This is a genomic window from Marinobacter sp. V34 (assembly GCF_055524115.1).
The window spans coordinates 114,909-172,579 of sequence record NZ_JBUPZY010000010.1; the positions used below are offsets into that span (position 1 = coordinate 114,909).

At 56.7% G+C, this 57,671-nt stretch carries 51 protein-coding genes and 2 tRNA genes (2 of these 53 cut by a window edge); 35 read left to right on the top strand and 18 right to left on the bottom strand.

The features are described from left to right. Positions 1 to 519, bottom strand: the 5' end (the start) of a protein-coding gene (gene ggt, locus AC0B60_RS16285; protein ID WP_465087069.1) for a gamma-glutamyltransferase. It extends 1,179 nt beyond the left edge of the window; only the first 519 of its 1,698 coding nucleotides appear in the window; its start codon is at positions 517 to 519; its stop codon lies off the left edge, out of view. Between the two features lie 174 nt (positions 520 to 693). Between ggt and purU the strand changes: the two genes are divergently transcribed. From purU to pyrF, 12 genes are all read left to right on the top strand, one after another. Then, positions 694 to 1,548 carry a formyltetrahydrofolate deformylase gene (gene purU, locus AC0B60_RS16290; RefSeq protein ID WP_465086963.1) on the top strand — a complete coding sequence of 285 codons (855 nt, stop codon included), beginning with the start codon at positions 694 to 696 and terminating at the stop codon, positions 1,546 to 1,548. A gap of 127 nt (positions 1,549 to 1,675) precedes the next feature. Then, positions 1,676 to 4,312, top strand: a complete 2,637-nt coding sequence (gene gyrA / locus AC0B60_RS16295; RefSeq protein WP_465086964.1) for a DNA gyrase subunit A — start codon at positions 1,676 to 1,678, stop codon at positions 4,310 to 4,312. Next, entirely contained in the window at positions 4,296 to 5,378 is a 1,083-nt protein-coding gene (gene serC / locus AC0B60_RS16300; protein WP_465086966.1) for a 3-phosphoserine/phosphohydroxythreonine transaminase, read from the top strand. Before gyrA ends, serC begins: the two co-directional genes overlap by 17 nt. A gap of 2 nt (positions 5,379 to 5,380) precedes the next feature. Continuing rightward, a complete protein-coding gene (pheA, locus tag AC0B60_RS16305) occupies positions 5,381 to 6,478 on the top strand; it encodes a prephenate dehydratase (protein ID WP_465086967.1) in 1,098 nt (365 codons plus the stop codon). A 29-nt stretch (positions 6,479 to 6,507) separates the two neighbouring features. Then, the gene (gene hisC / locus AC0B60_RS16310) at positions 6,508 to 7,635 is read left to right on the top strand and encodes a histidinol-phosphate transaminase (RefSeq protein ID WP_465086968.1); all 1,128 of its coding nucleotides are present in this window, start codon (positions 6,508 to 6,510) and stop codon (positions 7,633 to 7,635) included. Between the two features lies 1 nt (position 7,636). Further along, the gene (locus AC0B60_RS16315) at positions 7,637 to 9,865 is read left to right on the top strand and encodes a bifunctional prephenate dehydrogenase/3-phosphoshikimate 1-carboxyvinyltransferase (RefSeq protein WP_465086970.1); all 2,229 of its coding nucleotides are present in this window, start codon (positions 7,637 to 7,639) and stop codon (positions 9,863 to 9,865) included. Next, positions 9,865 to 10,545 (top strand): (d)CMP kinase, encoded by a 681-nt coding sequence (gene cmk, locus AC0B60_RS16320; RefSeq protein ID WP_465086973.1) that lies wholly within the window; start codon positions 9,865 to 9,867, stop codon positions 10,543 to 10,545. Before AC0B60_RS16315 ends, cmk begins: the two co-directional genes overlap by 1 nt. Positions 10,546 to 10,676: 131 nt before the next feature. After that, complete coding sequence (gene rpsA, locus AC0B60_RS16325; protein ID WP_465086974.1) at positions 10,677 to 12,371, top strand: 30S ribosomal protein S1; 1,695 nt, start codon at positions 10,677 to 10,679, stop codon at positions 12,369 to 12,371. Between the two features lie 132 nt (positions 12,372 to 12,503). Further along, positions 12,504 to 12,800, top strand: coding sequence for an integration host factor subunit beta (locus AC0B60_RS16330; RefSeq protein ID WP_007154691.1), 297 nt, complete (start codon positions 12,504 to 12,506; stop codon positions 12,798 to 12,800). Between the two features lie 71 nt (positions 12,801 to 12,871). Beyond that, positions 12,872 to 13,174, top strand: a complete 303-nt coding sequence (locus AC0B60_RS16335; RefSeq protein WP_007154690.1) for a LapA family protein — start codon at positions 12,872 to 12,874, stop codon at positions 13,172 to 13,174. Further along, positions 13,174 to 14,343 (top strand): lipopolysaccharide assembly protein LapB, encoded by a 1,170-nt coding sequence (gene lapB, locus AC0B60_RS16340; protein WP_465086975.1) that lies wholly within the window; start codon positions 13,174 to 13,176, stop codon positions 14,341 to 14,343. The genes AC0B60_RS16335 and lapB overlap by 1 nt, the downstream gene beginning before the upstream one ends. Positions 14,344 to 14,376: 33 nt before the next feature. Further along, on the top strand, positions 14,377 to 15,087 hold the full coding sequence (pyrF, locus tag AC0B60_RS16345; protein ID WP_465086977.1) for an orotidine-5'-phosphate decarboxylase: 711 nt from the start codon (positions 14,377 to 14,379) through the stop codon (positions 15,085 to 15,087). 246 nt (positions 15,088 to 15,333) lie between these two features. Here the strand turns inward: pyrF and AC0B60_RS16350 are convergent. After that, positions 15,334 to 15,409, bottom strand: a tRNA-Asn gene (locus AC0B60_RS16350). Positions 15,410 to 15,478: 69 nt separating this feature from the next. Continuing rightward, entirely contained in the window at positions 15,479 to 16,663 is a 1,185-nt protein-coding gene (locus AC0B60_RS16355; protein WP_465086979.1) for a pyridoxal phosphate-dependent aminotransferase, read from the bottom strand. 233 nt (positions 16,664 to 16,896) lie between these two features. Between AC0B60_RS16355 and uvrB the strand changes: the two genes are divergently transcribed. Continuing rightward, positions 16,897 to 18,930, top strand: a complete 2,034-nt coding sequence (gene uvrB, locus AC0B60_RS16360) for an excinuclease ABC subunit UvrB (protein WP_465087070.1) — start codon at positions 16,897 to 16,899, stop codon at positions 18,928 to 18,930. Here the strand turns inward: uvrB and AC0B60_RS16365 are convergent. Continuing rightward, positions 18,927 to 20,039, bottom strand: a complete 1,113-nt coding sequence (locus tag AC0B60_RS16365) for a GNAT family N-acetyltransferase/peptidase C39 family protein (protein WP_465086980.1) — start codon at positions 20,037 to 20,039, stop codon at positions 18,927 to 18,929. The genes uvrB and AC0B60_RS16365 overlap by 4 nt on opposite strands. A gap of 241 nt (positions 20,040 to 20,280) precedes the next feature. On the opposite strand from AC0B60_RS16365, the gene AC0B60_RS16370 reads away from it, so the two are divergent. Then, positions 20,281 to 21,780, top strand: a complete 1,500-nt coding sequence (locus AC0B60_RS16370) for a RimK family protein (protein WP_465086981.1) — start codon at positions 20,281 to 20,283, stop codon at positions 21,778 to 21,780. 8 nt (positions 21,781 to 21,788) lie between these two features. Here AC0B60_RS16370 and AC0B60_RS16375 read toward each other — a convergent pair whose 3' ends face one another. Continuing rightward, positions 21,789 to 22,955, bottom strand: coding sequence for a cation diffusion facilitator family transporter (locus tag AC0B60_RS16375; RefSeq protein WP_465086982.1), 1,167 nt, complete (start codon positions 22,953 to 22,955; stop codon positions 21,789 to 21,791). 372 nt (positions 22,956 to 23,327) lie between these two features. Between AC0B60_RS16375 and AC0B60_RS16380 the strand changes: the two genes are divergently transcribed. Continuing rightward, entirely contained in the window at positions 23,328 to 24,347 is a 1,020-nt protein-coding gene (locus AC0B60_RS16380) for a quinone-dependent dihydroorotate dehydrogenase (RefSeq protein WP_465086984.1), read from the top strand. Positions 24,348 to 24,547: 200 nt separating this feature from the next. On the opposite strand, the gene rmf is transcribed toward AC0B60_RS16380, so the two are convergent. Further along, entirely contained in the window at positions 24,548 to 24,757 is a 210-nt protein-coding gene (rmf, locus tag AC0B60_RS16385) for a ribosome modulation factor (protein WP_027831734.1), read from the bottom strand. Between the two features lie 300 nt (positions 24,758 to 25,057). Here rmf and rlmKL point away from each other — a divergent pair, with 300 nt between their 5' ends. Further along, positions 25,058 to 27,259 (top strand): bifunctional 23S rRNA (guanine(2069)-N(7))-methyltransferase RlmK/23S rRNA (guanine(2445)-N(2))-methyltransferase RlmL, encoded by a 2,202-nt coding sequence (rlmKL, locus tag AC0B60_RS16390; RefSeq protein ID WP_465086986.1) that lies wholly within the window; start codon positions 25,058 to 25,060, stop codon positions 27,257 to 27,259. On the opposite strand, the gene AC0B60_RS16395 is transcribed toward rlmKL, so the two are convergent. Then, a complete protein-coding gene (locus tag AC0B60_RS16395; RefSeq protein ID WP_465086987.1) occupies positions 27,243 to 27,866 on the bottom strand; it encodes an outer membrane beta-barrel protein in 624 nt (207 codons plus the stop codon). The genes rlmKL and AC0B60_RS16395 overlap by 17 nt on opposite strands. 113 nt (positions 27,867 to 27,979) lie before the next feature. After that, complete coding sequence (locus AC0B60_RS16400; protein WP_465086988.1) at positions 27,980 to 28,459, bottom strand: hypothetical protein; 480 nt, start codon at positions 28,457 to 28,459, stop codon at positions 27,980 to 27,982. Between the two features lie 110 nt (positions 28,460 to 28,569). Here AC0B60_RS16400 and AC0B60_RS16405 point away from each other — a divergent pair, with 110 nt between their 5' ends. After that, positions 28,570 to 29,862, top strand: coding sequence for a M18 family aminopeptidase (locus AC0B60_RS16405; protein WP_465087072.1), 1,293 nt, complete (start codon positions 28,570 to 28,572; stop codon positions 29,860 to 29,862). Between the two features lies 1 nt (position 29,863). On the opposite strand, the gene AC0B60_RS16410 is transcribed toward AC0B60_RS16405, so the two are convergent. Further along, positions 29,864 to 29,939 (bottom strand) — tRNA-Asn (locus AC0B60_RS16410). Between the two features lie 73 nt (positions 29,940 to 30,012). Here AC0B60_RS16410 and AC0B60_RS16415 point away from each other — a divergent pair. After that, complete coding sequence (locus AC0B60_RS16415) at positions 30,013 to 30,978, top strand: YheT family hydrolase (RefSeq protein ID WP_465086990.1); 966 nt, start codon at positions 30,013 to 30,015, stop codon at positions 30,976 to 30,978. 7 nt (positions 30,979 to 30,985) lie between these two features. On the opposite strand, the gene AC0B60_RS16420 is transcribed toward AC0B60_RS16415, so the two are convergent. After that, positions 30,986 to 31,618, bottom strand: coding sequence for an arylesterase (locus AC0B60_RS16420; RefSeq protein WP_465086991.1), 633 nt, complete (start codon positions 31,616 to 31,618; stop codon positions 30,986 to 30,988). An 80-nt stretch (positions 31,619 to 31,698) separates the two neighbouring features. Between AC0B60_RS16420 and AC0B60_RS16425 the strand changes: the two genes are divergently transcribed. Continuing rightward, positions 31,699 to 32,391 carry an ABC transporter ATP-binding protein gene (locus tag AC0B60_RS16425; protein ID WP_465087073.1) on the top strand — a complete coding sequence of 231 codons (693 nt, stop codon included), beginning with the start codon at positions 31,699 to 31,701 and terminating at the stop codon, positions 32,389 to 32,391. After that, positions 32,391 to 34,877, top strand: a complete 2,487-nt coding sequence (locus AC0B60_RS16430) for an ABC transporter permease (RefSeq protein ID WP_465086992.1) — start codon at positions 32,391 to 32,393, stop codon at positions 34,875 to 34,877. Before AC0B60_RS16425 ends, AC0B60_RS16430 begins: the two co-directional genes overlap by 1 nt. A 17-nt stretch (positions 34,878 to 34,894) precedes the next feature. On the opposite strand, the gene AC0B60_RS16435 is transcribed toward AC0B60_RS16430, so the two are convergent. From AC0B60_RS16435 to AC0B60_RS16450, 4 genes are all read right to left on the bottom strand, one after another. Further along, positions 34,895 to 35,689, bottom strand: coding sequence for a substrate-binding periplasmic protein (locus tag AC0B60_RS16435; protein ID WP_465086993.1), 795 nt, complete (start codon positions 35,687 to 35,689; stop codon positions 34,895 to 34,897). A 191-nt stretch (positions 35,690 to 35,880) separates the two neighbouring features. After that, complete coding sequence (locus tag AC0B60_RS16440) at positions 35,881 to 37,068, bottom strand: iron-containing alcohol dehydrogenase (protein ID WP_041333110.1); 1,188 nt, start codon at positions 37,066 to 37,068, stop codon at positions 35,881 to 35,883. Continuing rightward, positions 37,068 to 37,613 (bottom strand): hypothetical protein, encoded by a 546-nt coding sequence (locus AC0B60_RS16445; protein WP_465086995.1) that lies wholly within the window; start codon positions 37,611 to 37,613, stop codon positions 37,068 to 37,070. The genes AC0B60_RS16440 and AC0B60_RS16445 overlap by 1 nt, the downstream gene beginning before the upstream one ends. A gap of 75 nt (positions 37,614 to 37,688) precedes the next feature. Beyond that, the gene (locus tag AC0B60_RS16450; protein WP_465086996.1) at positions 37,689 to 38,969 is read right to left on the bottom strand and encodes a M48 family metalloprotease; all 1,281 of its coding nucleotides are present in this window, start codon (positions 38,967 to 38,969) and stop codon (positions 37,689 to 37,691) included. A 201-nt stretch (positions 38,970 to 39,170) separates the two neighbouring features. Here AC0B60_RS16450 and AC0B60_RS16455 point away from each other — a divergent pair, with 201 nt between their 5' ends. The 7 genes from AC0B60_RS16455 to AC0B60_RS16485 all read left to right on the top strand — a co-directional run bounded on the left by AC0B60_RS16455 (position 39,171) and on the right by AC0B60_RS16485 (position 45,223). After that, positions 39,171 to 39,917, top strand: coding sequence for a DUF599 domain-containing protein (locus AC0B60_RS16455; RefSeq protein WP_465086997.1), 747 nt, complete (start codon positions 39,171 to 39,173; stop codon positions 39,915 to 39,917). Between the two features lie 24 nt (positions 39,918 to 39,941). Then, positions 39,942 to 40,412 carry a PaaI family thioesterase gene (locus tag AC0B60_RS16460; RefSeq protein ID WP_465086999.1) on the top strand — a complete coding sequence of 157 codons (471 nt, stop codon included), beginning with the start codon at positions 39,942 to 39,944 and terminating at the stop codon, positions 40,410 to 40,412. Continuing rightward, the gene (locus AC0B60_RS16465; protein WP_465087000.1) at positions 40,409 to 40,843 is read left to right on the top strand and encodes a PaaI family thioesterase; all 435 of its coding nucleotides are present in this window, start codon (positions 40,409 to 40,411) and stop codon (positions 40,841 to 40,843) included. Before AC0B60_RS16460 ends, AC0B60_RS16465 begins: the two co-directional genes overlap by 4 nt. Before the next feature lie 143 nt (positions 40,844 to 40,986). Next, positions 40,987 to 42,879 (top strand): molecular chaperone HtpG, encoded by a 1,893-nt coding sequence (htpG, locus tag AC0B60_RS16470; RefSeq protein WP_465087001.1) that lies wholly within the window; start codon positions 40,987 to 40,989, stop codon positions 42,877 to 42,879. Positions 42,880 to 42,888: 9 nt separating this feature from the next. Continuing rightward, positions 42,889 to 43,107, top strand: coding sequence for a DUF2835 domain-containing protein (locus AC0B60_RS16475; protein ID WP_465087002.1), 219 nt, complete (start codon positions 42,889 to 42,891; stop codon positions 43,105 to 43,107). Positions 43,108 to 43,183: 76 nt separating this feature from the next. Further along, entirely contained in the window at positions 43,184 to 44,149 is a 966-nt protein-coding gene (locus AC0B60_RS16480; RefSeq protein WP_465087003.1) for a tRNA dihydrouridine synthase, read from the top strand. Positions 44,150 to 44,257: 108 nt separating this feature from the next. Continuing rightward, positions 44,258 to 45,223 carry an MBL fold metallo-hydrolase gene (locus AC0B60_RS16485; RefSeq protein ID WP_465087004.1) on the top strand — a complete coding sequence of 322 codons (966 nt, stop codon included), beginning with the start codon at positions 44,258 to 44,260 and terminating at the stop codon, positions 45,221 to 45,223. Positions 45,224 to 45,244: 21 nt separating this feature from the next. On the opposite strand, the gene AC0B60_RS16490 is transcribed toward AC0B60_RS16485, so the two are convergent. After that, positions 45,245 to 46,261 (bottom strand): class I fructose-bisphosphate aldolase, encoded by a 1,017-nt coding sequence (locus AC0B60_RS16490; RefSeq protein ID WP_465087005.1) that lies wholly within the window; start codon positions 46,259 to 46,261, stop codon positions 45,245 to 45,247. Between the two features lie 271 nt (positions 46,262 to 46,532). Here AC0B60_RS16490 and katG point away from each other — a divergent pair, with 271 nt between their 5' ends. Further along, positions 46,533 to 48,746 (top strand): catalase/peroxidase HPI, encoded by a 2,214-nt coding sequence (katG, locus tag AC0B60_RS16495; protein WP_465087007.1) that lies wholly within the window; start codon positions 46,533 to 46,535, stop codon positions 48,744 to 48,746. 99 nt (positions 48,747 to 48,845) lie between these two features. After that, positions 48,846 to 49,913, top strand: a complete 1,068-nt coding sequence (locus AC0B60_RS16500; RefSeq protein ID WP_465087008.1) for an endonuclease/exonuclease/phosphatase family protein — start codon at positions 48,846 to 48,848, stop codon at positions 49,911 to 49,913. Positions 49,914 to 49,952: 39 nt separating this feature from the next. Here AC0B60_RS16500 and AC0B60_RS16505 read toward each other — a convergent pair whose 3' ends face one another. Next, positions 49,953 to 50,918 (bottom strand): zinc-binding metallopeptidase family protein, encoded by a 966-nt coding sequence (locus tag AC0B60_RS16505; RefSeq protein WP_465087009.1) that lies wholly within the window; start codon positions 50,916 to 50,918, stop codon positions 49,953 to 49,955. Between the two features lie 137 nt (positions 50,919 to 51,055). On the opposite strand from AC0B60_RS16505, the gene AC0B60_RS16510 reads away from it, so the two are divergent. Both AC0B60_RS16510 and AC0B60_RS16515 read left to right on the top strand, forming a co-directional pair. After that, positions 51,056 to 51,469, top strand: coding sequence for a MarR family winged helix-turn-helix transcriptional regulator (locus AC0B60_RS16510; protein WP_465087010.1), 414 nt, complete (start codon positions 51,056 to 51,058; stop codon positions 51,467 to 51,469). Between the two features lie 40 nt (positions 51,470 to 51,509). Continuing rightward, on the top strand, positions 51,510 to 52,388 hold the full coding sequence (locus tag AC0B60_RS16515; RefSeq protein ID WP_465087011.1) for an alpha/beta hydrolase family protein: 879 nt from the start codon (positions 51,510 to 51,512) through the stop codon (positions 52,386 to 52,388). A 29-nt stretch (positions 52,389 to 52,417) separates the two neighbouring features. Here AC0B60_RS16515 and AC0B60_RS16520 read toward each other — a convergent pair whose 3' ends face one another. Both AC0B60_RS16520 and AC0B60_RS16525 read right to left on the bottom strand, forming a co-directional pair. Next, positions 52,418 to 53,710, bottom strand: coding sequence for a cation:proton antiporter (locus AC0B60_RS16520; RefSeq protein WP_465087012.1), 1,293 nt, complete (start codon positions 53,708 to 53,710; stop codon positions 52,418 to 52,420). A 192-nt stretch (positions 53,711 to 53,902) separates the two neighbouring features. Then, the gene (locus tag AC0B60_RS16525) at positions 53,903 to 54,328 is read right to left on the bottom strand and encodes an aspartate/glutamate racemase family protein (protein WP_465087013.1); all 426 of its coding nucleotides are present in this window, start codon (positions 54,326 to 54,328) and stop codon (positions 53,903 to 53,905) included. Between the two features lie 149 nt (positions 54,329 to 54,477). Between AC0B60_RS16525 and AC0B60_RS16530 the strand changes: the two genes are divergently transcribed. The 4 genes from AC0B60_RS16530 to AC0B60_RS16545 form a co-directional block, all read left to right on the top strand. Continuing rightward, positions 54,478 to 55,389: a pirin family protein gene (locus tag AC0B60_RS16530; RefSeq protein WP_465087014.1), complete on the top strand. Its 912-nt coding sequence runs from the start codon at positions 54,478 to 54,480 to the stop codon at positions 55,387 to 55,389. Positions 55,390 to 55,541: 152 nt separating this feature from the next. Further along, positions 55,542 to 56,354, top strand: a complete 813-nt coding sequence (locus AC0B60_RS16535) for a DUF1206 domain-containing protein (RefSeq protein ID WP_465087015.1) — start codon at positions 55,542 to 55,544, stop codon at positions 56,352 to 56,354. Between the two features lie 18 nt (positions 56,355 to 56,372). After that, positions 56,373 to 56,975, top strand: coding sequence for a YqaA family protein (locus tag AC0B60_RS16540; RefSeq protein WP_465087017.1), 603 nt, complete (start codon positions 56,373 to 56,375; stop codon positions 56,973 to 56,975). Between the two features lie 254 nt (positions 56,976 to 57,229). Then, positions 57,230 to 57,671: the 5' portion of a LysE family translocator gene (locus tag AC0B60_RS16545; protein WP_465087075.1), read on the top strand. It continues 128 nt past the right edge of the window; only the first 442 of its 570 coding nucleotides appear in the window; it begins with the start codon at positions 57,230 to 57,232; the stop codon falls past the right edge of the window.

Sequence of the window (57,671 nt, forward strand, 5' to 3'; positions counted from 1 at the left end):
GGTGAAGCGGGCAGGTACAATAAAGCCTTCCCGTGCCAGTTTGATCGCCGGAGCCAGGGCCTGTTCCAGTGATAGCGTACCGTGGCGCTCAAGGGCCATCGCAAGGCCGGCAACGGTGCCGGGTACGCCGGATGCCTTGTGGGTGAAACGGCTGCGATTCTGGACCACGTTGCCATCGTCGTCCTGGAACATGGTTTCGGTGGCGGCGGCCGGCGCTTTCTCCCGATAGTCGATGGCCTCAACCGCTTCGCCGTTGCCCGGAGCGTAGAGCATAAAGCCGCCGCCCCCGATGTTGCCGGAACGCGGCTGGGTGACCGCCAGGGCGAATCCGGCGGTAACGGCGGCATCCATCGCATTGCCGCCGTTTTTCAGCACGTTCAGTGCGACTTCGGTTGCCAGGGTGTGGCTGGTGGCCACCATGCCGTTCCTCGCCTGCACCGGGTGGTGGCGCTCTCCCTCTATAATGGCGTCTGCACCCGCCGGTTGCAGAGGTAAGAGCAGAGTCACGGCGATCATCATTCTCGCGGCCAGTGAGCGGCCCGCGAAGGCATTTCGGGTACGTACCTGTAGGGGGAGTCTATCCATGTTTCTGTGCCTCGTTTCTGGTGCTCAGATAAGCTATCATAGCCGGTCATTTTTGAGGGTGTGAACCTGCGCGCCCACGATCCCGGATCAGATTAAGGAAAGGCTTCCATGGAGCATACCTATCGTCTTGTGATTTCCTGCCCGGATCGGGTGGGGATCGTTGCCAAGGTCAGTAACTTTCTGTCGACCTATAATGGCTGGATTACTGAGGCGAGCCACCACTCCGACACCCAGACCGGGTGGTTCTTCATGCGGCATGAGATCAAGGCCAACTCGATTCCGTTCGGACTGGACCAGTTTCGTACGGCTTTTGAGCCGATTGCGCGCGAGTTCGATATGAACTGGCACATCGCTGATTCGGCCCAGCCCAAGAAAGTCATCCTGATGTGCAGCAAGGAATCCCACTGCGTGGCGGATCTGCTCCATCGCTGGCATAGCCGTGAGATCAATGCCGAAATTGTGGCGGTTATTTCTAACCATGAAGACCTCCGGCGAATGGTGGAGTGGCACGAGATACCCTACCACCATATTCCAGTGAAACAGAACAATCGCGACGAGGCTTTCGGTGAAGTGGATGGTCTGATAGAAGGCTACGAAGCCGATGTAGTGGTTCTCGCCCGGTATATGCAAATTCTGCCGGGCAGCCTCTGCGAGAAGTACCCAGGCAAGGTGATCAATATTCATCACAGCTTCCTGCCATCGTTTGCAGGCGCCCGCCCATACCATCAGGCCTATAGCCGGGGTGTGAAGTTGATTGGTGCCACCTGCCATTACGTGACTCAGGATCTGGACGAAGGCCCCATTATCGAGCAGGACGTGGTCCGCATCAGCCACAGTGATTCCATTGAAGACATGGTTCGGCTGGGTAAGGATGTGGAGAAAAACGTGCTGTCACGGGGCTTGCGGGCACACATTGAAGACCGTGTGATTACCTACGAAAACAAGACTGTGGTTTTTGACTGACGGCCACGGCCATATCCCCCGCTAAGGGGTTGAATGTGGTAGTATTGGCCGCTTGTTAAAGAATAACTATGGGGTGCTCTGAAGGGCCCTGAAACGACTTCCAGCAAATGCAAAGGAACCTTTCTCGATGGGTGAGTTAGCCAAAGAGATCCTGCCGGTAAATATTGAAGACGAGCTCAAACAGTCCTATCTCGATTACGCCATGAGCGTCATCGTCGGGCGGGCACTTCCAGACGTGCGCGACGGCCTTAAGCCGGTGCATCGCCGCGTGTTGTTCGCCATGTCCGAACTCAACAACGACTGGAACAAGGCCTACAAAAAATCCGCCCGTGTGGTGGGTGACGTCATCGGTAAGTACCACCCCCATGGTGACTCGGCGGTATACGACACCATTGTTCGTATGGCCCAGCCTTTTTCCCTGCGCTACCCGCTGGTGGATGGTCAGGGTAACTTCGGCTCCATCGACGGCGACAACGCGGCTGCCATGCGTTATACCGAAATTCGCATGGAGAAGATTGCCCACTCGCTGCTGGCGGATCTGGAAAAGGAAACCGTGGATTTCGTGGCCAACTATGATGGCACCGAACAGATTCCGGACGTGCTGCCCACTCGAATCCCCAACCTGCTGGTAAACGGTTCCTCCGGTATTGCTGTGGGTATGGCCACCAATATTCCGCCCCATAACCTGACGGAAATTGTGAATGGCTGCCTGGCGCTGATTGATAATCCGGATATGACCATCGACGATCTGATGGAGCACATTCCGGGGCCGGACTTTCCCACCCAGGGCATCATTAATGGTCGCGCCGGCATTGTTGAGGCCTACCGTACCGGTCGTGGGCGCATCTACATCCGCGCACGCCATGAAATCGAGCACGACAAGAAAACCAACCGCGACGCCATCATTATTACCGAGCTGCCATACCAGCTGAACAAGGCCCGGCTGATCGAGAAAATCGCGGAACTGGTTAAAGAGAAGCGCCTCGAAGGCATCTCCGAACTGCGCGATGAGTCCAACAAGGAAGGTATCCGGGTAGTGATTGAGCTGCGTCGCGGTGAAAACCCGGACGTGGTCATCAATAACCTCTTTGCCCACACCCAGTTGCAGACGGTTTTCGGCATCAACATGGTCGCCCTGATCAACGGCGAGCCGAAAATCCTGAACCTCAAGGAAATGCTGGACGCGTTTGTCCGGCATCGTCGCGAAGTGGTTACCCGCCGTACCATTTACGAACTGCGTAAAGCCCGCGAGCGTGGCCATATCCTGGAAGGCCTCACGGTTGCACTGGCGAACATTGATGAAATTATCGCGCTGATCAAGGCATCTCCCGCGGCGGCCGAGGCGAAAGAGAAGCTGATGGCCCAGGGTTGGTCGCCAGGTGACGTTCTGGCGATGCTCGAGCGGGCAGGTGACGATGCCTGCCGCCCCGACGATCTGCCGGAGATCTTTGGCCTGCGCAACGGCCTTTATCACCTGTCTCCAGAACAGGCCCAGGCGATCCTGGACCTGCGCCTGCACCGCCTGACCGGTCTTGAGACCGAAAAGCTGCAGAACGAGTACAAGGACATTCTCGAGAAGATTGCTGACCTGCTGGAAATTTTGGGCGATCCGGACCGCCTGATGCAGGTTATTCGTGAAGAACTGGAAGCGGTAGTGAGCGAGTTTGGCGATACCCGTCTGACCGAAATCACCAGCTCCAAGCGTGACCTTACCATCGCCGATCTGATCGACGAAGAAGATTTGGTGGTAACCATCTCTCACGGTGGTTATGCCAAGACTCAGGCCGTCGAAGATTATCAGGCCCAGCGCCGTGGTGGTCGTGGCAAGGCCGCCACGTCCATGAAAGACGAAGATTTTGTCGAGAAGCTGCTGGTTGCGAACTCCCACGACACCATCCTGTGCTTCTCCAACCGGGGCAAGGTGTACTGGTTGCGGGTGTTCGAGATTCCCCGTGCCAGCCGTGCGTCCCGTGGTCGCCCGATGGTCAACATCCTGCCGCTGGAAGAAGGGGAGCGTATTACCACCTTCCTGCCGGTTCGTGACTATCCGGAAGACCAGTACGTGCTGATGGCCACCTCGGCTGGTGTGGTCAAGAAGACGCCGTTGCCGAATTTCTCCCGTCCCCGCAGCAATGGCCTGATTGCGCTGTCGCTGGACGAAGGCGATACCTTGATTGGTACGGCCATTACCAAAGGCGACGCGGAAGTGATGCTGTTCTCCTCAGCAGGCAAGGCCGTTCGTTTCAACGAGGAAGCGGTACGCCCGATGAGCCGTACGGCCCGTGGTGTGCGTGGTATCAAGATGCCGGAAGGGCATCATGTGGTATCGCTGATTATTCCACAGGCAGACGCCGTGTTGCTGACCGCCAGTGAGAACGGTTACGGAAAACGCACCACCTTCGATGAGTTCCCGACCTACAGCCGGGGCAGCCAGGGTGTTATCGCCATGCAGTGCTCAGAGCGTAACGGTAACCTGGTTACCGCGCTGCAGTTGTTTGAGGGCGATGAAATAATGCTGATCTCGGACAAAGGCACGCTTGTGCGGACCCGCACCGATGAAGTATCGGTTCTCAGCCGTAACACCCAGGGTGTTCGTCTGATCAAGCTGAGCCAGGAGGATGAGCGACTGGTAGGCGTTGAACGTATCGCAGAAACCGATGCGGAAGACGTTGATGGCGATGGCGTCGAGGGTGAAAGTGTCGAGGGCGAAAGCGTCGAAGGTGGTAGCGTTGATGGTGGTGAGGACAATGACCAGGGCGTATAACTTCTGTGCAGGTCCGGCAGCCTTGCCGGAACCCGTGCTGCAACAGGCACGGGAAGAAATGCTGGATTGGCGCGGCACTGGCATGTCCGTGATGGAGATGAGCCATCGCAGTGACGAGTTCGTGGAAATTGCTGAAACGGCCGAGAAAGACCTTCGGGAATTGGCCGGCGTTTCAGATGATTACGCCGTACTCTTCATGCAGGGTGGCGCTTCCAGCCAGTTTTCGACCATACCGCTGAACCTGCTGGGTGATAAGGCGTCTGCGGACTACGTGAACACGGGTATCTGGTCGAAGAAAGCCATCGCCGAGGCCAGTCGTTATGGCCGGGTCAATGTAGTGGCAAGCAGCGAGTCGAGTGGGTTTGCCAGTATTCCCGATCAGAATGCCTGGGCTACCAATGCCGACGCGGCTTACCTGCATTACACGCCCAACGAGACCATTGGTGGTCTGGAGTTCGATTTCGTACCAGAGAGTGGTTCTGTGCCGTTGGTGGCGGATATGTCGTCTACCATGTTGTCACGCCCACTGGATGTCTCGAAGTTCGGCCTCATCTATGCGGGCGCCCAGAAGAACATCGGTCCATCCGGCCTGGTGGTCGTGATTATTCGCAAGGATCTGCTGGGCAAAGCGCTCAAGATCACGCCGACGATGATGAACTATCAGGTGATTGCGGATAATGGCTCCATGTACAACACGCCCGCCACGTACTCCTGGTACTTGGCAGGCCTGGTGTTCAAATGGCTGAAAGAGCAGGGCGGTGTTACCGCCATGGGTGAGATCAATCGTCGTAAAGCCGGCAAGCTGTATGGCTTTATCGATGAGAATGATTTCTACGCCAACCCGATATCCCCGCGCTTCCGTTCCTGGATGAACATTCCTTTTACCTTGGCGGACGACACGCTCAACAGTGCTTTCCTGAAAGGTGCGAACGAAAGGGGGTTGCTGAATCTCAAGGGCCATCGCTCCGTGGGTGGCATGCGGGCCAGCGTCTATAACGCCATGCCAGAAGCAGGCGTTGATGCGTTGATTGACTATATGACCGTATTTGCGAAGGAGCAGGGCTGATCATGAGTGATGAGCAGGCCCGTCTCGGGCAGTTGAGGGACGAGATTGATCGCGTGGATCAGGAGATCATGGACCTGATCAGCAAGCGCGCGGAATGTGCTCAGGAGGTGGCTCGCGTCAAAACGGAAGCCAATCCGGGTGAGGACGTTTTCTTCTACCGTCCGGAACGCGAAGCCCAGGTATTGCGGCGTATAAAGGAGAGCAATCCCGGCCCGCTTTCCGGTGAGGAAATGGCCCGATTGTTCCGGGAGATTATGTCTGCTTGCCTGGCATTGGAAAAGCCGATGCACATCGCTTTTCTGGGGCCGATTGGTACGTTCACCCAGGCAGCGGCTCTCAAGCATTTTGGGCACTCTGTGGTCAGTGTTCCGCTGCCAGCCATTGATGCGGTGTTCCGTGAAGTGGAGTCCGGCTCGGCCCACTATGGCGTGGTTCCGGTGGAGAACTCCACGGAAGGTATGATTAACCATACCCTTGATATGTTTATGTCTTCGCCACTGAAGATCTGCGGCGAAGTCCAGTTGCGGATACATCACCACCTGATGGTATCGCCAAAGCACCAGGGGCAGGACATTGTCCGTATCTATTCCCATCAGCAGTCATTCGCCCAATGCCGGCAGTGGCTGGATACCCATCGCTACGGTATCGAGCGGGTCACGGTCAGTAGTAATGCCGAAGCCGCGAGGCGGGCAGCGGAAGAGCCGGGCACGGCCGCGATCGCGGGAGACATGGCAGCGGAACTCTACGGCCTGGAAATGCTGGCGACCAGTATCGAAGACCGACCGGACAACACCACCCGTTTCCTGATCATCGGCCGTGAGGAAGTGCCGGCCAGTGGCAACGATAAGTCGTCCATTCTGGTGTCCATGCGGAACAAGCCTGGCGCTTTGTATCAATTGCTTGAGCCGTTCCACAAACATGGTCTGAGCCTGACCCGTATCGAAACCCGCCCATCGCCCAGTGGCACCTGGGCGTATGTGTTCTATATCGACTTTGAGGGTCATGTAGAGGACAGCCAGGTGAGCAAAGTGCTTTCCGAGATCGATGAAGAGGCGGTTGAACTCAAGCGGCTTGGGTCCTACCCGATTGGGGTGCTGTAAAGACGCGTGAATTACCGAAGAAGGGTTTAATGTCGATGGATTATCAGAGTCTGGCCGTTAAAGGTGTGCAGGCGCTATCTCCCTACCAGCCGGGCAAGCCCATTGATGAGCTGGCCAGGGAGTTGGGCCTGAAGCCCGAAAATATCATTAAGCTGGCCAGCAACGAAAACCCGCTGGGGCCCAGTCCGAAGGCGCTGGCTGCGGTGAAGGGCGCGTTGAACGAGCTTTGCCGCTACCCCGATGGCAATGGGTTTGATCTCAAGCAGGCATTGTCGGCCCGATACGGCGTGGCGCCCGCTCAGATTACCCTTGGCAACGGTTCCAACGATGTTCTGGAAGTGATCACGCGGTGCTTTGCAGATGCCTCCTCGGAAGTCGTGTTCTCCCAGTATGCATTTGCGGTATACCCACTGGTTACCCAGGCGATAGGCGCCAAAGGCGTGTCTGTGCCCGCCAGGGACTACGGCCATGACCTTGATGCCATGGTGGCAGCGATAACGGATCGTACCGCGCTGGTTTTCGTGGCCAACCCCAATAACCCCACGGGCACGGTTCATGGTGCCGAGGCGATCGAGGCGTTTCTGGCTCGAATTCCTTCCAGAGTTTTGGTGGTTCTGGATGAAGCCTACTGCGAATACCTGCAGGGCGAGGGTTATGTGGATGGTTTGTCTTTGCTCAGGCGCTATCCGAATCTGATTGTTACCAGGACATTTTCCAAGGCCTGGGGGCTGGCATCGCTGCGAGCCGGATACAGCGTGAGCTCTCCTGATATTGCCAATGTTCTCAATAGAGTGCGACAGCCTTTTAATGTGGATTCTCTGGCATTGGCGGCGGCAACGGCTGCTCTGGAAGACGAGGATTACCTGCGGCGCTCCTGCGAAGTGAATGCGGCTGGGATGAAGCAACTTGAGTCCGCTTTCAACGAAATGGGGCTTGAATACATCCCGTCCGCCGGCAATTTTATTGCCGTGGATGTAGGCGATCGGGCGGCTGAAATCAATCAGTCGCTCCTGGAGCAGGGCGTAATTGTAAGGCCGATTGGGGGCTACGGCTTACCCAGACATCTGCGGGTGTCGATCGGTTTGCCCGAAGAAAATACACGGTTCATCGATTCTTTGGCCCGTGCATTGGGTACATCCACCGGGCGGGGAGCGTAACGTGCCCGACGTTCAGCCTCTGTTCCAGCGTGTTGCCGTCATTGGCCTTGGCCTGATCGGTGGTTCTCTGGCCAGGGCGATCCGTGATAATGGACTCGCTGTTACCGTTGTGGGCGCTGACAGGCGCGCGGACGAATTGGCGCTTGGCACGGAGTTGGGCATTATTGATGAAGCGGCCGGGTCGGTTGCTGAGGCGGTGGCTGGCAGTGATCTCGTGGTGTTGGCGGTGCCTGTCAAGGCAACGCGGGCAGTGCTGGCGGAAATCAGGCCGCATCTTGGCGAAAACACAGTGTTGACCGACGTCGGTAGCACTAAGACCAGCTTCGTCAACGATGTGCGTGAGGTGTTTGGCGAGTTGCCCGCGAAAGTGATACCTGGCCACCCCATCGCCGGTTCGGAAAAAAGCGGCATCCGCGCGGCCAACCCTGAACTGTTTACCAATCACAAGGTAATACTTACGCCAGCGGAGAACGTTGGTCAGCCCGACCTGGAGAAGCTCAGGGCATTGTGGGAAGGCTGTGGTGCGACGGTGCTGACCATGTCAGTGGCCTATCACGATGAGGTGCTGGCGGCCACCAGTCATCTTCCACATCTTATCGCCTTCTCACTGGTGGATACCCTGGCAGGCGAGGATGAAAATCTGGATATTTTCCGCTACGCAGCAGGCGGCTTCCGGGACTTCACCCGCATCGCCGCGAGCGACCCGGTGATGTGGCATGACATTTTTCTTTCCAATCGGGATGCGGTGCTGCGGGTCATTGATCATTTTACCCACGATCTGGACCAGCTTCGTACCGCCATCGCCGATCAGGACAGTGCAACCCTGCTGCGGGTTTTCAGTCGCGCCAAGGCGGCGCGGGAACATTTTTCAAAGATGCTTTCAGGACAGGCTTACGTGACAAACAACAGTCAGAAACAGGTAACGTTCCGTCTTCAACCCGGCGGCCGGATTTCCGGCGAGATACGCGTGCCGGGCGATAAATCCATTTCCCACCGATCCATCATGCTGGGTGCTCTTGCCGACGGCACCACGGAAGTGAAAGGCTTCCTTGAAGGGGAGGATAGCCTGGCAACCCTGCAGGCGTTCCGCGACATGGGGGTGACCATTGAAGGGCCGGACGCGGGGTTTGTCCGTATCCACGGCGTTGGTATTAATGGTCTCCAGGCGCCGCGGGGCCCTCTGTATCTGGGCAATTCCGGTACCGCCATGCGCCTGTTCTCGGGCTTGTTGGCAGCGCAGCCGTTTGACTCCGAGCTCACCGGCGACGAAAGCCTGTCCAAGCGTCCTATGGGGCGTGTGGCGGATCCGCTGCGAGCAATGGGTGCGGTGATTGACACTGCCGAAGGCGGGCGACCGCCTTTGAAAATCCGGGGTGGGCACGCGCTAACCGGCATTCATTATGAAATGCCGGTGGCCAGTGCCCAGGTTAAATCCTGTCTGTTGCTCGCTGGTCTTTATGCCGAAGGCGTAACGTCCGTTACTGAGCCAGCACCCACCCGGGATCACACTGAGCGCATGCTGGAAGGCTTTGGTTATCACGTCCATCGCGACACTGCGACGGCCAGTGTGACCGGTGGCGGGCGACTGACCGCTACGGCCATCGATGTGCCAGCGGATATTTCCTCGTCCGCATTTTTCCTGGTCGCGGCGAGTATCGCGCCGGATTCTGATCTTACTATCCGCCACGTTGGTATGAACCCGACGCGAGTTGGTGTGATTAATATCCTGCGAATGATGGGTGCCAATATCGAAGTGTTGGAAGAGCGGGTTATTGGTGGCGAACCGGTGGCGGATCTGCGTGTTCGCTCCGCCGAACTCAAGGGTATCGACATCCCTGAAGACCAGGTGCCCCTGGCAATCGACGAATTTCCCGTACTGTTTATCGCGGCCGTGTGCGCCGAGGGTAGGACGGTTCTGCGCGGCGCTGAGGAGCTTCGCGTCAAGGAAAGCGATCGCATCCAGGTGATGGCGGATGGCCTGACCGCGCTCGGAGTGGAAACCACCGTAACTCCAGACGGTATTATCATTGACGGTGGCCAAACGATGACCGCTGGAACCGTGAATAGCCACGGAGACCACCGCATTGCCATGGCGTTCTCTGTCGCCTCTCTGCGGGCTGAAGGGAATATTGAGGTAACCGATTGTGCCAATGTGTCTACTTCCTTCCCGGGCTTTGTGGAGCTGGCGAAGCAGACCGGCATCAATATTGCCGCCGAAGGGGCTGAATGATGGCTGAAAGCAAGGCTCCGGTTATTACCGTGGACGGCCCGGGCGGTTCCGGTAAAGGCACCATTACCCAGATGCTTGCCCGCCGGCTCGGATGGCACCTGCTGGACAGTGGTGCGCTTTATCGCTTAACCGCGCTGGCTGCGGAGCGACAAGGCGTGCGCCTGGACGACGAACCGTCACTGGTACAAGTTGCCGCCAGCCTCGATGTGGCGTTTGAGCCAACTCCGCCAGGTGAGCCGGCAAAGGTGCTGATGGCTGGTGTCGACGTCACCGCAGATATACGTACAGAAACCTGTGGCGACAATGCCTCGAAGGTAGCTGTCATGCAGCCAGTACGCGACGCGCTGTTGCAGCGTCAGCGCGACTTCCAGAAGGCTCCCGGGCTGGTTGCGGACGGACGTGACATGGGAACGGTGGTGTTTCCGGACGCGCCGGTGAAGATCTTCCTGACAGCCAGTGCCGAAGAGCGTGCGCAAAGACGCTACAGCCAGTTGAAGGACGCAGGGGTCGATGTTAACATTGACGCCCTTTTAGAGGAGATACGGGTGCGCGATGAGCGGGATATGAACCGCGCCGCCGCCCCGCTCAAACCTGCAGTCGATGCGCAAGTCATTGATTCGACGGGGTTGAGTATAGAAGAGGTGCTAGTCAGGGTTATGGCCGCAGCAGGCCAGGCCTGACGACACCTTTTTGTTGTTGAAATTCCGGATTCGGCGTTATCGGCCAGCCACTGGCTGGATTCGGATTGAAACTAACAGACCGTGTTGCTGGTAGCACGGAGTAAACTTGCGTTGATCACATAGGACACATAATGAGCGAGAGCTTTGCGGATCTTTTTGAAGAAAGCCTAAAAGAAATTGACATGCAACCAGGTTCCATCGTTCAGGGAACCGTAGTTGATGTTGATAGCGACTGGGTCACTGTTAACGCCGGACTGAAGTCCGAAGGCGTTATCCCCGCCTCCCAGTTCCTCAACGAAAAAGGCGAGTTGGAAGTTGCTATCGGCGACGTTGTTGACGTAGCTCTCGATGCTGTTGAAGACGGCTTCGGTGAAACCCGTCTGTCCCGTGAGAAAGCCAAGCGTGCCGAAGCCTGGAAGGTACTTGAGAAGTCCTTCGAAGCGGAAGAGGTTGTTAAGGGTATTATTAACGGTAAAGTCAAGGGTGGTTTCACCGTCGATCTGGCTGGTATCCGCGCCTTCCTGCCTGGTTCTCTGGTAGATGTTCGTCCGGTTCGCGATACCGCGCACCTGGAGAACAAGGAACTCGAATTCAAGGTTATCAAGCTCGACCAGAAGCGTAACAACGTGGTTGTTTCTCGCCGCGCCGTTCTGGAAGCTGAAAACAGTGCCGAGCGTGAAGCTCTGCTCGAAACCCTGACCGAAGGTCTGGAAATCAAGGGTATCGTCAAGAACCTGACCGACTACGGCGCGTTCGTAGATCTGGGCGGTGTTGACGGCCTGCTGCACATTACCGATATGGCCTGGAAGCGCATCAAGCATCCGAGCGAAATCGTCAATGTCGGCGACGAGATCAACGTCAAGGTTCTGAAGTTTGACCGTGAGCGCAATCGCGTATCACTGGGTCTGAAGCAGCTGGGCGAAGATCCCTGGGTAGATATCAAGGGTCGTTATCCGGAAGGCACCAAGGTTACTGCGCGTGTAACCAACCTGACCGATTACGGCTGCTTCGCTGAGCTGGAAGAAGGCGTTGAAGGTCTGGTTCACGTGTCCGAAATGGACTGGACCAACAAGAACATCCATCCGTCCAAAGTCGTTCAGGTTGGCGACGAAGTGGGCGTGATGATTCTGGATATCGACGAAGAGCGTCGTCGTATTTCCCTGGGTATCAAGCAGTGTGTTGCTAACCCGTGGGAAGATTTCTCCAGCAAGTTCAACAAAGGCGACCGTATCTCCGGCAAGATCAAGTCAATCACTGACTTCGGTATCTTCATCGGCCTGGACGGTGGTATCGATGGTCTGGTTCACCTGTCAGACATCAGCTGGAACGAGACAGGCGAAGAAGCCGTCCGTGAATACAAGAAAGGCGACGAAGTTGAAACCGTTATCCTGTCTGTTGATCCCGAGCGTGAGCGCATCTCCCTGGGTATCAAACAGCTGGAAAGCGATCCGTTCGCCGAGTTTGTTCAGCTGAACGACAAGGGTTCCATCGTGAAGGGCACGGTTTCTGCGGTTGACGCAAAAGCCGCCACCATCACCCTGAACGACGAAGTCGAAGCTGTTCTGAAAGCCTCTGAAATCAGCCGTGATCGTGTTGAAGACGCACGCAACGCACTGAACGAAGGCGACGAAGTCGAAGCGAAGATCATCAGCATCGACCGCAAGAACCGCGTCATCAACCTGTCTGTGAAGTCCAAGGACGTTGAAGACGACAAGCAGGCGCTGGAAGGTGTTCGCGCCAAAACGGCTGAATCTTCCTCTGGTGCGACCACCATCGGTGATCTCATCAAGGAGCAGATGCAGCAGCAAAACGCCAACAAGGAATAACATTTCCGGTTGGTATGAAAAAAACGGGCTCTAAGAGCCCGTTTTTTTTGTGTTTTTTTCTGGTTTGGCTAAACTAGGAGCAAGGAGCTGGTAACCGGCTATCCGATAATAATGTGAAGAGGGATGAGCCCAATGACGAAATCTGAACTGGTAGAGCTGATTGCGTCCAAGCAGACGCAGCTTTCAGTGAAAGATGTGGAACTGGCTGTGAAAACGATTATTGAACACATGTCCCAATCACTGGCGGATGGCCAGCGAATCGAGATCCGGGGTTTTGGTAGTTTTTCATTACACCATCGCGCCGCCAGAACCGGGCGAAACCCGAAAACTGGCGAAGCTGTGCAATTACCAGCCAAATTTGTTCCGCACTTCAAGCCAGGCAAGGAGTTGCGTGAGCAGGTAAACGATAGCCTTAAAAAGGGCTTCTGATTACCCTCTTGGGGAAAGACGTTAACCAGGTCCTGAGATAAACAACCAGGTCCGTGTGGAGCATTGCGACTATGGCCGGATTTCAGAAGGTCCTTCTCATTCTGCTGGTATTGTTTCTGGTTCTGGTAGCACTTGTTTTCTCCCTGAATAATCAGATGGCAGTCTCCCTCAATTTCCTGCTCTTTGAGACTCAGCCTCACGGTGTTGCCGTCTGGATTATTCTGTCTTTTGTGATCGGCGCTTTGATCGGAGTTCTGATTACCATGCTTGCAACCGTTCGCACATCGGTTTCCCGTCGTAACCTCGAAAAACGACTTGCTCGTACCGAGCAGGCATTGGAGAAATCCAGGGCCCAGAACGACCGGACGCTTTAATGGATATAGTGCTTCAATGGCTGCTGTTAACAGTTGCGGTGGCCGCTGGCTGGTTTGTGGGGCGGATGGGCAGCACCAGGGAGCGCTCCAAGACGCCCATCTCCGATGAGGAGTCCGTCAAGGATCGTCTTCAGTTCCTGTTCACCAACTATTCTGATCAGGCAGTTGAGAACTTCGTTCAGTCCCTGGCTGTGAACAGGGACACGGTAGGTCTACACCTCTCTATCGGCGCTCATTTTCGCCACAAGGGCGAAACCGACCGTGCCATCCTGATTCATCAGAACCTCCTCGCCCGTCCGGAACTGCCGCCGCGCTACTCTCAACAAGTTACCTACGAGCTGGCCATTGACTACCTGAATGCGGGTCTTCTGGACCGAGCTGAAGCGTTACTTCATCAACTGATGGGTGACAGGGAGTACGGCCGCAAGTCTTCATTGCAACTGATTGAGCTGTATCAGCAGGAAAAAGAGTGGGGTAAGGCGGGGCAGGTCGCCCGAACCTTGACGACGGGCGACCACGATGCCCGCATGTACAAAATGCTGGCCTATATAACCTGCGAGCAGGCTGAGGATGCCCTCAAGCACGACGACCGCTGGATGGCGCAAAAGCTGTCCAAGGAAGCACTGGAGTACGATCGTTCCTGTGTCCGGGCCACGTTTATCATGATGAAGCTGCTCATTCGCCAGGGCAGCTACCGGGACGCGGCCAGCCAAAGCCTGAAAGTCTTCGATCAAAATCCTGAGTTCGGCTCTGAGGCGGTGGACCGGCTGATGAAGCTTGAACGCGAGCATGGCGACGTTGGGCGTCTGGTTAAAAAGCTTGGCAAGTTCTACGAAGCCTGGCCGAGTACGAGCTTGCTGCTGGCGCTGGTTGAAGCCGTAGAGCGCACGTCTGGCCGTATGGCCGCAATCGAATTACTGCGCCGGGAGCTGGAGGTTCGCCCCAGCGTCCGCGGTCTGCTTCGCCTGGTGGAACTGGCGGGCTATGAAAAAGGCATGACGACGGACGAGGGCCGCCTGGTCAGCCGCATCGGCCACCTGATACTCGCCAATCGTCCGGTATACCGATGTGTAAACTGCGGTTTTTCCGGTCAGCAATTGCATTGGCTGTGCCCCAGCTGTAAGCAGTGGGAAACCGTTCGCCCAATCCAGGGCGTGGAAGCTGAGTAACCCGAAAATACGACATTCTGCAGGAACCTGACCGTGCAAACCCCCGATAATCCCCAAATCATCGTTGCCCTGGATTTCCCCTCTGACCAGCCTGCATTGGCTCTGGTTGATCAGCTGGACCCCACGAAATGTCGCCTTAAAGTCGGCAAGGAATTATTTACCCGTTCAGGGCCGACTCTGGTTCGTGACTTGCAGAGCCGCGGCTTCGATGTCTTCCTGGATTTGAAGTTTCATGACATCCCGAACACAACGTCTGCAGCCGTAGCGGCCGCCGCAGACCTGGGTGTCTGGATGGTGAACGTACATGCCTCCGGCGGCGGGAAAATGATGACCGCCTGTCGAGACCGTCTGGACAGTTTTGGCAAGGATCGGCCACTGCTGATTGCTGTCACTGTGCTAACCAGCATGGGGCCGGAGGATCTTGCCGGTATTGGCATCACGGATTCCCCGGAAGCCCAGGTATCCCGCCTGGCAACCCTGACCCGCAACTGCGGCCTGGACGGCGTCGTCTGCTCCGCTCAGGAAGCGCCTGCGCTGAAAGCGGAGCAAGGCAAGGATTTCAAACTGGTCACCCCAGGCATTCGTCCGCTGTCTGCCGACAAGGGCGACCAGCAACGCATCATGACGCCTACAGATGCCCTCAAAGCCGGTTCCGACTACCTGGTCATCGGTCGCCCGATTACGCAGGCCGCTGATCCTCTGGCTGCGTTGGAGGCAATTCACTCTGAGGTGGTTGGCCTTTAACTTTGGTTCTTGGTCTGATTCTGTTCTAGTCTGATGGTGTGGTGCTTCGGTACGGTGGGGCCTCCCTCTCGAAAACCGCTACGAGCACATCCATGTGCGCTTGGGCTCCGTCATCCATGGCTCCGCACATTTTTGGGAAAGAAGTCCTACCCCGCCGTAGGGCACCTCATTAGAAGGCTAGGTTGGGACTAAGATCCGAAACGAAAAAAGCCGCTAATCCAGAGGACTAGCGGCTTTTCGGAATAGTGGCTCCCCGAGCTGGGCTCGAACCAGCGACAAACGGATTAACAGTCCGTTGCTCTACCAACTGAGCTATCGGGGAACGTCGTCGTGTGACGAGGCGCGTATATTAAGGTTACCCCAACGCCTCGTCAACCCCTTGCCAGGATTTTTACCCCAGCGCTTTCTGCAAACGCTCAATGGCCTGCTTCAGCGTATCCAGACTGGTGGCGAAGCTCAGGCGCATATGGCCCGGCGCACCGAAAGCGGAGCCCGGTACCAGAGCCACGCCGGCTTCCTTCAACAGCTTCTCGGCAAACTCCACATCATTGCTGACGTCAGAATCGGCATCGATGGCCGCCTGGAAACTCGGAAACACATAGAACGTGCCGTCACCATGCAGGCATTCTACGCCGGGCAGGGCGTTCAGGGCTTCCACCAGGTAATCGTGACGTTCCTTGAACGCAGTGACCATTTCCTGCACGCAGCCCTGGGGGCCATCCAGAGCTGCGGTCGCAGCCGCCTGGGAAATTGACGCCGGGTTGGACGTGCTTTGCGACTGGATTTTCTTCATCGCGCCGATGATTTTTGCAGGCCCAGCAGCGTAACCGATGCGCCAGCCGGTCATGGAGTAGGCTTTGGATACACCGTTGAGCACAAAAGTGCGATCATACAGCTCCGGCGTGGCGCTCAGGATGTTGCAGAACGGCTGGCCGGTCCACAGAATCGGCTCGTACATGTCATCAGTGGCAATCATGATCTGCGGGTGCTTCTTCAGCACCTCGCCAATCGCCTTCAGCTCGTCCAGGCTGTAAGCCATACCACTGGGGTTGGACGGGCTGTTGATCACGAACAGGCGGGTGCGCTCGGTGATCGCACTCTCGAGCTGTTCCGGGGTGATCTTGAAGCGGGTTTCGGCGCCGGTTTCGATGATCACTGGCTTGCCTTCAGCCACCAGCACCATGTCCGGATAAGATACCCAGTAGGGAGCCGGGATGATGGCTTCGTCACCCTTGTTCAACGTGGCCAGCGCGAGGTTGAAAAAGCTTTGCTTGCCACCGCCGCTTACCAGGATCTGGTTGGCTTCGTATTCCAGGCCGTTGTCTCGTTTGAACTTCGCAATGATCGCCTTTTTCAGAGCGGGCGTACCATCCACGGCGGTGTACTTGGTCTGGCCGTTGTTGATGGCTTCGATGGCCGCCTGTTTGATGTGATCCGGGGTATCGAAGTCCGGCTCGCCAGCACCGAGGCCGATGATATCCTGGCCAGCAGCGCGCAGTTCCGCTGCCTTGTTGGTGACTGCGAGGGTGGGAGAGGGCTTGATTGCCTGTACTCGGCTGGAAAGTTGAAGGTCCAAACTTGCGCTCCTTAAAGCTGCGTCTGATAGGGCTCCGGCGGCTTGGGGGTAGTGGTTTTCACCATGTTCAGGCCGCCTTTGACGATTCAGATGGTATCATGAAGCCCGCGTGACGATAAGTTTCTCTGCAGATTGCACCTTTTGATATTCGTGGTGCGATGCGTTGCCCAGATCACTTTTGATTGAATGAAGGATGTCTCCAGACTATGGCCACTTCAGAAACCGGCGCGCTCATGAAAGACGGCGCCTTCAAGGTGGATTCCCCGTTTCAGCCAGCTGGGGATCAGCCCAAAGCCATTGATGGGCTGGTGGACGGTATTCACTCCGGCCTGGCACATCAGACGCTCCTGGGTGTGACCGGCTCGGGCAAGACCTTTACCATTGCCAACGTCATCCAGCAGGTGCAGCGGCCGACCATCATAATGGCCCACAACAAAACCCTGGCAGCGCAGTTGTACGGTGAGTTTCGTGAGTTTTTCCCAGACAACGCGGTGGAGTATTTCGTTTCCTATTACGACTACTACCAGCCGGAAGCCTATGTGCCGTCTTCTGATACCTTCATCGAAAAAGACGCCTCCATTAATGAGCACATAGAACAGATGCGTCTGTCTGCCACCAAGGCCCTTCTGGAGCGGCCGGATGCCATCATCGTAGCTACCGTATCCTCCATTTACGGCCTGGGTGACCCCCAGTCCTACCTGAAAATGATGCTGCATCTGGATCGGGGCGATCAGGTTGACCAACGTCACATCCTCCGGCGCCTGGCTGAGTTGCAGTACACCCGTAACGACGTTGAATTTCATCGGGCCAACTATCGGGTACGGGGGGACGTAATTGACGTATTCCCTGCAGAATCCGAGAAAGAAGCCATCCGCATTGAATTGTTTGATGACGAGGTGGAAAACCTCAGTTACTTCGATCCCCTGACGGGTGAGGTATTGCGGCGTGTCCCCCGTGTCACCATTTATCCGAAATCACACTATGTCACGCCAAGGCAGAAGGTGCTTGATGCCGTTGAGCGCATTAAGGTGGAACTGGATGAGCGCTTGCAGCAATTGCGGGACAATAACCGCCTGGTTGAAGCGCAGCGTCTGGAAGAACGTACCCGTTACGACATCGAGATGATGCTGGAACTGGGCTACTGCAACGGCATCGAAAACTACTCGCGGTACCTGTCCGGTCGCCAGCCAGGTGAGGCACCTCCAACGCTGTTTGATTACCTGCCAGCCAATGCGATGCTGGTGGTGGACGAATCCCACGTCACCATTCCCCAAATTGGCGCCATGTATAAGGGCGACCGTTCCCGTAAGGAAACCCTGGTGGAATACGGCTTCCGGCTGCCATCGGCCCTGGATAACCGGCCTATGCGCTTTGATGAATGGGAGAGAATTGCACCGCAGATGCTGTTTGTTTCGGCCACCCCCGGTAACTATGAAGCTGAGCACGCCGGGCAGGTGGTTGAACAGGTGGTGCGACCAACCGGCCTGCTGGACCCGGAAATCGAAGTTCGCCCGGCCTCTACCCAAGTGGATGATCTGCTTTCGGAAATCCGCTTGCGTACCAACGTTAACGAACGGGTGTTGGTTACCACGCTCACCAAACGCATGGCGGAAGACTTGACTGACTTCCTGATGGAGCACGACATCCGTGTGCGCTATCTGCATTCTGACATCGACACAGTGGAGCGGGTAGAAATTATCCGCGACCTGCGCCGTGGTGAATTTGATGTGCTGGTGGGAATCAACCTTCTGCGGGAAGGCCTCGATATGCCTGAAGTGTCGTTGGTTTCCATCCTCGACGCTGATAAGGAAGGCTTTCTGCGTTCCGAACGTTCTCTGATCCAAACCATTGGCCGGGCCGCCCGAAACCTGCATGGCAAGGCGATTCTCTATGGCGACCGGATCACGGGTTCAATGCAGCGAGCGATCGACGAAACCGAACGTCGCCGTGCTAAACAGGCAGCCCATAACGAAGAACATGGCATCACACCCCAAGGGCTGAACAAGAAGATTGCAGATATCATGGAAGGCGCTGGTGGTGGTGGTTGCGGTCGCCGTAAGGCCGAGCGTCCGGGCGAGAAGGCGGCCGAGGAGGCGGAGAAGTACCGTGCCAGGGCAGGTAATCGTTCACCGGAAGAAGTCCTCAAGGAGATCACCCGCCTGGAGGACGATATGTACAAGGCCGCCGCGGATCTGGACTTCGAGACGGCTGCCAGGTTACGCGATGATATTTCCGAGCTTAAAGAGGCGGCCTTGCGGACTGGCTAACGCCTTGGTCCTACAATGACGGCTGCCTGCAATGGTTGGTTCTTGCCGTATCGGGACATACGGTCGAACACTCGGCGGTCTATCGGCAGGTATTGCTTGTCTGCGACGGTTTCACCGACGTCCGTATCGATTTCGGGGTCGTGCAGGTAAACAAACTGATCATCCATCGCACACACTGTCACCCAATGGGGCACGCGGCTGCGATTCAATTGCCAGGTGCTGATCAGGATTACCGGCACACGGCCATCGTGTAGGGCAGCCTGCATGCCATCCAGGGTGAGTGGGTCGTGATGGAGTTCGATACCAGTCTGGCCGATGTCGTGCAGGAAGCCTTCGTGCACCAACTCCAGAACCCGCTTTTTGTCGTCGTTGCGAACCGTATCCTTGAATAACGCACCCTCTTTACTGATATAGGCGCTGGCGTGGAACCCGCGGTGCCAGGCAGCCAGTGCCAGGCCGTGGGGGCCGCAACCACCATGGCCAGCCAGCATGAATATGGTGGTGGCTTCGCGCCAGAGTTTCAGTTCTTCCAGGGTGGTCATTGGCTGCTGTTCATCCAGGGTCGCCATGGCCATGATCAGGGCTGCCGGGCCGCAGGAGAATTCCGTGGTCTGGGGGTAATAGGGCACCGCCGGAAATTCCCGGGAAGGTTCGTAGAACAGGATACGACGTTCGAAGCGCAGGGCGGTGCCGTGGTCGTCGTAGTAGTCCCGATAGGTGCCGAACTGGCGATAGCCCAGGCGTTGATAGAGGTGTATTGCCGGGGCATTATCTTCCCGGACCTCCAGTCTCATCACGATACGGCCGGCGTCGACAGCCGCCGCTTCGGCTTCCCGAACCAGTTGTTCACCGATGTTTCGGCCGCGTTCAGAGGGCGCGACTGCAATTGAATAGATGCGAGCCAGCCGGGTAGCCGCGCTCATCAGCACCAGACAATACCCCACCAATGCTTCTCCATCTACGGCGACAATCAGTCGATCCCTGGGCATATCCAGGAAACGACGGAAGCTTCTGCGTGAGATGCGGTCTTCGGTGAAGCAGCGATTTTCAAGCTTGATCAATGCGTCCAGGTCGTCGCCGATGGCGTGACGAAATTGAATTGAGGTCATGATTTCAAGGCTCTGGATAACGCAAATGTGACGGCTTAACCGGCTTCAGCTCTGGCGGCTATTATGAGTGAGTGCCGACATTGCCGATAGCATGCAATCATGCGTAAAAGCACGCATTCCGTGCTAATTGTAGGCTAAAGCGTTCCGGCGTATTGTTGCGAGATTGTACAGGCACAGTCGATGCGCGACCGGCCTGTCCTCCCCGAGTTTCCGGCACTGCCTTCATGGAGGAATGCCACTGATGTCACGATTGCTGATTGTTGTTGACCGTGCCAAGGACTGGGCACCGTATTACCCCAGTGAAGACGTGCTGACCTTTGATCAGTATCTGCAGTTTTCTGCGCCCACCTCCAGCCGGGTACGGGTGATCAACCTGTGCCAGAGCGCCCGTTATCTCAGCCGTGGCTATTACTGTTCACTGCTGGCCGAGGCTCGTGGTCATCATGTAGTGCCGTCTGTGATGACGCTCAACGACCTCAGCCGCAAGGGGCTGTTTTCGCTGCAGCTGGAGGAACTGGATGCCAGCGTCCTCAATTGGCTTGAGGCAGCCGGGGCGGAGATTGAGCCCGCTGGTGACAATAACCACGCCACGCGCGAAGTGCGTGTCCGTACCTATTTCGGGCAGGCGGAACATGGGGATTTGAAGCCGGTTGCACGTGCGCTGTTTGACCGTTTCCCTTGCCCGGTCCTGGAGGTGGTGTTCCGCCGTGGGAAAACCTGGCAGATTGCTTCCATGAAACCAGGTTGTCCGGCGGATCTGAGAGGGAAGGAGCAGGACGACTTCGCGGCTGCGTTTGACCGTTTCAGCAGCATGGTCTGGCGCAAGCCCCGCACCCGCCGTCGTTATCGGTTTGATCTGGCGATGCTGGTCAACGAGGACGAGGAAATGCCTCCCAGCGACAAGGAGGCCCTGGAAAAATTTGAGAAAGCTGGCCGCAAGCTGGGCATCAACGTGGAGCAGATCGGCCGCCGCGATTACATGCGGCTACCGGAATACGATGGCTTGTTTATTCGCGAAACCACAGCCATCGATCATCACACTTATCGTTTTGCCCGCAAGGCCGAGGCAGAGGGCATGGTGGTGATTGACGATCCGGTGTCGATCCTGCGTTGCACCAACAAAGTCTATCTGGCGGATCTGTTGAAGAACAACAAGATCCCGACACCAAAAACCCTGATTCTTTCGAAAGACCAGAAAGACAGTGCAGAACAGGTGATTCGCGAACTTGGGTTTCCCGCGGTCATCAAGATCCCGGACGGCGCTTTCTCGCGCGGAGTGACCAAGGCGGAAGACGAAAAATCGCTGCGGGCGGGCCTGAAAGAGTTGTTCAAACAGTCGGCCCTGGTACTGGCTCAGGAATACCTTTACACCGACTATGACTGGCGTATTGGTGTGCTTGGCGGCCGAGCCATCTATGCCTGTAAATACTACATGGTGCAGGGGCACTGGCAGATCTACCAGCACGGGGGTGCGGAAGTGGACAGCGGTGGTTTCGAAACCATGCCCACCTACGAGGTGCCCCGGAACGTGATCCAGGCAGCGCTCAATGCCACACGCCTTATCGGCAATGGCCTCTATGGTGTGGATATCAAGCAGTCTGGTAACCGTGTGGCTGTCATTGAGGTGAACGACAACCCCAGCATTGACGCAGGCGTTGAAGACCGGTTTCTGGGAGGCGAGCTGTACACCCTGATCATGCAGGAATTCCTGTCGCGCATGGAGGAAAAGCGGCGCCGCTAAGCGAACGGTCAGTTCTCAGTATGAGCGTGCCAGATTCTGAGGCTGCCAAACCACGGATAGCCGGCCAGATCCTCGCTGATCCGGCGGGCGTCAGGAAGAGCCTCGGACTGAGGAATCTCCATAAACAGTTCCATATGGACCCGGTTACGGAGATAGTGCAGTCGTAGCCGGTTGTTGGGCGGCAGGTTTTCTATGTGTTGGTGAAGTGCCTCGCGGATTTCCGCACGGGCGGGAAGCTGCTCGGAGGTCTGGGGATGGTTTTCGTCGTTTTCGGCATCGATGTGGAAATTGATGTCGAGAATATTGTCCAGCGCATTACGCATGGCTTTGACCACCTGCATTCCTATTTGATGCCCCTCAGAAACGCTGATCTCCGGCGATACAACCAGGTGCACATCCAGCAGAATGTCATGCCCCATTCGGCGGCTGCGAAGTTCATGCACGTTGCGCACGCCGTCGGTCTTACTGGCGATTTGTTTCAGTGCTTCGGTATCTTCCGGGGACAGGCCTGTGTCAACGAGCTCTTTCACGCTGTCCCAGGTGAATCGCCATCCGATGTGGACAATGATCCCGGAGATAATCACCGCCGCGAGAATGTCCAGCCACAGATAGCCCAGCATGGCGCCCATGGTCGAAAAGAGCACCACCACGGAGGAGAGGGCATCAGTGCGACTGTGCCAGGCATTGGCGATGATCAGGTCCGAGCGGATCGCTATGCCAACCCGGCGTGTGTAGCGAAAGATCCATTCCTTACTGGCAACGGATAGAAAGGCTGCGACCAGCACCGGCCATTCCGGAATGTTTGCAGTGCCGCCATCAAGCAGTCTCAGGGTGTTGTCCCAGGCCAGGGCTGCGCCAACCGCAATGAGGATGCTGCCGAGCACCATGGTGCCCATGGTTTCTATACGTTGATGGCCATACGGGTGGGCCTGGTCCGGCGCCTGCCGGGAAACCCGCATGACACCAAGCACCACCAGGTCAGATGCCACATCGGTAAATGAATGAATACCATCCACCAGTAGCGCTTGTGAATGAAACAGCATTCCGGCGATAACTTTGACGAGGCCCAGAGCGCCATCCAGTACCATTCCGATAACGGTTACACGCGATGCCGCCTTGCGCTCCTGGGGGAGTCCCTTGTGTTCATGGGAGGAAAAGGTCTGCTGGTCCGTCATCGAGATTCTCCAGGGGTCCGGTAGTCAGTATAACGAACCTATCACTGTATGTTTTATGCACATGGACGGAATCGTTGGGCTACGTAACATCTTGTGACATATCCGTCTTTTGTTACAGAAAACTGTATTTAAGATATTGATATTTAAGGATAAATAAACTGATCAAAAATTGAACAATCTGTAGGCTGGCGCGAATATCAAGGGTTCGGCCGCGTTGCCCCGCGATTTTCAACAGGGTTATCCACAGATTCCGTGGAAAAGGTCACAAGAGCTTAACGCTACAGACATTTAGCCGTCATATTTTAGGTGTAGGGCGATGCTGTGGAAAACTTCCGGTATACTCCGCATCGTTCTCGATCAGGGAGATTCTGTATGTATGGCATTATGCGCGAACTGCTGTTCCGGCTGCCACCGGAGACTGCTCATAATCTGACATTGTCGGGGCTCGATATGGCTGGAAAGCTTGGGCTGCTCCACGCGCTCGTTAGCCAGCCTGACCTGCTGCCCACCAAGGTGATGGGCTTGGAATTTCCCAATCCGGTAGGCCTGGCCGCGGGCCTCGACAAGAACGCTGATCACCTGGATGCCCTGGGTGCGTTGGGGTTTGGGTTTATCGAGGTGGGTACTGTTACGCCTCTGGCCCAGCCCGGTAACCCGAAGCCGAGAATGTTCCGGCTCCCCGAGCACAGCGCCATTATCAACCGGATGGGGTTCAACAACCATGGCCTTGAACACCTGCTGGATCAGGTGGACAAGCGTCGGTACGCCGGCGTACTGGGTATCAATGTTGGCAAAAATAAGGCGACACCCAACGAGGAATCCGAGTCGGATTATCGCAAAGGTATCGCGGCGGTGTATTCCCGGGCTGACTACATCACAGTAAACGTATCGTCCCCCAACACGCCCGGTCTGCGGGATCTTCAGTTTGGTGACTCGCTCAAAGGCCTGATGCACGCCATCAAGGATGAGCAGGCACGTTGTGAGAAAGAGTATGGGCGGTATGTGCCGTTGGCGGTGAAGATCGCCCCGGATATGGACGACGACGGCGTGCGTTTTGTAGCCAATGCCCTGAAAGAGTCGGAGCTGGACGGTGTCATAGCCACCAATACCACCATCAGCCGCGAGGCCGTCGTGGGGCACCGGTATGCGGAAGAGGTCGGGGGGCTCAGCGGGGCGCCGGTAAGGGAGTCTTCCACGCGGGTGATTCAGGCACTGTATGCGGAATTGGGAGAGTCGTTACCGATTATCGGCGTAGGCGGCATCACTGACGGTGACAGTGCGGCTGAGAAAATCCGCGCCGGCGCAAAATTGGTGCAGATTTACACCGGTTTTATCTACCGTGGGCCAGCACTGATCCGGGACTCGGTCGACGCGATTCGGCGTTTGACATGATGCGGTGGTGAGAACAGTGCCAGGAGGTGAGGCCAGAAATAAAGTGGGCCCGCTTAGCGGGCCCGTGCGGGGAATAAACCCCGTGGCGTTTCATCGCATGGTACGGGTCGGGAGGACCCGTTTGGGTTTTTCTGGGTACTGCGTCAAATTGTGTGTCGTTGAAAGATCAGATTAAAGATTTGGGGTCCTGACAGTCAGCATTACGCTGTCACGTTTGCCAGTTTGTGGATGCCGGATACGCCGGTCATGCCCTCCCATTGATCCGTGCGGCCTTCTCGCCACCCGTTGAGCCATTCCTGGCGAACTTCCGGCTGTTCCAACGGGCAGCTGTCTTTTGCTTTACCGGACACGCCGGCCAGGTAACCCCGTTTGAATGCACGAGCGTACATATCTCTTTTCTGTCTTTTCATGCCGTTCCTCACTGATGGATTAACAGAACAAGTGTGTACACATCTGCCGTGGCCGGGACTTGGGGCAACCCTTCCGGGGTAACCCACTATTGTCAGGTAAGGCCAGAGCAGTCAGGATCCTGTTAACAGAGAGCCCTTGGCTCCCCGGAACGACGCGTCACCTACAAGGTAAGACTAACTCTGCGTCGTTGTACACTATTTATTTCATCTATATGAAGCTTCTCTTATAGTTGTGTGACATAACAAGCCGGTGAAAACCTCGGAAAATGCGCTAATCCCACGACCTTAGCCATCGTAGAAATGACTCAGGAGTCGAACGTGTCAGACCTTAACTTTTTCGTAACCTGCCCCAAGGGCCTGGAGTATTTGCTGGAGGACGAACTGCGTACCTTTGGCATGGATCCGGTCCGGAATGCGCCGGCAGGTGTCTGGGCCAACGGCACCCTGGAGAGCGGCTATCGCGCCTGCCTTTGGTCGAGGCTGGCGAACCGCGTCATCCTTCATCTGGCGGATGTGGATGCCACCTCCGGTGACCAGATGTTGGGTGGCGTGACGGATCTGGAATGGCAGCAGCATATTCCGATGAATGGCAGTTTTCGCGTCAACTTTGTGGGGCAGAACGAAGCCATCCGAAACACGCAATATGGTGCCCAGCGAGTCAAGGACGGCATCGTGGATCGCCTGCGCAATGCCAGTGGTCAGCGGCCATCCGTGGACGCAAAGAACCCGGACGTCACCGTGTCGGCACGCCTGAATCGCGGCAAACTGTCGGTAGGCATTGACCTGAGCGGCGACAGTCTCCACAAGCGTGGCTACCGCACGGAAAAGGGCGCTGCGCCATTGAAGGAGAACCTGGCAGCGGCTCTGCTGACAAGATGCGGTTGGCCGGAATTGGCGAAAAACGGCGGTGATTTCATTGATCCCATGTGTGGCTCCGGCACGTTGGTGATTGAGGCAGCGATGATGGCTCTGGATCTTGCGCCTGGCCGTAAGCGTGAGCGCTTCGGTTTTGAGCGTTGGCTGGGGCATCAACCGGAATTATGGTTATCACTGCGTCAGGAAGCCGAGAAGCGCGCCTACGTGGGTAAGCAAGGCATTGACGGTCGCATCCCTGCCTTCCTGGGCTTTGACCAGGATCGAGGTGTGATACAAACCGCAGGGAACAACGTGCAACGTGCCGGTCTTGAAGGCGTCGTGATCGTCAAACAGCGGGCAGTTGACCAGTTCAGCCGTGAAGAAGCGTGGGCCGCAAACGGTCTGGTATTGGTCAACCCTCCCTATGGTGAGCGCCTGAGCGAACGTAAGGAACTCGGAGGACTTTATCGAAGCCTCGGCGAAGCTGTTAAAGAGGCGCTGCCAGGCTGGAGGTTTGGCGTATTCACCGGTGCGCCCGAGTACGGCAAATCCTTAGGCCTGCGCAGCTACAAGCAGTATCGCCTGTACAACGGCAAATTGCCGGCCCAGTTGCTGCTGTTCAACGTAGACGACGCCAGTGCAATGACACCCCGGGAGCCGGATGTTCCCGGAGAGGTGACGCCTCGTATCGCCAACGAAGAGCGTGCGGCCATGCTGCGCAATCGTCTGAAAAAAAATATGAAGACCATAGGGCAGTGGGCTCGCAAGCAGGGTATTGGTTGTTACCGCCTGTATGATGCCGATATGCCTGAGTTTGCGCTCGCCATTGATGTCTACGAGGGCCGTGTCCACGTCCAGGAGTACGCTGCTCCCAAGTCGGTAGACGAGCGGTCTGCGCGGGAGCGTCTGGCGGAAGCTCTGGCGGTAATTCCTGACGCCATCGGCGTCGAACGGGAAGACATGGTCTGCAAGCAACGCCAGCGTCAGGCCGGCACCAGCCAGTATGAAAAGCAGTCTGCCAGTGGCGAATTCTTCAATGTCCACGAACATGGTTGTGTGCTGAAGGTGAACCTGAAGGATTATCTGGATACCGGCGTTTTTCTGGACCATCGACCGGTTCGTCACTGGATTCAGAAACACGCGGCTGGCAAGCGCTTCCTGAACCTGTTCTGTTATACCGGTGCGGCGACCGTTCACGCAGCGGTTGGTGGCGCGACCCGCTCACTGAGCCTGGATATGTCAAAGACCTATGTGAACTGGGCGCAGGAGAATCTGGCGCTCAATGGTGTGGATGCTTCCCACCATCTGGTGGAGCAGGCGGACTGCCTGGCTTGGCTGGCAGGAAAACCAGCCAACGACCAGCGTTTCGACCTGATCTTCATGGACCCGCCCACCTTTTCAAATTCCGCCCGTATGGCCGGTGTACTGGATATCCAGAAAGATCATGGCAGGTTGATACGCCAGGCGATGCAGCGGCTGACCTCAGAAGGCTTGCTGATTTTCTCGACCAACTTCCGGCGCTTTAAGCTGGATGACAGCCTGGAAGAGGAATTTGCCATCGAAGAAGTGACTCGCGACACCCTGGACCGGGATTTCCAGCGCAACGCGCGAATTCACCGGTGCTGGCAGGTCAGAACTCGTATTTGAACCCGGTTGAGAACTGGAAGGTGTTCGCGCCGGTTTCGGTGTCTTCAAATAGCCGGCCGCCTTCCAGGACAATGAAACCGTTATCGATGATCTCGAAATCCAGGCCTAGCAACCAGCTCACGCTGAAGGAGCTGTCCGGATATTCGTCCGCGATTGCTGCGTAGGGAGAACCATCGTCGGGATCGGCTTCCCGGGCCTTGCCTAGCGGGGTGAGGGTGGCAACGCCCTGAACGTGGGAAAAACCGAACTGGCCATAGGCATTGGCGTAGTTGGTGATCGGGTAATGGCCGCCGATGTACCAACTGGCGAAGTATTCGATATCCAGTTCCAGCTCATTGTCGATTTCGGCGGTGGTGGTGCCGGCACCGGCCCGGATTTCCACATGGAAATACTCTGAAATATGCGTGCCAAGCACCATGGAGCCAGTGGTTGACCAGGCTGTTTCGAGGGTGTTCTGGCCGACAGACCGGTGGTTTAGGCCAGTGGCCAGAATGCCAACGTAGGTCATGCCTTCGCGGGGAGCTTTTTCCTGCGCGCTGGCTGTAACCGATAGCAGGGCTGCGGTAAGCACGGCGGCCGTAAAGAGTTGTCGCAACAGCGTGTTCATTGGTATCGAGCTTCCTGGCGTTGTCGGATTCCGACAGATTCTGCCTTCTGTAACTGTTTGTTACGTCGACACAAGTCACAGTTCGCATTGCCAGCGACGTTGTAGGATGGGGCTTAGTCGAAGAAACCTTCCTCACGCGCAATCAACAAGAGTGCATAGACCCCGTTTTCGGGCAGTTGGGGTTCGAGGCCTTCGTCAGACAGCAGTTGCCTGCGGCGGTCGTCCAGTTCCTCGCGAGGCATGGATGTAATCAGCTCCTCCATGCCAGCGATTTCGAAGGGCGCGTCCATGGCGACGGCGGTAAAGATCAAATCCACCAGGATTTCGTCCGGGTCCATGCCGTCAACATAGACAGTCTGGTCTGGCAGGTCCTGATGCAGCTCCTGGGCCAGCTCGATCAGCGGCACGCCCTGTTCTTCGAGATAAAGCAGGTCAATATCGCCCAGGTCGGCGTCTTCCGGTATCCACTCGTCGGCCGGGGCGATAACAACGGTTTTCATCTGCCCGTCTTCCAGTGACCAGGCCATGGCCACGGGGAACAGAACGTCGTCGGTCTGGCAGTATTCGATATCGAGAAAACGCGGTGCGGGCAAGGTACACTCTCCGGGTAGCCGGGCTGCGCGGGCAGCCGTTTTGTACGGATATGACGTCGGGCGCCATCATGCCATACTGGCGCCGCAATTATCAGTTTATCAGGGACATCATGGAACACGCTGAATTTAACACCGATTTGCTCGAATTTCTGAACGCCTCACCGACCCCCTGGCACGCCGTAGCCAGTATGAAGCATCGTCTTGATCAGGCGGGTTTCAGGGCCCTGGATGAAAAAGAGGACTGGGAACTCGAGGCAGGGCAGGGTTACTACGCCATCCGTAACGGGTCATCCATTGTGGCGTTCCGCACCGGCCGCCGCGATGTCGCCGAAGCAGGCATTCGTATGGTGGGCGCTCACACGGACAGCCCCTGCCTGAAGGTGAAGCCAAACCCGGAACTGCGCCGCAAGGGGTTTTTCCAAGTGGGCGTGGAAGTCTATGGCGGCGTGTTACTGAACCCCTGGTTTGATCGTGACCTGTCCCTGGCCGGCCGGGTGACGTATGTGGATGAGTCCGGGTCGGTGAAGGACACGCTGGTCGATTTTCGCAAAGCTGTGGCCTACATACCCAGCCTGGCCATTCACCTGGACCGGGAAGCCAACAGCAATCGCACCGTTAATCCGCAAACGGATCTGCCGCCGATACTGATGCAGGTACCGGAAGACGACACCACGCGTTTTGCCGATCTTCTCACGGAGCAGTTGGCCAAAGAGCAGCCGCGTATCGGGGTTCGCAAGATTCTGGGTTACGAACTGGGTTTTTACGATGCCCAGCCGGCGTCGATTGTCGGGCTGCGCGATGACTTTATTGCCTCGGCCAGGCTGGACAACTTGCTGAGTTGCTACATCGGGCTGCAGGCATTGATTGAATCCTCCGGTGATGAGCCAGCGCTGCTGGTATGCAACGACCATGAGGAAGTGGGTAGCATGTCTGCAGAAGGCGCTCAGGGGCCGTTCCTGTCAGCGGTGCTGGACCGTTGGTGTGGCAAGGGCCGGGCCCGCGCGATTGCCCGTTCCATGATGATCTCGGCCGACAACGCACACGGGATTCACCCCAACTACATGGACAGGCACGACGAGAACCACGGGCCCATCCTCAATCGGGGTCCGGTCATCAAGGTCAACCACAACCAGCGCTACGCCACTAACAGTCGCTCCGCTGCGTTCTATCGCCACATCAGCGACGAACTGGACTTGCCATACCAAACCTTTGTGGTGCGCAGTGACATGGGGTGTGGAAGCACGATTGGTCCGTTGACGGCTGGCAACCTTGGGGTGACAACGCTGGATATCGGTGTGCCGCAATTTGGCATGCACTCAATCCGGGAAATGGCAGGAACCAGAGATGGGGTAACGTTGTTTCGGGTGCTGCGGGAGTTCATGCAGCGAAGGGAGGTGCTGTAAGTGGCTCCCCGAGCTGGGCTCGAACCAGCGACAAACGGATTAACAGTCCGTTGCTCTACCAACTGAGCTATCGGGGAACAAAGTCGGAATGGCGCGCATAATAGGGGCTTTGCCCGGCGGCGTCAACCCCATGAATTGAAAGGTTAAATTTTGTACGATCACAATCTGGATTACAAGCCACCTCTCTGGTTGCGCAATGGCCATGTCCAGTCTGTCTGGCCGACCTTGTTCCGTACGGTATCATTGAAAAAGCCGGTAAGGGAGTCGCTGTCAACAGAGGACGATGACGAGTTGCATCTGGATTGGTATCGCCAGGGAAATGACCGGTTGGCGGTATTGTCTCATGGGCTGGAAGGGCACAGTCAGCGGCCATACATGCAGGGTTTGGCGCGGGCGCTGTTGAATGACGGCTGGGACGTATTGGCCTGGAACTTTCGTTCGTGCGGCGGTGTGATGAACCACCAGCCCCGCTTTTACCATAGCGGTGCAACCGGCGACCTGGGTAGGGTGGTGCAGCATGGACTCGCTCAGGGATATGGAAAAGTTCTGCTCTCAGGCTTCAGCATGGGCGGTAACCTCACACTCCTATATCTTGGGCAGCAGTCGGAGCAGGTGGATAGCCGTATCTGCGGCGCTGTCACATACTCGGTGCCCTGTGACCTGGCCGGCAGTGCCGATACGTTGGCCCGTCCCAGCCGGCGTATCTATATGCAGCGTTTTCTGCGCGACCTTCACGTGAAGATGGAAGAGAAGTCAAAACGGTTCCCGGGACTGATTGATGTTACCGGGTTCGAAAAAATTCGCAGTTTCCATGAGTTTGATGACCGCTACACCGCACCGTTACACGGTTTTCGCGATGCCCGGGATTATTGGGCGAACTGCTCTGCGCTGTGGTCTCTCAAAGACATCCGTGTGCCGGCTCTGATGGTTAACGCTGCGGATGATCCGTTCCTGTCCCAGCAGTGTTTTCCGGAATCCCGAGCACAGCTGGGGGCATACGTGCGGCTGGAGGCGCCTCGTTGGGGCGGCCACGTCGGCTTTGTTGAGCACGTCCAGGATGGCTATTACTGGTCGGAGCGGCGGGCCGTGGCGCATGCCCGCACGCTGGCAGCCTGAGGCAGGACTAATCCCTGAGCATGGGCTCGAGCACCGGCCAGATGTTATCCAGCAACTGCCCCTGTGCTTCCGCCGTCGGGTGAATGCTATCGCCCTGCATCATGCCCTCCTGGTTATAGATACCTTCCAGGAAGAAGGGGAGCAGTTCGGTCTTGTGCTCTTCGGCAAGTTCGGGATAGATGTTCGCGAAGGCGCGGGTGTATCGCTGGCCGTAATTGGGTGGAATCTGCATACCCACCAGCAGGGTTTCGGCGCCTGTCTCCTTTACCTGCTCAATCATGTTTGCCAGATTCCGGCGGATAACGTTGGGCGGAAATCCCCGCAGGCCATCGTTACCACCGAGTTCGATGACAACGACTGCCGGTTCGTTCTTGTCCAGAAGGTCGGGCAGGCGGCGCAGACCGCCATCAGTGGTTTCGCCGCTGATACTGGCGTTGACCACCTGCCAGTGGTCCAGGCCCTCGCTGCCAAGCCGTTCCCGAAGCAGCGCCACCCAGGAATCCCCGGTTTGCACACCGTAGGCTGCGCTGAGGCTGTCTCCAACGATCATCAGTGTGCTCTGGCTGGCCTGAGCCTGCGCACCAACACACATTAAAGCGAGAAAAACTATTGATCTCAGGCGTAAAAATACCGTATGCATAGAGGTCCTGTGTTCAATACAACCGTTGTGGAGAGTTCGTGAGCGACTTAAGTGATCACAAACCGGATAATGTTAGCCCCATGCTGAAAGTCAGTAACCTGACGCATAAGGTCAGCCTTGAGACAGATACGTTGACGATCTTGCAGGGGGTCAGTCTGGAAATCAACCGGGGTGAATCCGTCGCCATTGTCGGGCGCTCCGGCTCGGGCAAAACGACGTTGTTGGGGCTGTTGGCCGGGTTGGATACCCCGTCTGACGGCATCGTTGAGCTTGATGGCTCAGTGATCAGCCAGCTCAGTGAGGATGAACGCGCGAAACTCCGGTCCCGCCGGGTTGGTTTCGTGTTCCAGTCATTCCAGTTATTGCCGGCATTGACGGCGCTGGAGAACGTTATGCTGCCGCTGGAATTGGGCGGTTTCGATTCTCCAAAAGCCAAAGCGAAGGAGTTGTTGGAGCGGGTCGGGCTTGGCGAGCGGCTTTCGCACACACCGAGGCAGCTCTCCGGTGGCGAACAGCAGCGGGTAGCCATTGCTCGCGCCTTTGCCTCCGAGCCGGCCATCCTGTTTGCCGACGAACCCACGGGCAACCTCGACAACCGAACCGGCGCTGACGTATCCGACCTGTTGATGGCTCTGAACCGGGAGCAGGGCACAACACTGGTCATGGTGACCCACGACGAACGACTTGCCGCCCGCTGTGGCCGACAATTCAATATCGAGGCGGGTGTATTGACCGAACCTAAGACCGCCCAGCAGCCGGAAGCGGTGAATTGATGGCGGCCTCGAAAAAACTCATGTCGGTCAAACGAGACTGGCGGGAACGGGACGTTCGTGTCGTACTCTCGGCGCTGATCATAGCAGTTGCCACGGTAGCAACCATTGCTCTGTTTGCCAGCCAGTTGCAGCGTACTCTGGTGTCGTCAGCCAGTTCCTTTCTTGCCGCAGACCGCCAACTGGAAGCGGAAAACGGCCGGCCAATTCCCGAGGGTTGGATGCAGGAAGCCGAGCAGCGGGGGCTGGAAACCGCCCGCATGATCGAGTTTTCCACTATGGTTTTCGGTGCCGGGAATTTCCAGTTGGTGTCGGTCAAGGCGGTTAATAACGAATACCCGCTACGGGGCGAAGTGGAATACCAGGAAGGTGCTGAGGCGCCGAGGCAAACGGTCGCCCATGGCCCTGCGCCGGGCGAGGTCTGGATCAACCCGCGTTTGCTGCGGCTTCTGGAGCTCGAACCGGGAGACACTCTGGAGGTTGGTAATCAGGGCCTGACTATTTCCGGTCTGCTGGTACGTGAGCCGGACGGCGGCTTCAATATGTCCGCTTTAGCACCACGGGTAATGATGCACGCTGACGACGTTGGGGCGACCGGTGTGATTCAGGAGGGCAGCCGGGTTGAATATGTGTACCTGTTTGCCGGTGAAGAAGCGTTGCTCAACGACTACTACCGTTGGCTGCAACCACAACTGGAGCCCAGCCACGAGTGGGAGGGTGTGCGTGACGGCGAGACCTTCTCCCGCTCCCTGGAGCGGGCTGAGCGTTTTCTGTTGCTGGGTGGCAGCCTGGCGGTCATGTTGGCGGCGGTTGCTGTCGCGGTCGCCAGCCGTCAGTACGCGTTGTCGCAGCGGGATACCGTGGCGTTATTGAAAACCCTGGGGGTTCGCAGCCAGGGAATAGGTCGCCTGTATCTGCGTCGGCTGGCTCTGTGGGGTGTTGTTGGTGCTGTTGGTGGCTTGTTGGTGGCCTTACCCCTGTATTGGTTGCTGTCCAGCGTGTTGGGGGATGTGCTGGAGCGACAGATAGACTACCAGATCGATCCCAATGCGTTGGCGCCGGCGCTGTTGACGGCGCTAGTGTCGCTGTTTGCCTTTGCGTATCCGCCCATCCGCAGGCTGCGGAATGTGCCGGCTATGCGGGTGCTACGAAGCCAGCCTGGCGAATCCGGCCGCGAAGCGATTCCCGACCTTGTGATTGCAGTTGTCGCAATCTTTGGCTTGGTATGGATGTACGCCAGGGAAGTGTCCCTGGTGCTGTCTCTGCTCGGGGGGCTTGCCTTGCTGCTCGGTACTCTGGGCCTGCTTGGGTGGTTGATGGTCACTACACTGCGGCGCATCAGCGGTGGTGGAAACGCATGGCGGCTGGCGTTGGTGGGCCTGTACCGGCATCGCAGGGCGAGCTTGTCGCAGATTGCGGTATTCGCCATGACGTTGATGCTGGCGGCCACATTGATCCTCGTCAGAACGTCCTTGTTGGACGACTGGCAGTCGCAACTGCCTGAAGATACGCCTAACCACTTCCTGATCAATATCGCCCCGGAGGCGGTGGGTGAGGTGGATGAGTTCTGGGCGGAGCGCGGGCACCCTCTGGAAAAGCTGTATCCGATGGTTCGTGGCCGGCTTACAGAATTGAATGGGCAGCCGGTGAAAGAGGCTGTGACCAAAGACGAACGGGTCGGCGCCCTTAACCGCGAGTTGAACCTGACCTGGATGGAAGAGCTGCCGGACGACAACGGCATTGTCGCTGGCCGGTGGTTCACGAAAGGACAGACCGACGGCGTGTCCATTGAAGCTGAACTGGCCGGAAAGCTCGGTGTTGAGGTGGGAGACGAGCTTGGATTCACCATTGGCTCAGAGAAGATCACGGAAACGGTTACCAGTATTCGTACGGTCCAGTGGGACAGCATGAAACCCAATTTTTACATGGCATTTCCCCCGGGAGGTGGGCTGGAAGACATGCCTGCGACGTGGATTACGGCGTTCTATCTGCCGGCGGACCTGAAATCCCAGCTCAACGATTTCTCACGCCGGTTTCCCACGGTTTCCGTGCTTGAGATCGACCACGTGATTGAGCGTATCCAGGAAATCGTACGGCAGGTTACCCAGGCCATCGAAGCGATATTGGCATTGATCCTGGCAGCAGCCCTGGTAGTGATGGCGGCGGTGGTCAGTGCCACCATGCAGGACCGACAACGGGAAGGCGCTCTGCTCAGGACTTTGGGCGGCAGGCAAACACTGCTGGTAAGGAGTACCATGCTGGAGTTCGCGCTACTGGGATTCTTTGCCGGTATTCTCGGCGTTGCGGCTGCAGAGGGCGCTGTCTGGGCGTTGCAGTTCCGTATGTTCGAGGGCGAGTTCCGTTGGCACTGGCAGGCCATACTGCCCATCCCACTACTCAGCGCCCTGGTGTTGGCGCTGTTCGGTCGCTGGCAATTGAAGCCAGTACTGAGTGTATCGCCGATGCTCTTGCTCAGGCGACTTGAATAACCGGGGCGGTTCCGGAGTTAACGGTAGTTGGAGAGGATCTCATCCAGTCTGCCGTTCTCCCTGAGGGCTTGGAGTTCCCGGTTAAACGCGTTGGCAAAAGGTGCCCACTCCTTCCGGAGCATCAGTCGGAAACCGTATTCGCTGAGCTTGGTCGAGGTAGTGGTGAACTCTCTCTGGAGCCCCTCGTTCCGCAGGATCCACTTGCCAACCAGGCGATCTGCGACCGCGGCGTCGAGATCCTCGCCATGAAGAACGTATAGGAACATGTCCCGGTCTTTGGAAACATCAAAGCGCTTGATGTCTCCAGATTCAAAATACGGTTCCAATGGGGGGTAGTGATAGCCGAGATGGGTAACCAGGGTTTTTGAGAGCAGATCCTCAGGCACTTCAAACTGAAACGTTGAGCCTTTCGGTACAAACAGAACTTCTTCAATGTTAACCACTGGGTCTGTGAAGACAAAATCCTCGGGGTTGTCAGTCCACTCTTTCGCCCGGGTAGTGCCGTCTATGTAGCCGTCCATCAGCATCTGATCGACACGTTTGCGGGGGATTTTCTCGGCGACAACTCGATAGTTCAACCGCTCAGCAACCAGGACGACGACATCCCACATTATGCCGGACTGTTTATCGCCTTCTGTAATCAGGTAAGGAGGATAGCCATTCGGTGAGACGTTAAATCGGAATGCGCGCTTGGCGTCCTGCGAGGGCGCACTCTCGGTAGCGAATGCGGTTGCGCCATAAAGAGGCGCAAACAGGAGTGCCAGTGACGCAATAGCGATCGGGATGTGCCGACTGAATGAGTCGTTGCGCATAGATGCGAGGCTCTGTTTCAAGAAGATTTTCTAACCCGGCTACATCCCTGCCAGCTACTGCAGAATTGTCACTGTTTCTCCTGTCAATTTCAATGACATGATTTGAATGTTTTTGTAGCGTTGAGTGTCGGCCTGTATTCCCTGAATGGCCTGAAACACCCGACCTGAGCCGGGTGTCGGGCGTTACCCGATCAGGCCCAGGCGCGCTTCAGAACCGCGCGAGCATCTTCGAGGCTAACCTCTTTCGGATTGAACATCATGGCGCCGTCGTCCATGGCCATTTCGGCGATGGTATCAAGCTGGTGTTCCTCAACGCTGCCGGTTTCCTTGAGAGTGCGGGGCAATTTGCAGCGTTTGTGGAGTTCGTCACGCAGCTTGCGCAGGGCTGAAATGCTGGCTTCCGCGCGACGGCTGGCCGGAGTGGCCGAATAGACATCAGGGCCCTCAAGGTACAGCAGCAGTTCACCAAGCGGCGCTCGGATAGACTCAAGGTTGTACTCCAGCACGTAAGGCAGGTATAGGCTCATGCATAAACCGTGGGGCAGGTGGCAGATGGCACCGGTAGCGTGTCCCAGGGCGTGAACCAATCCGACCATTGAGTTTGAAAACGCAATTCCGGCCATGGTGGAGGCCTGCGCCAGCTCAAGTCGGCCATCGCTGTCCTTCGGGTTATCCATCACCTGCAGCAGCGAGGTGCTGATCTTCTTGACCGCCGCCGTTGCATAGGCATCGCTAAGCGGGTTCTTGGCCATGCAGGTAAAGGCTTCCGTGGCATGGGTCATGGCATCCATGGCGGTGGCAGCCGTGATGTGCGGCGGCAGTGTGAGTGTCATCCTGGGGTCGATCACTGCCGCGTTAGGCAGCAGGAATGACGAAGTGAAAGGGAGCTTCACTGACTTGGTTGTGTCGGTGATGACGGCTACCGAGGTTACTTCCGAGCCCGTACCAGCGGTCGTTGGAACCACCAGGAACGGCTTCAGGGGGTGTTTGATCACGCCCGCTCCACTGTAGGCCGCAATGTCGTCACCGCCTTCCGACACCAGAATGTTCACGGCCTTGGCGGTATCAATGGCAGAACCACCCCCAACAGCAATGATGGAATCACATTTCTCGCTGCGATAGATGCCAGCAATGTCCCTGACCACGTCGGTGGATGAGTCCGGCGGTACATCATCGTAGATGCTGATGATTTCCAGCCCGCTTTCCTCGCAGGCTGCGACCACCGGGTCCAGAAGGCCGGCGGCTCTGACACCCTTGTCGGTCACGATCATCGGGCGCTTGGCGGCAAGGCCGGTAAGCTCGTAGGGAATATGCTCCAGGGCCGCTTTGCCAGCGATGACTTTGACCGGGCAGAAAAACTCGTAATATTGGTTCGTCATTATGCTCTCACCGTCTCGACAAAATGGGTTGCAACCTTGAGATAAATACGGGCTGCGCTGAGAAGTTTCTCAGGCAGATGAAGGTTTGAGGGGTATTCCTTTACCGCACGTTTTGCCACCAGCTTGGGCAGGATGAAGGTTTCAAGCCGATTGAGGACGCGAGTCATGCGAATGGCATAACTGATATCGCCATCCACCAGCATGCGGTCGTTGGCGAACGCCACTGACGTTTTTTCCTGGAACGAGAGCACGAGGAAGGCGTGAGCGATGTGCTTGAACTGAATGGACAGATCCACCGGGCGTGGTGCCGCGTCCCCGTGGTAATGAAAGCGGCCATTCCCCGTGTGTTCAACAATGAGCCGTGACCCATCAGGCATCACCATCATTTCAAACAGGAAGCCAGCGGGTAGCGCCCGGGCTTCCTGTTGCACCGCAGAATCAATTTCACTGACAGCCTGGAGCGCGCGCCCCATCACCTGGAACATCAGCTCTACATAAAGCCGCCGGGCCTGGAACACCATCGGCTGGATACGTTTCGCAAGCATGGCAATCGTCCGATTGTTGTTTAAGTACATCGATTTTTAGAGTTATTGCTCTAAAAGTCAATGCGGACGATGACGTCAGTTCTGCGTCAGTTGGGCCAGCTTGCGTTTTGCCTCTTCTGCGACCTCGCCTCCGGCTTCTGCCGCGGTGCTGTAATACTGGATGGCCTCCTGGCGTTTACCCTGCTCAACGGCAACGTCTCCCAGGCGCAAATAAGCTATGGAGGTGGGCACAACCTGATTGGCCTGGCTGAGGTGTTTGCGGGCTTTGTCATAGTTGTTCAGCTCCAGGGCGCTCAGACCGCTGTGAAGCTGGTAGGTGAACATCTCCGGATACAGCGATGTGGCCTTGTCGAAGTCTGCAGAGGCTTTATCAAGGTTTTCCTGAGCCCTGTAGATACGGCCCCGAAGAGAATAGAAAGCGGCTTCTTCGGGTTCTACTTTTATAGCTTCGTTAACCTTGGCAAGCGCCGCGTCCAGTTTGTCGTCGCTGGCGAGTTTCATGGCTTCGTCATAGGCGTCGTAAGCAGGCTGGCGGCTGCGAAGGAACGACAGTTTTTTCTCGTAGGTTTCTTCGCCACGATAGCCGCCGGCGCCAATTTTATTGACCAGTTCCTGGTTTTCACGAACCCGCTTCTGCGATGGTGGGTGAGTCGCGAACATGCCTTCAATAAAGCTTGTATCCCGGCCCTCGGAGAGCCGAACAAACAGTTCCTGTAATTCCACCGCTGCCTGTGGATCGTATCCGGCCGCTTTCATGTAACGAATGCCATAGTGGTCAGACTCCAGCTCATCGCCCTGGCTGTATTGGGCGAGTGCAAGCTGTGCTCCCATGGCGGCGCCGCCCATGATCAGGCCTGCCCACTCGTTATCAGACAGGGCAAAACCCAATCCCGCTACGCCTGCGCTGATCAGCATGCCTTGCTGCATGCGCTGAACACTGTGTCGCGCGGCGGCATGAACAATTTCATGGCCAAGGACCGACGCGAGTTGGGCTTCGTCTTCAAATTCCATCAGCAAGCCGCGATTGATGGCGATCTTGCCACCGGGCAGGGCCCAGGCATTGGGCACACTGCTGTTCAGAACCACGAACTCGTAGGGTAGGTCGGGCCGGTCACTGACTTTTGCCAGCTTCTGGCCTACCTGGCTGACGTACAGGTTCAGTTCCGGGTCAAGGTAGAACTGGCCGCCCTGGGTTTGCTGCGTGGGCTTGTACTGCTCACTGCCGATGGAAAGCTCCTGGCTCTCGGGAATCAGTGACAGCTGCTTTTCGCCGGTAACTGGATTGACTGAACACCCGGCGAGGAAGGCCACCACAACAAAAACGGTAAGACGTTGAAAGCCTGTGTGAACGTTCACGATAAACTCCTTGTTTGAATACCTGGGCAGACCCTGGCGGATATCCGCGGTTGCCGTTACTGGGCATTGGAATGTTTATACCATATCCCTGTGAGTGGCTGTGATACTACCCGTAAGAGCTTGTTGTGTGGAGGCTTTGTCGGCTTTGGGGTATGATTGAAAGCTCTGTTTCCCGTTTTATACCGCATCCGGAACGACTTCATGAGCAACTATCTGGAACTCATTGCCCTGGTCTGGTTTTTGATCTGTTGGCTGGGCTATTCCGAGTACTCCAGGCGCAAGGCCAATGATCGCCCCTGTCTTTCCAACACGTTGGATCTTTACCGTGAAGACTGGATGCGCGTGATGCTCCGCCGGGATAACCGCATATCCGACGCCTCCGTGGTGGGCAACCTTGAGCGCAATGGCGCTTTTTTCGCGTCCAGTTGCCTGTTGATCCTGGCCGGTATCATCACGGCGCTCGGATATACCCAAGAGGTGATGGAAGTATTCAGCACCATGCCGTTCGGCACTCTGCCCAGCCGGGAAATCTGGGAAATGCGAATGGTCGTGCTGATGGTGATTTTCATCTACGCTTTCTTCAAGTTCACCTGGTCCATGCGGATGTACAATTTCGTTTCCGTGCTGATTGGCAGTGCACCGCTGACCACTGACACCAAGGCCAGCCCTGCCTCCAGGGAAGCCTTTGCAAAAAGTGCCGGAAGCGTTTGCAACCTGGCCGGCGATGCCTTCAACCTGGGGTTGCGCTCCTACTACTACGCTTTGGCCGTGGTTTCGTGGTTTATCCATCCATTGGTGTTTATGGGGGCCTCCACTTTGATTGTTATCGTTCTGTACCGTCGGGAGTTTCGCTCTACCGCACTGTTGGCACTGCGATCCGGCAAGGTGTTTGAGGAACCTTCACCAAAGCCTGAAACCGGAAAAAAAGAAGCCGGTAAAGAAACCTAAAACTGACCTGACGAGCCAAACGTTATGAAAGACTCCATGAGGATGGACCGGGTTCGCCGGTTTATAAACACCCTCAACCAGGGGCGCGAATTGGGCCTGACAGTGACATCTGCGAAAGTAGGGGAGTTGACTCTCTGCCTTCCTTACAGTGACCGCATTATTGGCAACCCCGATACGGGGGTTATCCATGGCGGTGCCATCACAACGCTGATGGACACCACTTCCGGCTCCGTGATCATGTGCAGTCTGGATGATTTTGAGTTGTGCCCGACCCTGGACCTGAGGGTGGATTACATGCGCCCTGCCGAACCACACAAGCCGGTGTACGCCCGTGCTGAAACCTATAAGGTTACCCGCAACATTATTTTTACCCGCTGTGAGGCGTACCAGGAGCCAGGGGAAACCATCGCCAACTGTGTCGGCACGTTCATGCGTATTGGCAAGGAAGCAAGCCCGAAGTCGTTCCGCGACCTGATTACTGGAGGCGAAGAATGACCAATCCGGAAATCCTCCGTTACACCCAGGAAACCGGTGATTTCTCCCGCATGCTGGAGAGTATCCCTTACGCTCGTTTTATTGGCCTCGAGTGCGATCGTTTCGGCGACGACCTGATTTTCCGCCTACCGATGAAAGAGGAAAACCTTGGCAACCCGATACTGCCGGCCATCCATGGCGGGGTGATTGGTGGCTTCATGGAGCTTTCTGCGTTGATCTACCTGATGATGTCCCAGGAAACCCTGCGTATGCCTCGCATCGTCGATTTTTCACTGGACTACCTTCGTGCTGGCCTAAACCGCGAGACGTTCGCTGAATGTCAGCTCACCCGACAGGGCAACCGCGTGGCCAATGTGATGATCACCGCCTGGCAGAAGTCCCGCTCCCAACCCATCGCGACCGCCCGTGCGCACTTCCTTCTGGAAGACTGAATTCATCTTGCCGGGGTTGAAATACCCCGTGTGAACCCCATTTCCCATCTCAACATGCTTGGCCTTGGTGCAAGCAAGCAGGTGGGCTCGGTGCTCAAACAGGAACTACTCCGAACGTAAACAAGCAGGAGACAAAACAAGCCATGACGGTTGAATCGCAAAAAGAGACTCTGGGTTTTCAGACTGAAGTTAAGCAACTGCTTAACCTGATGATCCATTCCCTGTATTCCAACAAGGAAATCTTCCTTCGTGAGCTGATTTCGAACGCCTCGGATGCTGAAGACAAACTGCGTTTCGCTGCGTTGAAAGACGACAGCCTGTTCGAAAGCGACCCAGAGCTGAAAATTCGCCTGGACTACGACGCCGAAAAGAACACCGTCACCCTGACCGACAACGGTATCGGCATGAACCGGGACGATGTTATCCAGAACCTGGGCACCATCGCCAAGTCTGGTACTGCTGAGTTTCTCAAGCAGCTTTCCGGTGACGAGAAGAAAGACAGCAAACTGATCGGTCAGTTTGGTGTTGGCTTCTATTCCTCGTTCATTGTTGCCGATTCCGTGGAAGTGTTTACCCGCCGAGCAGGTACCCCGGTTGAAGAGGGCGTTCACTGGCAGTCTGCTGGTGATGGACAGTTCACCATCGAGAACGTGGATCTGACCGAGCGTGGAACGCAAATCGTTCTACATCTGAAGGACGAAGCCAAGGAATTTGCGGACGGTTTCCGCCTGCGTAACCTGGTGAAGAAGTACTCCGACCACATCTCCTTCCCGGTAGTGATGAAGTCCGAATCCGAAGAAGAGGGCGAAAAGGGCGAGTATGAGACGGTTAACGACGCCACCGCACTGTGGACACTGTCTCGTAGCGAGATCAAGGACGAGGAGTACAAGGAGTTCTACAAGCACATTGCCCACGATTTCGAAGACCCGCTGACCTGGTCCCATAACAAGGTGGAAGGCAAGCTGGATTACACCAGCCTTCTGTATGTGCCGGGCCGTGCGCCGTTTGACCTGTATAACCGGGAAGCGCCTCGTGGACTTAAGTTGTATGTTCAGCGTGTGTTCATTATGGACGACGCCGAGCAGTTCCTGCCGTTGTACCTGCGCTTCACCAAGGGCGTGATTGATTCCAACGACCTGTCTCTGAACGTCTCGCGGGAGATTCTGCAGAACGACAGTACCGTAGAAAGCATCCGCACAGCCGTCACCAAGCGCGTTCTGGATATGCTGTCCAAGCTGTCCAAGAAAGAGCCGGAGCAGTACCAGAAGTTCTGGAACGAGTTCGGTACCGTGTTGAAGGAAGGCCCGGCGGAAGACTTCAGCAACCGCGAGAAAATTGGCGGCCTGCTGCGCTTTGCGTCCACTCACACTGGTGAACAGGCGCAGACCGTGTCTCTGGATGAGTACATCGGCCGAATGAAGGAAGGCCAGAGCAAGATTTACTACATCACCGCCGACAACTTCATGGCGGCCAAGAGCAGCCCACACCTCGAAGTATTCCGCAAGAAAGGCATCGAAGTGCTGATCCTTTCCGATCGGATCGACGAGTGGATGATGGGCTACCTGAACGAATACGACGGCAAGCAGTTCCAGGACGTTGCCCGTGGTGATCTCGACCTTGGTGAAGTGGAAACTGAGGAAGATAAGAAGCACAAGGAAGAAGCCGCCGAGGAGCACAAGAACCTGCTGGAGCGCATCAAAACCTCGCTGGACGACCGGGTTCAGGAAGTGCGGGTAACCAACCGCCTGACCGATTCACCAGCCTGCCTGGTGGTTGGCGACTTCGACATGGGCGCACAGATGAAGAAGATCATGGAAGCGGCGGGCCAGAAAGTGCCCGACAGCAAACCGATTTTCGAAATCAACGTGGAGCATCCGCTGGTTCAACGCCTTGAGAAAGAGCAGGGCGAGGATCGCTTTAAGGAGCTGTCTGCAGTACTGCTGGACCAGGCAACCCTGGCTAGTGGTGAACAGCTGCAGGACCCGGGCGCGTACGTCAGCCGCCTGAACCGTTTGCTGCTTGAGCTCGCCAACTAAGGCCGACTGATGCAGCAGATTATTGTGGACGTTGATATCAGCCCTGATGAGTGGATCAAGCTTTATCAGGGCTCGGCGACGGACGTCCACACCACGGCCCGGGACGGGCGTTCCGTCCGCTTCCCGGCCCGTATCCTCTCCCGGTTCTACCTTCGAGACGGTGTCCAGGGCAGCTTTCGTATCCTGTTTGATGACCAGGGCAAGTTCGCCAGCGTTGAGCGGCTGTGATTCCGACCTACCAACGCCCCTAAAACTTCTCTACAATTCCCACCCGTTTATTCCTTGATCAATTCGTGGAGCCCTAATGCGAATAATCCTTGCCCCAATGGAAGGGCTGGTTGATGCACCCATTCGAGAGACACTAACAGCCGTTGGTGGCATCGACCGGTGCGTGACGGAATTTATTCGCGTGACTCAGGGCATGCTGCCGCCCCGTATTTTCTACAAATACGCCCCGGAACTGCACAACCGATGCGAAACCCGGGTTGGTGTGCCGGTGGCCGTTCAACTACTGGGCTCAGACCCCGTCCAGATGGGGCTGCATGGCGCCAAGGCGGTGGAACTGGGCGCCACACAGGTTGATATCAATTTCGGTTGCCCCGCCAAAACCGTGAACAGGCACAAGGGTGGCTGTGTACTCATGCGCGAGCCCGAGTTGATGCAACAGATAACGGAAGCGGTTCGTACCGCTGTGCCTGCGCATGTGCCGGTGACCGCGAAAATGCGCCTGGGGTACGATGACCGTTCCAAGGGCGTTGCCTGTGGTCAGGCGCTGGAAGCGGCCGGCGCGTCCGAAATCGTGGTTCACGCCCGAAGCAAGGTAGACGGATACAAGCCGCCTGCGTATTGGGAAGAAGTGGCGAAGGTCAGGGAAGCGGTCAAGACCCATGTGATCGCCAACGGCGAGATCTGGACCGTGGCTGATTACTGGCGCTGCCGGGAGGTCTCCGGCTGTGACGATGTGATGATCGGTCGTGGGCTGATCGCCCGGCCGGATCTGGCAAGGCGAATTCGTGCCAGTCAACTTGAGGAATCGGTGGCGGATATGACCTGGCCCGAGGTGGTCAGGCTGGTAGAAGGCTACGCTGTTGCGCTGCAGGAACGTCTTGAAGACAGGTTCGTGACCGGCCGTATCAAGCAATGGCTGAACTATCTGCGTGGCGGCTACGCGGAGGCCCAGTGGCTGTGGCCCGAAGCCAGAAAAATCCGTGACGTGGCACCCATGCTGGCCTGCCTGCGGCAGCCCGTCCGGGTTACCGAAGCGGCATAGGCCCGTTCATTCTTACCATCCGGGAACCCCAATCTCCAGCTACACTGCTATGAAGTGACGAATGCTTCGTATGGTTAGGGTATCGCCAAAAACAGTGGAGAGGGAGAAATGAACATCGCCTGCAAGAGTCTGGTTGCTGCCTTTCTGGCAAGCGCCGTATCGCTGTCGGCTGCGGCCGACACCGTCAACGTTACCCCGCTTGGGAGCCATGACGGCGAATTCTGTGCCATGGACCGGGCGCTCATCTTTGAAGACCCCAATGGCACCCGAATCCTTTACGATGCCGGTCGAACCGTTGCGGGCGCAGATGACCCACGATTGGGCGACATTGATGTGGTATTGGTCTCCCACGTTCACGGGGACCATGTGGGTGACCGACACATCCGAGAGGTCAACCAGGGCAGCTGTGGTGGGCCGGAGGTGCCGGTGGTGGTGCTGCCGGAGTCCAATTCCGTGAACATCACCGCCGCCAAGAAAGCAAAGATCGTAACGGGTAGCGAAATGCCGGCCTTTTTTGCCAGCAAGCTCAAAAGCGTGGAAGGTAATCCAGAGGATTCTCTGTTGGTAAGGTTCGGGGCTGAACGGGTGGTGGGCGGTGTGGCCATCACAACCGTGCCCGCCGTTCACAGCAACGGCCTGTCGCCGAGTTTCCTTACCGGCCCGCTGGCGGAATACCTGAAAGCGGCGGGCGTTGGCGCCAGTGTTGGGCCGCCCACCGGCTACGTGCTCACGTTCACCAATGGCCTGGTGGTGTACCTGTCCGGCGATACCGGTATCACCGCTGAGCAGAAACTGGTTGTCAAAGACCACTACGGCGTGAGCCTTGTCGTTCTCAACATCGGTGACACCTACACCACGGGGCCGGAAGAGGCGGCCTACGTGGTAAATGACCTGATAAAGCCAAATGCGGTGATCGCATCCCACGCCAATGAAGCGGCCACGCAGGATGGCATGGTCCGGGACGGAACGCGCACCAAGCAGTTCATAGGCCTGTCATCAGTGTCCGTTCACGTTCCCTTGAGCGGCAAAACCATGAGCTTTGATGGTACTGCCAACTGCACCGGCGGTTGTTGAAATGGAGGCTGGCCGTGGCGGTCAGCCCTCCATATCAGACGAATACTGCCCCCGGGTGGCAAGGCTATTCAGCTTGGCGCGCTTAACCATTGCCGCCTGGGCGGCTTCGCGGTTGGAGGAAATGCCCGCCCAGGCTTTCTGGGCCGGCTCCTGCAGTGCTCGCCCATAGGAAAAGCTGAGCGTCCAGGGCAAAGCCGGGCCGCTGTTCATGGCGTTCAGGTTCAAGGTCGCTTCAGCCGGTGTCTGGCCACCGGACAGGAAATTGATACCGGGTACCGCTGCCGGCACCACACGCCGGAACACTCTTAACGTGTGTTTTGCTACGTCCTCCGGGCTTGCTTTCTGGCCATTGGCATTGCCGGGCGTCACCATGCTGGGTTTGAGAATCATCGTCTCAAGCTCAACGTGATGGCGTCGCAGGGCTTGAAATACCTCGTTGATAACGGCCTCATTTACTTCTGCGCTACGCTCGATGCTATGGCCGCCGTCGATCAGCACTTCCGGTTCCACAATGGGCACCACACCACAGGACTGGCAGATGGCGGCATAGCGTGCCAATACCTCCGCATTTGCCTCAATCGCGGCGCGACTGGGGTTGGTATCGGTGATGTGGTAAACGTTCCGCCATTTGGCGAACCGTGCACCGAGTTGCTTGTAGTCTTCAAGCCGCTGGGCCAATCCATCCAGGCCCTCGGTAATCTCATCCCCGGGCGCGTTGATCATCGGGCCCTTGCCCTTATCAACCTTGATGCCAGGCACAATGCCCTGTTTTGCTGCCACCGAGGGTAGTGTGGCGCCATCGTCTGCGTGCTGCCGCAGGGTTTCTTCGAACAGGATCACGCCACTGACATACTCTCCCAGCCCCGGCGCGCCAAGAATCAGATTGCGGTAATGTCGTCGGTTTTCCTCGGTGGATTCCACGCCCACCGCCTTGAACCGTTTGGCGATGGTTGGATTGCTTTCGTCCGCCGCCAGAATGCCTTTACCCTCGCAGACCAGTTCACGGATGGTGCTTTCAAGCTGTTCCTGAGTGTTCATCCAAAACTCCCGTCGCTATGCCAGTGAACGTTTATATCTCTGAGTGTTCAGTATAGATCTTCAACAACCAGATCACAGTTATCAACCGGTAACACGCGGGTTATATGGTGATAATCAAAAACTATTACATTGGTACGAAAATACAACCTGAACTAATAGTGAAAAATGGGAGTACATTGACTAGATTGGTAGCTGATTGGTTCAGTTTCTCAGTGCCACAACGATCTATAAAACATCGACAACGATGTTAGCAACCGACGGAGAGAGCGATATGAGCGGTAATGAAGGTAAGTGCCCGGTCATGCACGGCGGTATGACCAAACTAGGGGCCAGCGAACCCGACAATCGGTTCTGGTGGCCAAACCAGCTAAATCTGGGGATTCTGCATCAGCATAATCCCAAGTCTAATCCACTGGGTGAAGATTTTAACTACGCCGAAGAGTTCAAGAAGCTTGATCTCGCTGCGGTGAAACAAGATATCGAGATGGTCCTGACGGACTCTCAGGACTGGTGGCCAGCGGATTATGGTCATTACGGTCCATTCATGATCCGTATGGCGTGGCACAGCGCGGGTACATATCGAACGGGCGATGGCCGCGGTGGTGCCGGCACCGGCAACCAGCGTTTCGCACCCGTCAGCAGTTGGCCAGACAACGGTAACCTGGACAAGGCACGCCGCCTGTTGTGGCCGGTTAAACAGAAGTACGGTAATAAGCTGTCGTGGGCCGATCTGTTCATCCTGACCGGCAATGTGTCCCTTGAATCCATGGGCTTCAAGACCTTTGGCTTTGCCGGCGGCCGTGAAGATATTTTCCAGCCCGAGGAAGACATTTACTGGGGTGCGGAAAAGGAATGGCTGGCCACCAGCGACAAGCCGAACAGCCGTTATTCCGGCGATCGTGACCTGGAAAATCCGCTGGCTGCGGTACAAATGGGGTTGATCTATGTGAACCCGGAAGGCCCGGATGGAAACCCTGATCCGTTGGCTTCGGCACGCGACATTCGCGAAACCTTTGCCCGAATGGCGATGAATGATTACGAAACAGCAGCCCTGACTGCTGGCGGTCATACGTTTGGTAAAACCCACGGTGCCGGCGACCCGGACAAGGTAGGCCCAGAGCCGGAAGCATCCCCTATAGAATCAATGGGCCTTGGCTGGAAGAGCAGCCACAGCAGCGGAAAGGGGCGTGATGCCATTACCAGTGGCCTCGAAGGCGCCTGGACACCGAGCCCTACCACCTGGGATATGAGCTACTTTGACGTGCTGTTTGGTTACGAATGGGAGCTGACCAAGAGCCCGGCTGGTGCTCAGCAGTGGCAGCCAAAAGGATTAGCAGAGAAAGACATGGCGCCCGATTCGGAAGATCCGTCCAAGCGGGTTCCGATCATGATGTCCACCGCCGATATGGCGATGAAGCAGGACCCGGAGTACCGCAAGATTTGCGAACACTTCCACAAGAACCCGGACGAGTTTGCGGACGCCTTTGCCCGCGCCTGGTTTAAGCTGACACATCGGGATATGGGCCCAAAAACCCGCTATCTCGGCCCGGAAGTGCCGGCTGAAGATCTGATCTGGCAAGATCCGGTGCCGGAGGTCGATCACGAGCTGATCAATGCCCAGGACATCGCTGACCTTAAGAGCAAGATTCTGGGCGCTGGCCTGACGGTCTCCGAGTTGGTGTACACAGCCTGGTCTGCCGCGTCGACGTTCCGTGGTTCGGACCTTCGTGGTGGGGCCAACGGAGCCCGCATTCGCCTGGCTCCCCAGAAAGACTGGGAGGTGAACGAACCACAGCAACTGGCGAAGGTGCTGCAGGCCCTTGAAGGCATACAGAAAGCCTTTAACGATGCACAGTCGGGCAACAAGAAGGTTTCCCTGGCGGACCTGATCGTTCTTGGCGGTAATGCCGCGGTCGAGAAAGCTGCCAAGGACGCGGGCCACAGCATCGACGTGCCGTTCGCGCCCGGACGCACCGATGCCACCGATGACCAGACAGACGTAGAAGCCTTCGACTGGCTCAAGCCCGAGGCTGATGGGTTCCGCAACTATCGCCGCGCGGCGTTCATCGTTTCCGACGAGGAAATGTTGGTCGATAAGGCGCAGCTGCTAAACCTGAGCGCACCGCAGATGGCGGTTCTGGTGGGCGGCCTGCGTGTACTGGGTGCCAATTACAAACAATCCAAACACGGCGTGCTGACCAACTCGCCGGGCAAGCTCACGAACGATTTCTTTGTGAACCTGACCGACCTGAACACGGAGTGGAAGCCAACGTCGGCTGATGAGGATGTGTTTGAAGGCAGGGACCGCAAGTCCGGTGATGTTAAATGGACAGGCACCCGGGCGGATCTGGTCTTTGGTTCGAATTCCCAGCTTCGTGCAATTTCCGAGGTGTACGCCCAGGATGACGCCAAGGAGAAGTTTGCGAAGGACTTTGTGGCAGCCTGGAACAAAGTGATGAACGCGGATCGCTTCGATCTGTCGTAAGTGCCGTAGTCGGTGGCCAGCGGATGCAGGGGAGAGATTCTGTGCATCCGTTGGCTTCGTTGTGTAGGTTGATAAGTCGGCAACGTTCAGGAGGCCCGTTTGATTACCTACACATTATTTGTGATAGCGCTGGTGCTTTTCGCCGTCACCGCACTCGGAAGGGTGCGGCTCCACGACTGGTGGATACGTGCCTGTGAGTTTCCCCGTGTTCAGATCGCTGCGCTTATTTCCGTAACCGCGGTCGCTGCATTTGTGTTTGGGGAAGGTGAATTGCGGCTATGGGTGATCGCACTCTGTGGGCTGGTACTGGTGTTGCAGTTGTACCGAATATTGCCCTGGACGCGATTCTGGCCCCTGCAGGTTCAGGCTGCCGAGTCGGGAAATACGGACCGCTGCGTTACGTTAATGGTTGCGAACGTACTGACTCCGAACCGCAACAGCGAAGGCCTGCTCCGTCAGGTGCGGGACTGGCAGCCGGACATGCTGCTGACGCTCGAATCAGACCAGTGGTGGGGTGACCAGCTGGATGCTGAGTTGGAAGACTGGCATACCGTTATCCGTATACCAAAGGACAACCTCTACGGGATGCACCTATACTCCCGCCTGCCTCTGGAGGAGGCAGAGGTAAAGTACCTGATACAGGATGATATTCCTTCCATCCATGGATGGTTGAGGCTGCCCAGTAGTGACCGGGTCCGCTTTCATGCCCTTCATCCACGTCCGCCTGCGCCGAGTGAGAGTGAGGAGTCTCTGTGGCGTGATGCTGAACTGCTACTGGTAGGCCGGGAGGTCGATGAGGGAGGTTATCCTACCATCGTCGCCGGCGACCTGAACGATGTCGCCTGGTCCAGGACTACACGTTTATTCTGTCGTATCAGCGGTATGTTGGATCCGCGGCGTGGCCGGGGTACGTTTAATACCTTCCACGCGGAGCGTTGGTACCTTCGCTGGCCCCTGGATCATGTATTCACCACTGAGCATTTCACTCTCAAACAGCTCCACCGCCTGGATGCTTTTGGATCTGATCATTTCCCCATACTGACAACTCTGTGTTTTCGTCCCTCACGCAAGGATGAGCATGACGTTCCCGAAGCCGACGGAGAAGAAGTCCAGGAAGCCAGGGAAAACATCCACGAAGGCAAAGTCAGAGATCAGGACGATAGCTGATCGGCCGCGTGTCTTTGCGGCCGATGAAGTGGCGCGATCCTAGAGCCCCTGGGCTCCGCGCCTGAGCCAGTCATGAACAAAAGCAAGCTTGTGGCGGGCAAAGTCTGAAAGCACAAAGGGATACAAATCCGACAGGCCCATAGACCGGTTTACATGGTTCACGCCCATGGCGATGGACGCGGCGATATGGATCAATCGCTGGGCATCGGGCTCCGAATAGGGATCCCAGTTCGGGCCTGGTACTTCCGGAGAGGTTAAGCCGGAGGCCACAAAGCTGTCGGTCAGGTCCGTCAGGTGTAGTAAATGGGCAGCAGTCTCAGCCCAGTCTTCATGGGGATGGGCTGAGGCGTAGCTAGTGAGGTAATACAACTTCCAGTCCTGGGGTGGACCATTTTCGTAATGATGCTGAAGTGCGCCCGGATAGCTGATGCGTTCATCACCAAACATCGCCCGGAAGGCATCCAGGAAGTCCTCACGCAAGCTCAGGCGCCACCAGAGCATGTGGGCGATCTCATGGCGCATGTGGCCAATCATCGTTCTGTAGGGTTCTTCCAGAGCCTCCCTGCGGGTGGTGCGCAGAACAGGGTCTGCCTCTGCCACGCTGATGGTGACAACGCCCTGAGCGTGGCCCATTGGCACCGGAGTGGGGCCCTCCGCAAGCATATGGAACACCGGCCGAGCGCCGGGGTCTTCCGGACGAAACCAATGCCAGCGACCCAGATTGTCGATTACCCAGCGTTTGGAGGCTTCGGTTTGCGCCCAGTTGGGGATGGCGTTGGCGATAGACGGGTCCGGTGCCAGCGCCGTCATGGCACAGGCGCGGCAGAAGGCACCTTGTTCTGGTGCGATCCAGTTGCAGCCAATCACGTCCCTGTTAGCGCAGAAGGGTGGCATCGGCAGGAAAGCTCGCGCCTGGGGGTCGTAGGCCACCGGCGTACCGTCAGCGGTGGCAAGATTATCAAACCAGAGAGAGCCGGAGCCGACGGGGTTGGCGAAAACGCGCATAAAGAAAGTCTTCCAGCGGAATGGACTTCGAGTATAGGAATTGACGGCGCAGGATGTCCAACGTCGAATTGACGGACTTGCCAGTTATTTCACATGTGTAGTATTATTATTTCACATGTGAAGTAAATGGCAGGCTAATGGACAAACGTTTTTTCTATCTGCTCAACAAGGCTCGTCATCGGGTATACAAACACGCTGACCAGCGTAGCGAAGAAACGCTGGGAATATCGGTAACCCAGGTGGGAGCTCTGTTGTTGGTTGCTGGCAACGAGGGGTGTCTGCTGAAGGATCTGGCCCGCAGTCTTCATTTGAACAGTTCCGCGTTGACGGGGCTGGCTGGGCGAATGGAGAGTAAAGGCTTATTGGAAAGGCGCACCTGTGACAGGGATGGCCGTGCATCCCGCTTGTATCTCACCGATGTTGGGCGCGAGAAGATAGAGAGCGCCAAACCGCTGATCACGGAATTGAACAACCGCATGACCGACGGTTTCAGTGACGAAGAAGTGACCGTCATCCTTAAGTTCCTCAACCATCTCGCCAACGATTTTTGACGCCAGGGCAAGGTATTCGGCAAGTATCAGGAGAACTATTATGAGTGCCAGGGAATCTTCATTACCGCCAACGAATAGAAAGGATGCGCCTGTCACGACGCTGGGTGGCCATCGAATCCAACTTCGGGTATTTCCTGCGGATCAGTCCAGTTCGGTCGTCATCGTGGCTGGCGCTATGGGTGTGGGGCAGCATTGTTACGAAAAATTTGCACGCTACCTGAGCAGCCAGGGTTTTACTGCTATCACCTTCGACTATTTCGGTATGGGAGCCTCCCTGAACGGCCATCTGCGGGACTGCCCCGTCAAGGTGACTGAATGGGGGAGCGAGGACTGCCGGGCGGTTATAGATTTTGCTCGGCAGCATTACCCAGGGCAGCGTCTTCAATGGATTGGGCACAGCGTCGGCGGCCAGTTGCTGGGCATGACTCCCAACGTGAACGATCTGGATCACGTGGTCACCGTCGCCTGTGGCAGCGGTTATTGGCGTGAGAACTCACCGCCCACCAAACGTATTGCCTGGTTTTTGTGGTATTTCATGGCACCGGTTTGCGTACGGATGGTTGGCTACTTTCCAGGAAAACGCCTCAACATCGTGGGTGACCTACCGCCCAATGTGATACGCCAGTGGCGGCAATGGTGCCTTGATCCCGAATATGCGGTGGGGAAGGAAGGCCAGGCATTGCGTGAACAGTTCGCAGCGGTACAGGTGCCCATTTCCGCCGTCGCCTTCACCGATGACGAAATGATGTCCCGGCGTAATGTCGATTCACTGCACAGTTTCTACACCCGGGCTGAAGTCACCATGCACCGCGTTGATCCAAAAGAAATAGGCTGGCACCGCATAGGCCATCTTGGGTGGTTCCGCGAGCAGTACGAAACGTCGATATGGCGAAATACGTTGCTGCCACTGCTTCGTTAATGGCGCGGCATTACATCCTGGCGGGCACCTCAGTGCTCTGATCTTCGCGCCCGCCAGAATCGGGCGATGGCCGGTTTAACGCTTACGCCATGAACCAGGATCGACAGGGCAACCACTACCAGGGTCAGGTGAATCAACTCCAATGCGATGTCTTTCGGCAACCCATGCTGGATGGCGTACATGAGGTAGTAGAGCGATCCAATACCGCGAACACCAAACCAGCCCGCGAGGTTGCGCAACCGTATCGGCGCTTTGCTGCCGAGCAGGCCCAGATGAACACTTATGGGGCGCGCGACAAAGAACAGGAATGCGGCAAAACCAACAGCGCGCCAACTCCATGAGTCCCAGAACAGGGAACCGCCAATCAGAAGGACAAGAACGATCTCTGCCAGCCTTTCCAGGAGCTCGTTGAAGACCAGTGAGCTCTGATGTATGTGTGCGATCGGCTGGGGCGTCTCGCCTGGATGGGTTTCTCCGGACGTCGGGTCTGAGTAGGATTGTTTGAGGCCTGCCAGCTTCAGTTCCGTATGCCGCAATGCAACCGCCGCACTGAACACAGCCAGGAACCCCCAGGCATTTACCAACAGGCTGATGCCATAGGCAAATGCAATCAGGCCAAGCCCCAGAAAGCTTTCCAGAAATTCCGAGTGGATATATGTCGTACGCAGTTTCTGCACGGTCCACCCCACAAGGCAGCCAGCAGCAATACCGATGACGATCCCCGCGCCACTGGCCCAGACAACATCAATGGCGAACCAGCGCCATCCCGTATTCCCCAGATCATGCAGGCCCAACAGCCCAAGCCCCAGCATGACAAACGGAAAGGCGCTACCGTCGTTCATGCCGGCCTCGCTGGTTAACGCAAACCGCAGCCGGTCTGGATCATCGGCATGTCGAACCTGTACTTCAGTGGCCAGTACAGGGTCCGTGGGAGCCACCACTGCCCCCAGGAGGACGGCGGCGCCAAGCGGCAGTGCCAGCCAGTAATATCCGAAGAGCGTCACGATACCAACCGTCAGCGCCATGGAAACTACGGCGAGTCGCAGGGGATTACGCCAGCGCCTGAATGTCACCGGTGCCGGCATTTTTACGCCCGCACAATACAGCGAAATCAACACGGCGATTTCAGTCAGTAACTCCAGCAGTGCGGATTCTTTCAGCGGATTGAAATGAAACAGGCCAAAGCCCATCGGGCCCACCACGAAACCAATCACTAGATACACAATGGCTGAGGTGACGGGCCCGGTTCTGATGTAGGAAGCTGTAAAGCCAACTACCAGTAGCAGTGAGCCTAGTAGGATAAACCAGGTAGCAGTGGTCATAGGTAACTCATTGATCGAGTGTTGAAGTAGGCGCCCCTCGGTACCTGAGATTCATAACGATGCGCCCTTAGACCGAATTCTGCCAGCCGGGAGCGCTGAGTTTCCTATACGGTTCAGTAATCACGAGTGCGGCTGCAGGCATCGGCAAACTTCCTTAAACAGTTTATCGCTTACCGAGCGCTAGAACCGAGTTCAGTGCTCTGACAGGGCCTGACTAACTGCCTGCGCCGCATGGATCGCCGTTGTGTCGTAGAGCGGAACGGCGGTATCCGCCTGCCGTATCAGCAGGCCAATTTCAGTGCATCCCAGGATCACGGCCTGCGCACCTTGTTCGGACAGAGAGGTGACAATCCGCAGGTAAGCCTCCCGGGATGCCGTCTTTATTTCTCCCCGGCACAGCTCCTCGTAGATCACACGATGAATCTCATCCCGTTGTGTATTATCCGGAGTGATTACCTCAATACCGGCCGCCTCAATTTCTGCGAAATCCACGCTGTAGAGCACCAGTTTGGCGGAATGCAGCCCACCAAGGCGTGATTTCACGCCCTCGTTGATCAACCGGTAATAGGTCTGGGTGGATTCCCAGCTCATGCCGCCAAGCAGCCCAATGGTTTTCATGCGAGTTCCCTCTTTGCGCGATGATTATTCCTGTAAATAGTGCCTTACCTTTATCGGGTACTGGAAGATATAAAGGCACTCTGAATGGTATAAACTCAATTATGCCAACCACAGAGCTGCTGCAGTTTATACATTGAAGGAACGCTGCCATGAGTAACGTACTGGAGTCTGCCGAACAACGCTGTGATGCCATCGATGCACCCTGCAATGCGATTGAAACCATATTGAAGCCCCGCATCACGGACCTCGGGGGATTCTCCGTGCGCCGCCTGCTGCCAACTGCAAAACGGAAAATGGTCGGCCCCTGGATATTTTTTGATGAAATGGGCCCGGCGGATTTCCCGGCGGGCCAGGGCATCAACGTACGCCCACATCCCCACATCGGTATCGCGACCGTAACCTATCTGTTCGAGGGCGAAATCCTGCACCGGGATTCTGTAGGCAGCCTGCAGCCCATCCGCCCCGGCGACGTTAACCTGATGGTGGCTGGCCGCGGCATCACCCATTCTGAACGTGAGTGCCCCAGCATCACCGTAGAGGATCACCGGCTGCATGGCCTGCAACTCTGGCTGGCGCTGCCGGAAGAACACGAAGAAACCGAGCCGGCTTTCCACCATTATCCGAGTGATGCTATCCCGGCCATTACCGTCCAGGATGTGCCCGTGAGAGTAATGATCGGCAGCGCCTACGGTGTGGCTTCCCCGGTAAAGAAGTTCAGCGAAACCCTGTACTTGGAAGCCATGCTCAAGGCCGGCCAGACCCTTGAACTGCCTGACGCGCACGAACGTGCCGTATACGTTGCCCAGGGCGCGCTGACAGCTCACGGCTCTGAGCTACCGACCCACAGTATGACGGTGTTTGCCCGCGAACCGGGCGTTACTGTCACCGCTACGGAAGACACCCGCATCGCGGTGATCGGAGGTGAACCGGTGGGCCGACGGTTTATTGAGTGGAACTTCGTATCGTCCCGGAAAGAACGTATCGAACAGGCCAAGGACGATTGGCGGGCAGGGCGGTTCGATAAGGTGGTGGGGGACGAGGCGGAATTTATTCCGTATTAGTTGAGTCTTTTTGCGCCTCTTTGCGTTACCCGACACTCCGGAGAATTCTCAACTATAGTGGGCCCTGTTGTTCGGTGTGAGTAGAGGCGCTGGCTACTGGGAGATCACGCATCTGAGTGACGCCACTACCCGTTCGTAAACAGGGGATTGTCATGGCAACAAATGGTCGCAAGCCAGATCACCGCGACGCAATCGACGTCTTGGCTCGGGCAGGCTATGCGTCGAGAGGTGTTGTCTATCTTCTGATAGGCGGGCTGGCTGCTCTGGCTGCGTTTGGGCAGGGCGGACAGACTACGAATAGCCGTGGTGCTCTGGAGCGCCTTATGATGGCGCCCTTGGGTGACGTCCTTATCGGGATCATGGTTGCTGGTCTTCTGGGATTCGCCCTCTGGCGCTGCATCCAGGCGATCAAGGATACCGATCATCACGGTGTCGATGCCAAGGGTGTTGTCATCCGTTCCGCCCTCCTGATAAGCGCCACAACTCATACCATGCTCGCGTTCTTTGCGGTCAGCCTGATTCTCCCCCTGGTCGGTTCATCCGACGGCTCCGGAAGTGGGGCCAAGGAAGCCGTTGCCTGGCTCATGAGTCAGTCCTTTGGCCGTTGGCTGGTGGCGGCGGTAGGGTGCTTACTTTTGGGAGCGGGGGCGGCCCATGCGGTCAAGGCAGTGAAAACGAAGTTTGACCGCCATTTCCGGATGCCAACGAAAATTCAGTACTGGGCCTATCCCCTCTGCCGTTTTGGCCTGATGATCCGTGGACTGGTATTTGTGCTCGTCGGGAGCTTTTTCATTATGGCGGCTTACCAGGTGGATCCCGGTGAAGCTGGCGGAATAGCAGAAGTTTTCAGTACGCTACGGAGCCAGGCGTTTGGCCAGTTCCTGCTAGTGTTGGTCGCCTTCGGGTTGTTTGCTTTTGGCATCTACAGCATGCTGGAGGCGGTATACCGCCGCATCAATCCCTAGACCAGAGAGCTTGGCACCATGAGCTTCAAATCGAGACGGGTACAGCAGTGGTTTCAACGAATCAACGGTTCTCGCCACATGATGTGGCTTTTGGCAGTGGTGTCCTTCCTGGAAACCATTATTGTACCGATACCCATTGAAGTGATTCTCATCCCTCTTATGGCAATCAACCGGGACCGGATCTGGCGGTTGGCCGCGGCAACCACACTTGGCTGCCTGGCAGCGGCATTGGTGGGCTATGGGGTGGGCATGGCATTGTATCAGTCTGTAGGCGCCTGGTTCATTGAAAGCATGGGAATGCAGAGTGGCTACCAGGCTTTTCAGTCCTTCTTCGATCAATACGGGTTTGTAGCCATACTTGCCCTCGGGATAGTGCCCATTCCCTTCCAGATCGCCATGATCACTGCGGGCGTTTCCGGCTACCCCATTCACCTGTTTGTGCTGGCTGCTCTGATCGCCCGCGGTATCCGCTATTACGGGCTGGCATGGTTGATTCTGCGCTTCGGCCGTCGGGCGGAACATGTATGGCGCCGTCATGCGGTGACTGCCAGTCTTGCTGCCGCTGGAATTCTGGTTGCCCTTTCGTTGGGGTTGCAGGCGCTGGCGGACAGAATAATATAGGACAGCGATTTCCTTGCCCGGTTATGGTTGAATGGAATCAGGTTAGGTACTCAGGTTTTGATCTGCACAACCATCAATGACCGGAGTAACGATCATGAGTGAGGATGTGCTTTTCTTTGAACAGCTCAAGCCCGATGGCACCTGGACCCCGCGCAAACCTCAATTTTGTTCAATACCCGTTCCACCGTTCAGGGCACACTCCGCCCATAACCTGAACGGAGAACACCATCGTGAGCCTTTCGCTGATTCTGCCCATGTCTGCCTTTGCCCTGGCAGCGTCCATCTCCCCCGGCCCGGTCAACCTCGTGTGTCTGAGCAGTGGCACCCGTTATCCGGTGGCGCGGGGGCTGATCTTTGTTACCGGGGCAACGCTGGGCTTCATTGCATTGTTCATTGCCGTCGGGTTGGGGCTCTACTCGCTGCTGACCATGGTGCCGATGCTGGAAACGTTGCTGCGGTGGTCCGGTGTGGCCTTCCTGCTCTACCTGAGCGTGAAACTGGCCATGGACAGCGGCCAACTGCCAGAGAACGGTACCGATAAGGCTCCTGGCTTCGGCACGGGGGCGGTGATGCAGTGGCTGAATCCCAAAGCCTGGCTGGCCTCGGCATCTGGTATCGGCGCCTTTACCAGTGCAAACGATCTGAACCAGGTCCTGCTGTTTGCTTCGCTTTACCTGCCTATCTGCTGGCTGTCTT

Excerpts from the sequence above, each read along its gene's own strand:
- AC0B60_RS16420 (WP_465086991.1), bottom strand. The coding sequence starts at position 31,618 with ATGCATACGGTATTTTTACGCCTGAGATCAATAGTTTTTCTCGCTTTA.
- gyrA (WP_465086964.1), top strand. The coding sequence starts at position 1,676 with ATGGGTGAGTTAGCCAAAGAGATCCTGCCGGTAAATATTGAAGACGAG.
- AC0B60_RS16525 (WP_465087013.1), bottom strand. The coding sequence starts at position 54,328 with ATGAAAACCATTGGGCTGCTTGGCGGCATGAGCTGGGAATCCACCCAG.
- AC0B60_RS16510 (WP_465087010.1), top strand. The coding sequence starts at position 51,056 with ATGGACAAACGTTTTTTCTATCTGCTCAACAAGGCTCGTCATCGGGTA.
- AC0B60_RS16540 (WP_465087017.1), top strand. The coding sequence starts at position 56,373 with ATGAGCTTCAAATCGAGACGGGTACAGCAGTGGTTTCAACGAATCAAC.
- AC0B60_RS16330 (WP_007154691.1), top strand. The coding sequence starts at position 12,504 with ATGACGAAATCTGAACTGGTAGAGCTGATTGCGTCCAAGCAGACGCAG.
- AC0B60_RS16430 (WP_465086992.1), top strand. The coding sequence starts at position 32,391 with ATGGCGGCCTCGAAAAAACTCATGTCGGTCAAACGAGACTGGCGGGAA.
- rmf (WP_027831734.1), bottom strand. The coding sequence starts at position 24,757 with ATGAAAAGACAGAAAAGAGATATGTACGCTCGTGCATTCAAACGGGGT.
- lapB (WP_465086975.1), top strand. The coding sequence starts at position 13,174 with ATGGATATAGTGCTTCAATGGCTGCTGTTAACAGTTGCGGTGGCCGCT.
- AC0B60_RS16485 (WP_465087004.1), top strand. The coding sequence starts at position 44,258 with ATGAACATCGCCTGCAAGAGTCTGGTTGCTGCCTTTCTGGCAAGCGCC.
- AC0B60_RS16535 (WP_465087015.1), top strand. The coding sequence starts at position 55,542 with ATGGCAACAAATGGTCGCAAGCCAGATCACCGCGACGCAATCGACGTC.
- AC0B60_RS16440 (WP_041333110.1), bottom strand. The coding sequence starts at position 37,068 with ATGACGAACCAATATTACGAGTTTTTCTGCCCGGTCAAAGTCATCGCT.
- htpG (WP_465087001.1), top strand. The coding sequence starts at position 40,987 with ATGACGGTTGAATCGCAAAAAGAGACTCTGGGTTTTCAGACTGAAGTT.
- pheA (WP_465086967.1), top strand. The coding sequence starts at position 5,381 with ATGAGTGATGAGCAGGCCCGTCTCGGGCAGTTGAGGGACGAGATTGAT.
- uvrB (WP_465087070.1), top strand. The coding sequence starts at position 16,897 with ATGAAAGACGGCGCCTTCAAGGTGGATTCCCCGTTTCAGCCAGCTGGG.
- AC0B60_RS16455 (WP_465086997.1), top strand. The coding sequence starts at position 39,171 with ATGAGCAACTATCTGGAACTCATTGCCCTGGTCTGGTTTTTGATCTGT.
- AC0B60_RS16365 (WP_465086980.1), bottom strand. The coding sequence starts at position 20,039 with ATGACCTCAATTCAATTTCGTCACGCCATCGGCGACGACCTGGACGCA.
- AC0B60_RS16480 (WP_465087003.1), top strand. The coding sequence starts at position 43,184 with ATGCGAATAATCCTTGCCCCAATGGAAGGGCTGGTTGATGCACCCATT.
- AC0B60_RS16505 (WP_465087009.1), bottom strand. The coding sequence starts at position 50,918 with ATGCGCGTTTTCGCCAACCCCGTCGGCTCCGGCTCTCTCTGGTTTGAT.
- AC0B60_RS16515 (WP_465087011.1), top strand. The coding sequence starts at position 51,510 with ATGAGTGCCAGGGAATCTTCATTACCGCCAACGAATAGAAAGGATGCG.
- AC0B60_RS16490 (WP_465087005.1), bottom strand. The coding sequence starts at position 46,261 with ATGAACACTCAGGAACAGCTTGAAAGCACCATCCGTGAACTGGTCTGC.
- AC0B60_RS16395 (WP_465086987.1), bottom strand. The coding sequence starts at position 27,866 with ATGAACACGCTGTTGCGACAACTCTTTACGGCCGCCGTGCTTACCGCA.
- AC0B60_RS16335 (WP_007154690.1), top strand. The coding sequence starts at position 12,872 with ATGGCCGGATTTCAGAAGGTCCTTCTCATTCTGCTGGTATTGTTTCTG.
- AC0B60_RS16380 (WP_465086984.1), top strand. The coding sequence starts at position 23,328 with ATGTATGGCATTATGCGCGAACTGCTGTTCCGGCTGCCACCGGAGACT.
- rpsA (WP_465086974.1), top strand. The coding sequence starts at position 10,677 with ATGAGCGAGAGCTTTGCGGATCTTTTTGAAGAAAGCCTAAAAGAAATT.
- AC0B60_RS16475 (WP_465087002.1), top strand. The coding sequence starts at position 42,889 with ATGCAGCAGATTATTGTGGACGTTGATATCAGCCCTGATGAGTGGATC.
- purU (WP_465086963.1), top strand. The coding sequence starts at position 694 with ATGGAGCATACCTATCGTCTTGTGATTTCCTGCCCGGATCGGGTGGGG.
- AC0B60_RS16465 (WP_465087000.1), top strand. The coding sequence starts at position 40,409 with ATGACCAATCCGGAAATCCTCCGTTACACCCAGGAAACCGGTGATTTC.
- cmk (WP_465086973.1), top strand. The coding sequence starts at position 9,865 with ATGGCTGAAAGCAAGGCTCCGGTTATTACCGTGGACGGCCCGGGCGGT.
- AC0B60_RS16425 (WP_465087073.1), top strand. The coding sequence starts at position 31,699 with ATGCTGAAAGTCAGTAACCTGACGCATAAGGTCAGCCTTGAGACAGAT.
- hisC (WP_465086968.1), top strand. The coding sequence starts at position 6,508 with ATGTCGATGGATTATCAGAGTCTGGCCGTTAAAGGTGTGCAGGCGCTA.
- AC0B60_RS16530 (WP_465087014.1), top strand. The coding sequence starts at position 54,478 with ATGAGTAACGTACTGGAGTCTGCCGAACAACGCTGTGATGCCATCGAT.
- AC0B60_RS16445 (WP_465086995.1), bottom strand. The coding sequence starts at position 37,613 with ATGCTTGCGAAACGTATCCAGCCGATGGTGTTCCAGGCCCGGCGGCTT.
- rlmKL (WP_465086986.1), top strand. The coding sequence starts at position 25,058 with ATGACTCAGGAGTCGAACGTGTCAGACCTTAACTTTTTCGTAACCTGC.
- AC0B60_RS16375 (WP_465086982.1), bottom strand. The coding sequence starts at position 22,955 with ATGACGGACCAGCAGACCTTTTCCTCCCATGAACACAAGGGACTCCCC.
- AC0B60_RS16405 (WP_465087072.1), top strand. The coding sequence starts at position 28,570 with ATGGAACACGCTGAATTTAACACCGATTTGCTCGAATTTCTGAACGCC.
- serC (WP_465086966.1), top strand. The coding sequence starts at position 4,296 with ATGACCAGGGCGTATAACTTCTGTGCAGGTCCGGCAGCCTTGCCGGAA.
- AC0B60_RS16435 (WP_465086993.1), bottom strand. The coding sequence starts at position 35,689 with ATGCGCAACGACTCATTCAGTCGGCACATCCCGATCGCTATTGCGTCA.
- AC0B60_RS16460 (WP_465086999.1), top strand. The coding sequence starts at position 39,942 with ATGAAAGACTCCATGAGGATGGACCGGGTTCGCCGGTTTATAAACACC.
- katG (WP_465087007.1), top strand. The coding sequence starts at position 46,533 with ATGAGCGGTAATGAAGGTAAGTGCCCGGTCATGCACGGCGGTATGACC.
- AC0B60_RS16370 (WP_465086981.1), top strand. The coding sequence starts at position 20,281 with ATGTCACGATTGCTGATTGTTGTTGACCGTGCCAAGGACTGGGCACCG.
- AC0B60_RS16520 (WP_465087012.1), bottom strand. The coding sequence starts at position 53,710 with ATGACCACTGCTACCTGGTTTATCCTACTAGGCTCACTGCTACTGGTA.